General features: G+C 69.7%; 53 protein-coding genes, 1 tRNA gene and 1 riboswitch (2 of these 55 cut by a window edge). Of the genes, 27 read left to right on the top strand and 27 right to left on the bottom strand.

Features of this window, described 5'->3' with window-relative positions:
- Positions 1-228, top strand: partial view of a serine--tRNA ligase gene (gene serS / locus ACFY01_RS30620; protein WP_390738996.1) — the final stretch only. 1,050 nt of this gene lie to the left of the window's left edge; only the last 228 of its 1,278 coding nucleotides appear in the window; its start codon lies beyond the left edge, outside the window; its stop codon occupies positions 226-228.
- A complete protein-coding gene (locus ACFY01_RS30615; RefSeq protein WP_390738995.1) occupies positions 225-1,028 on the top strand; it encodes an HAD family hydrolase in 804 nt (267 codons plus the stop codon). Before serS ends, ACFY01_RS30615 begins: the two co-directional genes overlap by 4 nt.
- A gap of 19 nt (positions 1,029-1,047) precedes the next feature.
- Here the strand turns inward: ACFY01_RS30615 and ACFY01_RS30610 are convergent.
- The 6 genes from ACFY01_RS30610 to ACFY01_RS30585 form a co-directional block, all read right to left on the bottom strand.
- Positions 1,048-1,135: transfer RNA gene (locus ACFY01_RS30610), tRNA-Ser, on the bottom strand.
- Between the two features lie 258 nt (positions 1,136-1,393).
- A complete protein-coding gene (locus tag ACFY01_RS30605) occupies positions 1,394-1,612 on the bottom strand; it encodes a hypothetical protein (RefSeq protein ID WP_390738994.1) in 219 nt (72 codons plus the stop codon).
- Between the two features lie 95 nt (positions 1,613-1,707).
- On the bottom strand, positions 1,708-2,427 hold the full coding sequence (locus ACFY01_RS30600) for an ABC transporter permease subunit (protein ID WP_390738993.1): 720 nt from the start codon (positions 2,425-2,427) through the stop codon (positions 1,708-1,710).
- 10 nt (positions 2,428-2,437) lie between these two features.
- Positions 2,438-3,349, bottom strand: a complete 912-nt coding sequence (locus ACFY01_RS30595; protein WP_390738992.1) for an ABC transporter ATP-binding protein — start codon at positions 3,347-3,349, stop codon at positions 2,438-2,440.
- Entirely contained in the window at positions 3,349-4,266 is a 918-nt protein-coding gene (locus tag ACFY01_RS30590) for an ABC transporter permease subunit (protein WP_390738991.1), read from the bottom strand. Before ACFY01_RS30590 ends, ACFY01_RS30595 begins: the two co-directional genes overlap by 1 nt.
- Positions 4,256-5,221, bottom strand: a complete 966-nt coding sequence (locus tag ACFY01_RS30585; RefSeq protein ID WP_390739112.1) for an ABC transporter ATP-binding protein — start codon at positions 5,219-5,221, stop codon at positions 4,256-4,258. The genes ACFY01_RS30590 and ACFY01_RS30585 overlap by 11 nt, the downstream gene beginning before the upstream one ends.
- A 216-nt stretch (positions 5,222-5,437) precedes the next feature.
- On the opposite strand from ACFY01_RS30585, the gene ACFY01_RS30580 reads away from it, so the two are divergent.
- The 5 genes from ACFY01_RS30580 (at position 5,438) to ACFY01_RS30560 (ending at position 10,272) form a co-directional block, all read left to right on the top strand.
- The gene (locus tag ACFY01_RS30580; RefSeq protein WP_390738990.1) at positions 5,438-7,195 is read left to right on the top strand and encodes an SDR family oxidoreductase; all 1,758 of its coding nucleotides are present in this window, start codon (positions 5,438-5,440) and stop codon (positions 7,193-7,195) included.
- A 141-nt stretch (positions 7,196-7,336) separates the two neighbouring features.
- On the top strand, positions 7,337-7,885 hold the full coding sequence (locus ACFY01_RS30575) for an RNA 2'-phosphotransferase (RefSeq protein WP_390738989.1): 549 nt from the start codon (positions 7,337-7,339) through the stop codon (positions 7,883-7,885).
- Between the two features lie 12 nt (positions 7,886-7,897).
- On the top strand, positions 7,898-8,359 hold the full coding sequence (locus ACFY01_RS30570) for a hypothetical protein (protein ID WP_390738988.1): 462 nt from the start codon (positions 7,898-7,900) through the stop codon (positions 8,357-8,359).
- A 42-nt stretch (positions 8,360-8,401) separates the two neighbouring features.
- Entirely contained in the window at positions 8,402-9,313 is a 912-nt protein-coding gene (locus ACFY01_RS30565) for an LLM class flavin-dependent oxidoreductase (protein WP_390738987.1), read from the top strand.
- A gap of 71 nt (positions 9,314-9,384) precedes the next feature.
- The gene (locus ACFY01_RS30560) at positions 9,385-10,272 is read left to right on the top strand and encodes a Cof-type HAD-IIB family hydrolase (protein ID WP_390738986.1); all 888 of its coding nucleotides are present in this window, start codon (positions 9,385-9,387) and stop codon (positions 10,270-10,272) included.
- Positions 10,273-10,293: 21 nt separating this feature from the next.
- Here ACFY01_RS30560 and cydD read toward each other — a convergent pair whose 3' ends face one another.
- The 4 genes from cydD to hisC form a co-directional block, all read right to left on the bottom strand.
- Positions 10,294-13,857, bottom strand: a complete 3,564-nt coding sequence (gene cydD / locus ACFY01_RS30555) for a thiol reductant ABC exporter subunit CydD (RefSeq protein WP_390738985.1) — start codon at positions 13,855-13,857, stop codon at positions 10,294-10,296.
- Positions 13,858-13,869: 12 nt separating this feature from the next.
- Positions 13,870-14,874 (bottom strand): cytochrome d ubiquinol oxidase subunit II, encoded by a 1,005-nt coding sequence (gene cydB, locus ACFY01_RS30550; RefSeq protein ID WP_390738984.1) that lies wholly within the window; start codon positions 14,872-14,874, stop codon positions 13,870-13,872.
- Between the two features lie 27 nt (positions 14,875-14,901).
- Positions 14,902-16,410, bottom strand: coding sequence for a cytochrome ubiquinol oxidase subunit I (locus tag ACFY01_RS30545; protein WP_390738983.1), 1,509 nt, complete (start codon positions 16,408-16,410; stop codon positions 14,902-14,904).
- A gap of 151 nt (positions 16,411-16,561) precedes the next feature.
- On the bottom strand, positions 16,562-17,641 hold the full coding sequence (hisC, locus tag ACFY01_RS30540; protein ID WP_390738982.1) for a histidinol-phosphate transaminase: 1,080 nt from the start codon (positions 17,639-17,641) through the stop codon (positions 16,562-16,564).
- Positions 17,642-18,091: 450 nt separating this feature from the next.
- Here hisC and ACFY01_RS30535 point away from each other — a divergent pair, with 450 nt between their 5' ends.
- The 3 genes from ACFY01_RS30535 to ACFY01_RS30525 all read left to right on the top strand — a co-directional run bounded on the left by ACFY01_RS30535 (position 18,092) and on the right by ACFY01_RS30525 (position 21,606).
- Positions 18,092-19,204: a LacI family DNA-binding transcriptional regulator gene (locus tag ACFY01_RS30535; protein ID WP_390738981.1), complete on the top strand. Its 1,113-nt coding sequence runs from the start codon at positions 18,092-18,094 to the stop codon at positions 19,202-19,204.
- A 279-nt stretch (positions 19,205-19,483) separates the two neighbouring features.
- Positions 19,484-20,557 carry a metallophosphoesterase family protein gene (locus ACFY01_RS30530; protein ID WP_390738980.1) on the top strand — a complete coding sequence of 358 codons (1,074 nt, stop codon included), beginning with the start codon at positions 19,484-19,486 and terminating at the stop codon, positions 20,555-20,557.
- Positions 20,558-20,739: 182 nt separating this feature from the next.
- Positions 20,740-21,606: a hypothetical protein gene (locus ACFY01_RS30525; RefSeq protein WP_390738979.1), complete on the top strand. Its 867-nt coding sequence runs from the start codon at positions 20,740-20,742 to the stop codon at positions 21,604-21,606.
- Positions 21,607-21,661: 55 nt separating this feature from the next.
- Here the strand turns inward: ACFY01_RS30525 and thiC are convergent, their stop codons facing one another.
- On the bottom strand, positions 21,662-23,446 hold the full coding sequence (thiC, locus tag ACFY01_RS30520; RefSeq protein ID WP_390738978.1) for a phosphomethylpyrimidine synthase ThiC: 1,785 nt from the start codon (positions 23,444-23,446) through the stop codon (positions 21,662-21,664).
- Positions 23,439-23,595: riboswitch (TPP riboswitch) on the bottom strand. Its footprint overlaps the gene before it by 8 nt.
- Before the next feature lie 71 nt (positions 23,596-23,666).
- Between thiC and ACFY01_RS30515 the strand changes: the two genes are divergently transcribed.
- The gene (locus ACFY01_RS30515) at positions 23,667-25,136 is read left to right on the top strand and encodes a YibE/F family protein (protein WP_390738977.1); all 1,470 of its coding nucleotides are present in this window, start codon (positions 23,667-23,669) and stop codon (positions 25,134-25,136) included.
- A gap of 93 nt (positions 25,137-25,229) precedes the next feature.
- On the opposite strand, the gene ACFY01_RS30510 is transcribed toward ACFY01_RS30515, so the two are convergent.
- The 4 genes from ACFY01_RS30510 to ACFY01_RS30495 form a co-directional block, all read right to left on the bottom strand.
- Positions 25,230-25,667, bottom strand: a complete 438-nt coding sequence (locus ACFY01_RS30510; protein ID WP_390738976.1) for an SsgA family sporulation/cell division regulator — start codon at positions 25,665-25,667, stop codon at positions 25,230-25,232.
- Positions 25,668-25,766: 99 nt separating this feature from the next.
- Entirely contained in the window at positions 25,767-26,633 is an 867-nt protein-coding gene (locus tag ACFY01_RS30505; protein WP_390738975.1) for an IclR family transcriptional regulator, read from the bottom strand.
- A 198-nt stretch (positions 26,634-26,831) separates the two neighbouring features.
- A complete protein-coding gene (locus tag ACFY01_RS30500; protein ID WP_361441945.1) occupies positions 26,832-27,044 on the bottom strand; it encodes a DUF5326 family protein in 213 nt (70 codons plus the stop codon).
- A 135-nt stretch (positions 27,045-27,179) separates the two neighbouring features.
- Positions 27,180-27,497, bottom strand: coding sequence for a cupin domain-containing protein (locus tag ACFY01_RS30495; RefSeq protein ID WP_225832770.1), 318 nt, complete (start codon positions 27,495-27,497; stop codon positions 27,180-27,182).
- A gap of 58 nt (positions 27,498-27,555) precedes the next feature.
- On the opposite strand from ACFY01_RS30495, the gene ACFY01_RS30490 reads away from it, so the two are divergent.
- The 5 genes from ACFY01_RS30490 to ACFY01_RS30470 all read left to right on the top strand — a co-directional run bounded on the left by ACFY01_RS30490 (position 27,556) and on the right by ACFY01_RS30470 (position 31,329).
- Entirely contained in the window at positions 27,556-27,933 is a 378-nt protein-coding gene (locus ACFY01_RS30490) for a phage holin family protein (protein ID WP_390738974.1), read from the top strand.
- 7 nt (positions 27,934-27,940) lie between these two features.
- On the top strand, positions 27,941-28,432 hold the full coding sequence (locus tag ACFY01_RS30485; protein ID WP_390738973.1) for a low molecular weight protein-tyrosine-phosphatase: 492 nt from the start codon (positions 27,941-27,943) through the stop codon (positions 28,430-28,432).
- Complete coding sequence (locus ACFY01_RS30480) at positions 28,429-29,625, top strand: cystathionine gamma-lyase (protein WP_390738972.1); 1,197 nt, start codon at positions 28,429-28,431, stop codon at positions 29,623-29,625. The genes ACFY01_RS30485 and ACFY01_RS30480 overlap by 4 nt, the downstream gene beginning before the upstream one ends.
- Positions 29,626-29,852: 227 nt before the next feature.
- On the top strand, positions 29,853-30,758 hold the full coding sequence (locus ACFY01_RS30475; RefSeq protein WP_390738971.1) for a LysR family transcriptional regulator: 906 nt from the start codon (positions 29,853-29,855) through the stop codon (positions 30,756-30,758).
- 88 nt (positions 30,759-30,846) lie between these two features.
- Positions 30,847-31,329 carry an NUDIX domain-containing protein gene (locus tag ACFY01_RS30470; RefSeq protein ID WP_390738970.1) on the top strand — a complete coding sequence of 161 codons (483 nt, stop codon included), beginning with the start codon at positions 30,847-30,849 and terminating at the stop codon, positions 31,327-31,329.
- A gap of 3 nt (positions 31,330-31,332) precedes the next feature.
- Here ACFY01_RS30470 and ACFY01_RS30465 read toward each other — a convergent pair whose 3' ends face one another.
- Positions 31,333-32,616, bottom strand: a complete 1,284-nt coding sequence (locus tag ACFY01_RS30465) for a globin domain-containing protein (RefSeq protein WP_390738969.1) — start codon at positions 32,614-32,616, stop codon at positions 31,333-31,335.
- Between the two features lie 314 nt (positions 32,617-32,930).
- Between ACFY01_RS30465 and ACFY01_RS30460 the strand changes: the two genes are divergently transcribed.
- Entirely contained in the window at positions 32,931-33,797 is an 867-nt protein-coding gene (locus tag ACFY01_RS30460; RefSeq protein WP_390738968.1) for a GNAT family N-acetyltransferase, read from the top strand.
- Between the two features lie 75 nt (positions 33,798-33,872).
- Here ACFY01_RS30460 and ACFY01_RS30455 read toward each other — a convergent pair whose 3' ends face one another.
- Positions 33,873-34,292, bottom strand: a complete 420-nt coding sequence (locus ACFY01_RS30455; RefSeq protein ID WP_390738967.1) for a heme-binding protein — start codon at positions 34,290-34,292, stop codon at positions 33,873-33,875.
- Between the two features lie 53 nt (positions 34,293-34,345).
- Positions 34,346-35,554, bottom strand: a complete 1,209-nt coding sequence (locus tag ACFY01_RS30450; RefSeq protein WP_390738966.1) for an MFS transporter — start codon at positions 35,552-35,554, stop codon at positions 34,346-34,348.
- Between the two features lie 146 nt (positions 35,555-35,700).
- Between ACFY01_RS30450 and ACFY01_RS30445 the strand changes: the two genes are divergently transcribed.
- Positions 35,701-36,159 (top strand): MarR family winged helix-turn-helix transcriptional regulator, encoded by a 459-nt coding sequence (locus tag ACFY01_RS30445; RefSeq protein ID WP_390738965.1) that lies wholly within the window; start codon positions 35,701-35,703, stop codon positions 36,157-36,159.
- A 9-nt stretch (positions 36,160-36,168) separates the two neighbouring features.
- Positions 36,169-36,624, top strand: a complete 456-nt coding sequence (locus tag ACFY01_RS30440) for a GNAT family N-acetyltransferase (RefSeq protein WP_390738964.1) — start codon at positions 36,169-36,171, stop codon at positions 36,622-36,624.
- A 53-nt stretch (positions 36,625-36,677) separates the two neighbouring features.
- On the opposite strand, the gene ACFY01_RS30435 is transcribed toward ACFY01_RS30440, so the two are convergent.
- Positions 36,678-38,063 carry a serine hydrolase domain-containing protein gene (locus ACFY01_RS30435; protein WP_390738963.1) on the bottom strand — a complete coding sequence of 462 codons (1,386 nt, stop codon included), beginning with the start codon at positions 38,061-38,063 and terminating at the stop codon, positions 36,678-36,680.
- Between the two features lie 76 nt (positions 38,064-38,139).
- Positions 38,140-39,618, bottom strand: coding sequence for a replicative DNA helicase (gene dnaB / locus ACFY01_RS30430; RefSeq protein WP_390738962.1), 1,479 nt, complete (start codon positions 39,616-39,618; stop codon positions 38,140-38,142).
- A 459-nt stretch (positions 39,619-40,077) separates the two neighbouring features.
- Here dnaB and ACFY01_RS30425 point away from each other — a divergent pair, with 459 nt between their 5' ends.
- Positions 40,078-41,415, top strand: a complete 1,338-nt coding sequence (locus ACFY01_RS30425; protein WP_390738961.1) for an MATE family efflux transporter — start codon at positions 40,078-40,080, stop codon at positions 41,413-41,415.
- A 103-nt stretch (positions 41,416-41,518) separates the two neighbouring features.
- Here ACFY01_RS30425 and rplI read toward each other — a convergent pair whose 3' ends face one another.
- From rplI to rpsF, 4 genes are all read right to left on the bottom strand, one after another.
- Positions 41,519-41,965: a 50S ribosomal protein L9 gene (gene rplI / locus ACFY01_RS30420; RefSeq protein WP_361441995.1), complete on the bottom strand. Its 447-nt coding sequence runs from the start codon at positions 41,963-41,965 to the stop codon at positions 41,519-41,521.
- An 18-nt stretch (positions 41,966-41,983) separates the two neighbouring features.
- A complete protein-coding gene (gene rpsR / locus ACFY01_RS30415; protein ID WP_003949403.1) occupies positions 41,984-42,220 on the bottom strand; it encodes a 30S ribosomal protein S18 in 237 nt (78 codons plus the stop codon).
- Positions 42,221-42,277: 57 nt separating this feature from the next.
- Entirely contained in the window at positions 42,278-42,859 is a 582-nt protein-coding gene (locus ACFY01_RS30410) for a single-stranded DNA-binding protein (RefSeq protein WP_390738960.1), read from the bottom strand.
- Positions 42,860-42,934: 75 nt separating this feature from the next.
- Positions 42,935-43,225: a 30S ribosomal protein S6 gene (gene rpsF / locus ACFY01_RS30405; RefSeq protein WP_005482942.1), complete on the bottom strand. Its 291-nt coding sequence runs from the start codon at positions 43,223-43,225 to the stop codon at positions 42,935-42,937.
- 258 nt (positions 43,226-43,483) lie between these two features.
- Between rpsF and ACFY01_RS30400 the strand changes: the two genes are divergently transcribed.
- From ACFY01_RS30400 to ACFY01_RS30390, 3 genes are all read left to right on the top strand, one after another.
- Positions 43,484-43,801 carry a hypothetical protein gene (locus ACFY01_RS30400; RefSeq protein ID WP_390738959.1) on the top strand — a complete coding sequence of 106 codons (318 nt, stop codon included), beginning with the start codon at positions 43,484-43,486 and terminating at the stop codon, positions 43,799-43,801.
- A gap of 179 nt (positions 43,802-43,980) precedes the next feature.
- Positions 43,981-45,102, top strand: a complete 1,122-nt coding sequence (gene femX, locus ACFY01_RS30395; RefSeq protein WP_132855186.1) for a peptidoglycan bridge formation glycyltransferase FemX — start codon at positions 43,981-43,983, stop codon at positions 45,100-45,102.
- 84 nt (positions 45,103-45,186) lie between these two features.
- A complete protein-coding gene (locus ACFY01_RS30390; protein ID WP_390738958.1) occupies positions 45,187-46,218 on the top strand; it encodes an alanine racemase in 1,032 nt (343 codons plus the stop codon).
- 87 nt (positions 46,219-46,305) lie between these two features.
- Here the strand turns inward: ACFY01_RS30390 and ACFY01_RS30385 are convergent, their stop codons facing one another.
- Both ACFY01_RS30385 and ACFY01_RS30380 read right to left on the bottom strand, forming a co-directional pair.
- A complete protein-coding gene (locus ACFY01_RS30385) occupies positions 46,306-47,847 on the bottom strand; it encodes a glycosyltransferase family 87 protein (RefSeq protein ID WP_390738957.1) in 1,542 nt (513 codons plus the stop codon).
- Between the two features lie 129 nt (positions 47,848-47,976).
- Positions 47,977-50,244 carry a transglycosylase domain-containing protein gene (locus ACFY01_RS30380; RefSeq protein WP_390739111.1) on the bottom strand — a complete coding sequence of 756 codons (2,268 nt, stop codon included), beginning with the start codon at positions 50,242-50,244 and terminating at the stop codon, positions 47,977-47,979.
- Positions 50,245-50,976: 732 nt separating this feature from the next.
- Here ACFY01_RS30380 and ACFY01_RS30375 point away from each other — a divergent pair.
- The 4 genes from ACFY01_RS30375 to ACFY01_RS30360 all read left to right on the top strand — a co-directional run bounded on the left by ACFY01_RS30375 (position 50,977) and on the right by ACFY01_RS30360 (position 54,740).
- Entirely contained in the window at positions 50,977-51,660 is a 684-nt protein-coding gene (locus tag ACFY01_RS30375) for a PadR family transcriptional regulator (RefSeq protein ID WP_390738956.1), read from the top strand.
- A gap of 43 nt (positions 51,661-51,703) precedes the next feature.
- Complete coding sequence (locus ACFY01_RS30370) at positions 51,704-52,786, top strand: inositol-3-phosphate synthase (protein WP_390738955.1); 1,083 nt, start codon at positions 51,704-51,706, stop codon at positions 52,784-52,786.
- A 94-nt stretch (positions 52,787-52,880) separates the two neighbouring features.
- Complete coding sequence (locus ACFY01_RS30365; RefSeq protein WP_390738954.1) at positions 52,881-54,143, top strand: MFS transporter; 1,263 nt, start codon at positions 52,881-52,883, stop codon at positions 54,141-54,143.
- A gap of 114 nt (positions 54,144-54,257) precedes the next feature.
- Positions 54,258-54,740, top strand: coding sequence for a hypothetical protein (locus tag ACFY01_RS30360; protein WP_390738953.1), 483 nt, complete (start codon positions 54,258-54,260; stop codon positions 54,738-54,740).
- Positions 54,741-54,848: 108 nt separating this feature from the next.
- Here the strand turns inward: ACFY01_RS30360 and ACFY01_RS30355 are convergent, their stop codons facing one another.
- Positions 54,849-56,024, bottom strand: partial view of a CCA tRNA nucleotidyltransferase gene (locus ACFY01_RS30355; protein WP_390738952.1) — the 3' portion only. The gene runs 291 nt beyond the window's last position; only the last 1,176 of its 1,467 coding nucleotides appear in the window; its start codon lies beyond the right edge, outside the window; its stop codon occupies positions 54,849-54,851.

The raw sequence follows: 56,024 nt of genomic DNA, 5'->3' as shown, positions 1-56,024 counted from the left end.
TCGACCTCGGACTGCACCGAGTTCCAGTCCCGGCGCCTGTCGATCCGCGTCCGCGAGGGCAAGCAGGTCCGCCCGCTGGCGACGCTCAACGGCACGCTGTGCGCCGTACCGCGCACGATCGTGGCGATCCTGGAGAACCACCAGCAGGCCGACGGCTCCGTGCGGGTGCCCGAGGTGCTGCGCCCGTACCTGGGCGGCCGGGAGGTCCTGGAGCCGGTCGCCAAGTGACCGACAGCTTCCCCTACCGGCTCATCGCCACCGACCTCGACGGGACGCTCCTGCGCTCCGACGAGTCGGTCTCCGAGCGCACGCGTGAGGCGCTCGCCGCGGCCACCGCGGCGGGCGCCGCGCACATCGTCGTCACGGGCCGCGCGGTCCCGTGGACCCGGCACATCCTCGACGACCTCGGCTACGACGGCCTCGCCGTCTGCGGCCAGGGCGCGCAGGTCTACCACGCCGGCGAACACCGCCTGCTGACCTCCGTAACCCTGGACCGGCAGCTGGCAGGGGTGGCGCTGGCCAAGATCGAGGCCGCGGTGGGCCCGCTGTACCTGGCGGCGAGCCGCGACGGACTGGACGGGGACGTGCTGGTGGGCCCGGGTTACTCGGTCACGGGCACGCTGCCCTCGGTTCCGTTCACGGACGCGTCGGACCTCTGGAGCGCCCCGCTGAACAAGATCTACATCCAGCATCCCGGCCTGTCGGACGACGAGCTGGCCGAGGCGGCCCAGCAGGCCGCGGGCGGCTTCGTCTCCGTCGCGATGGCGGGCGAGGGCATCGTGGAGCTGCTGCCGCTGGGTCTGTCCAAGGCCACGGGCCTGTCGCTGGCGGCCCGCCGTCTGGGCCTGAAGGCCGCCGACACGCTGGCCTTCGGCGACATGCCCAACGACATCCCGATGTTCGCCTGGGCGTCCCGGGGCGTGGCCATGGCCAACGCCCACGAGGAGCTCAAGGCGGTCGCGGACGAGGTGACCTCCTCCAACGAGGAGGACGGCATCGCGGTGGTGCTGGAACGATTGCTCGGCTGAGGTCCCGGCCTCGCCTGTGCGGAGGATGCACGGATCGAACGTGCGCGGGCTTTTCAGGCCCGACCTAGGCTTAGCAAGCCTGTGCCTTACCACTCGGCCAATCCTCCGGGTGGGCGGTCCACGCGAGAGCGACATCGCGTGCTCGAAGCGACCGCCCCGGGCAGCGCCCCGTGCGGGACGGGCTCCACGGTGGGGTAACTACACCGGAGCCCGCCGCGGGCTGCCCTGTCGGGATCCGGACGTACTGTCGTGCATGGACATCGCCCGGCTCCTCTCCCAGAACGTGGCGCCGGTTCCCCGACCGGCGGTGTGGACACAACCACTGTGCCGGTACACCGAGTTGGACGCCACTTATTTACGGGCCACTACCGGCGCCGCCACCTGCGACGGCGCGCCTTGCTGAAGAACCACCCGGCCGGCGGCTCGTCCGATCGCCAGGGCTGCGGCTCCGGTGACCCGGCGCGCCAGCGGGCGGCGAGCATCCGGGCGCGGGCGGACGGCTCGGAGGTCTCGGCGGCCCGTACGAAGTCCTCGTCCAGGACGAGCTCGTCCCAGACGCCGCTCTCCGGTGTCTCCTCTGCCATCCCCGTCCTCCCAGCCGTTCATCCGCTTTGTCCAGTGTGCGCGGACGGAGGTGAAGTCCCCGTCAGGACGCCGTCCGCGCCTGCTCCTCGCCCGCCTACTCCTCGCCCGCCAGCGTCAGCGACCGCAGCTTCTGGCCGGCGTACCAGGTGGCCAGCACGGTGACCGCGACCAGCAGCACCGAAGCCGTGGCCAGTGAGACGTCCGAGGTGACCAGGTCCCCGCCGGCGACCTTGTGGGCGACGGCCAGCGACCACTGCTGGACGCTCAGCGTGCGCGCGCCGGGCACCAGGGAGCCGAACAGGGCCTCCCAGACGAGGGCGTAGACGAGCCCGAACACGACGGCGTGCCGGGACACCGTGCCGAGCAGCAGGAAGAGCGCCGCGTAGGCGATCGAGGCGACCAGCGCGGCCACCGTGTAGGCGACGGCGATCTGCTGGCCGTTGCCGTTCAGGATCAGGCCCGCGATCATCGTCGGCACCGCGGAGAACACCATGGTCACGGCGATCGCCACGATCAGCTTGGTGAGGATGATCGTCGGGCGCTTCAGCGGCTTGGACAGCAGGTACACCACCGAGCCGTCGTCGATCTCCGGTCCGATCGCTCCCGTGCCGGCGATGACACCGATGATCGGCACCATCGTGGCGAGCGCGAAGCCGCCGAGGACGTCGGCGGCCGTCTGGTCGTCGGCTCCGGTCAGCGCGCGTACGGCCACGGAGATCACGATGAGCAGCAGGGGCAGGGCGCCCAGGATGAGGGCCCGGCGCCGGCCGAGCAGGGCCCGGTAGGTGAGCCGGGCGACTGTGGGGTCGTACATCGTGGGCCTCCTACGCCGCGACCAGGTACGAGAAGACGGACTCGAGGGACTCGTCGGACGGCGAGACCGTGAGCAGCCGGATGCCGTGGTCCCTGGCGACCTTCGGCAGCAGGGTGGTGAAGCGGCCGAAGTCGACGGCCTGGATGCGCAGCGCGCCCTCGGTGAGGTCGACCTCGATGCCGGAGGTCGACGGGTCGGCGATCAGCGCGGCCGCGAGGGCGCGGTCGTCGCTGGAGCGGACCAGGTAGCGGTGGGGGCGGTCGGTCATCAGGCGGCGGATCTTGCGGAAGTCGCCGCTGGCCGCGTGCCGTCCGGCGACGACGACCTCGATGTGCCAGGCGAGCTGCTCGACCTCTTCGAGGATGTGGGAGGAGAACAGCACCGTGCGGCCCTCGTCGCCCATCCGGCGCAGCAGGTCCATCAGCTGCATGCGCTGGCGCGGGTCCATGCCGTTGAAGGGCTCGTCCAGCAGGAGCAGGGACGGGTCGTGGACCAGCGCGGAGGCCATCTTCACGCGCTGCCGCATGCCCTTGGAGTAGGTGGAGATCTTCCGGTCCTGCGCGTACTCCATCTCGACCGTGGCCAGGGCGCGCTGGGCGGCCCTGTCCCCCAGGCCGTGCAGTTCGGCGTTGGCGACGACGAACTCGCGGCCGGTGAGGAAGTCGTACATCGCCTCGCGCTCGGGGACGATGCCGATGTGCTTGTAGATCTCCTCGTTGCGCCACACCGGCTGCCCGTCGAGGGTGACGGTGCCGGTGGAGGGGGCGAGGAAGCCGCCCATCATGTTGATCAGGGTGGACTTTCCGGCGCCGTTGGGGCCGAGCAGGCCGGTGACGCCGGGGCCGATGGTCATGGTGATGTCGTTGACGGCGACCACGTTGCCGAACCAGCGGGAGACGTGGTCGATGGAGAGCGTGGTCATCAGAGGCCCACCTTCTTGTAGCGGCGCATCAGGAGGCCGTAGGCGGCGGCGATCAGGGCCAGGGTGACGAGGACGTACACGACGCCCTGTCCGCTGGACGGGCCCACTCCGCCGGGGGAGGCCGAGGTGCCGCCGAGGAAGGCGGACTGCACCCCGTCGATCAGGGTGACCGGTGAGAACAGGCCGATCCACGGGACGGCGCTGCTGCTGCCCCCCTGGTTGTAGGCGATGGCCTGGAGCGTGGTGACGGCGCCGTAGGAGATGGTCATCACGGCGATCACGGCGGCGATGCCGAAGCCGCGGCGCGGGGTGACGGCGGCGATGACCAGGCCGATGCCGGCGAAGAGCAGCGAGAGCAGGGCCACGGCGACCAGTCCCTGGGCGAATTCCTTGGTCTGGTGGGCGAAGCCCATCTTGGCCAGCAGCGAGCCGATGTACATCACGAGCAGCGGGGCGCCGGTGAGGATGAACATCGCCGAGGCGAGCGCCGCGAACTTCGCCTGTACGTAGTCGGCGGTCTCGATGGGCCGCGAGAAGTACAGCGGTACGGTCTTGAAGCGCAGGTCGCGCGAGACGGACTGGGGTGCCTGGGAGGCGACGTACAGGCTGATCACGGCCTGCATGACGATCGCGTAGCGGGTGTAGGACAGCGGCAGCTCGTGCGCCTTGGTGGCGACGGCCACGGCCACCATGATGGCCGCGGGCACGCACATCACCGCGAACAGCAGCATCGGCAGCACCTTGGACTTCGCCGAGCGGCCGAGGCCGTAGGCGCCGCGCAGGGACTGCGAGTACAAAGAGCGGCGGGCGTAGCCGCGGCCCAGGCGGGGGCCGTCGTAGCTGCGGTAGCCGATGTTGTGGATACGGGTCTGGTCGCCCGGTGTCGAAGGCGCTGCCGGGGGATGCTCAACCGCCATGGCCGACGGCCTCCTTCCGCTGCTCGTCGCTGCTGGTGAACACCTCGGAGATGTGGTGCCGTCGCTGTTCCATGCGCACCAGGCCGAGTCCGAGCTCGGCGACGGTGTCGCGTACGAGGTCGTACGTCTCCTCGCCGGAGGCGGTCAGCAGCAGGATGTGTCCGGCGCCGGGCAGGCCGGCGCCCTCGGCGTGGGTGTCCACCCCGCGCGCGTGGAGCGCCTCGCGGACCGCGCGGGTGCCGTCGGAGTGGGTGTCGCTGTCGGTGACCTCGATCGCGAGGGTGGTCGTGGTCTGGGTGAAGTCGGTGGTGGAGCTGGAGCGCAGCAGCTTGCCGCCGTCGATGACGACGACGTGGTCGCAGGTGCGCTCGAGTTCGCCCAGGAGGTGCGAGGTGACCAGGACCGAGATGCCGAAGTCGGTGTGGATGCGGCGGATGAGGCCGAGCATCTCGTCACGGCCGACCGGGTCGAGGCCGTTGGTCGGCTCGTCGAGGAAGACCAGCTGGGGGTCGTGCACCAGGGCCTGGGCGAGCTTCACGCGCTGCTTCATGCCGGTCGAGTAGCCGCCGATGGGGCGGTAGCGCTCCTCGTACAGGCCGACGTGGCGCAGGGTGTCGGCGGTGCGCTCGCGGGCGGCGGCCGGCGGCAGGCCGGACATGCGGGCCATGTGCACGACGAACTCGGTGGCCGAGACGTCGGGCGGCAGGCAGTCGTGCTCCGGCATGTAGCCGACCCGCTCGCGGATGGTGGCGCCCTTGGTGGCGACGTCGAGGCCGAGCACCTCGGCGTGGCCCTCCGTGGCGGGGGACAGACCCAGCAGGATCTTGATCAGTGTGGACTTGCCGGCTCCGTTGGCACCCACGAGCCCCGTCACACCGGGTCCCACGTCCACGGAGAGCCGGTCAAGCGCGGTCACCCGGGGGAACCGCTTGCTCAGGCTTTCGGTCGCGATCACAGTCACATCCAAGAAGGTAGTGACGGGGGCCACGCCGGACGTCAGACCGGAGAGCAGTCTTGGCATCAGACTCCAGTCGTACGGGGCCTTAGGGGTAACCCTGAAGTCGCACGGCCGACCGCACTGTTGACGCTTGGTCTAACAACTGGAACAGTCGCGTGAAACCGGGGTCGCGGGCAGGCTGCGCGGCCAGAGCCGACGGCGGGCGGAGGCGAAGTGACGACGCTGGAGGGCGCGCGGGAGCGCCGGGTGCGCACGGGCGGGGTCGAGCTGTGCGTGGTGGAGCTCGGGGACCCGGAACGGCCGACGGTCGTCCTGGTGCACGGCTATCCGGACAGCAAGGAGGTCTGGTCCGAGGTCGCGGTCCGCCTCGCCGACCGCTTCCACGTCGTGTTGTACGACGTCCGGGGCCACGGCCGCTCCACGGCGCCGCGACCGCTGCGCGGCGGCTTCACCCTGGCCAAGCTCACGGACGACTTCCTGGCGGTGGCCGACGCGGTCAGCCCGGACCGGCCGGTGCACCTCGTCGGGCACGACTGGGGCTCGGTGCAGTCCTGGGAGTTCGTCACGGTGGAGCGCACCAAGGGCCGGATCGCGTCCTTCACCTCGATGTCCGGGCCGTCCCTGGACCACTTCGGGCACTGGATCAACGCGCGCGTGAAGCGCCCGACGCCCCGCCGCGTGGGCCAGGTCCTCGGCCAGGGCGCCCGGTCCTGGTACGTGTACCTGCTGCACACCCCGGCCCTGCCCGAGCTGGCCTGGCGCGGCCCGCTGGCCAAGCAGTGGCCGAAGGTCCTGCGACGGGTGGAGAAGCTCCCCGGTGACGACTATCCCACCGGGTCCCTGCCCGTGGACGCGGCGCACGGCGCCTGGCTGTACCGGGACAACGTACGGTTCCGGCTGCGCAGGCCCCGCCCGGACGCGTACGCGCACGCACCCGTGCAGCTCGTCACGCCCCTGGAGGACGTGTTCCTGTCGGAGCGGTTGTACGACGACCTGGAGCAGTGGGTTCCGCGGCTGACCCGCCGCACGCTCCCGGCCGGGCACTGGATTCCCCGCACCCGGCCCGACCAGCTGGCCGCCTGGATCGGGGAGTTCGTCTCGGGCGTCGAGGACGGCCGCCCCGCGCCGAGGCCGACCGGCCGCCACGCCGACCGCTTCGCCGGTCAGCTGGTCCTGGTGACCGGCGCGGGCAGCGGCATCGGGCGGGCCACGGCGCTCGCGTTCGCGGAGGCCGGCGCGCGCGTGCTGGCCGTCGACCGGGACGCGGAGTCCGCCGCCCGTACCGCGGAACTGTCCCGGCTGCACGGCGCGCCGGAAGCCTGGGCGGAACCGGTCGACGTCTGCGACGAGCAGGCCATGGAGAAACTGGCCGAGCGGGTCGCCGCCGAGCACGGCGTGGTCGACGTGCTGGTCAACAACGCGGGCATCGGCCTGTCCGGCTCCTTCTTCGCCACGACGACGGAGGACTGGCGCAAGGTCCTGGACGTGAACCTGTGGGGCGTCATCCACGGCTGCCGCCTCTTCGGCGCGCGGATGGCCGAGCGCGGGCAGGGCGGCCACATCGTCAACATCGCCTCGGCGGCTGCGTACCAGCCGTCCCGGGCGCTGCCCGCCTACAGCACGTCCAAGGCGGCGGTGCTCATGCTGAGCGAGTGCCTGCGGGCGGAGCTGGCCGGCCAGGGCATCGGTGTGACGGCGGTCTGCCCCGGCTTCGTCAACACGAACATCACGTCGACGGCCGTCTTCGCGGGCGTGGACGCCGAGGAGCAGAGCCGGCGCCGGAAGCGGACCGCCCGCCTGTACGGCCTGCGCAACTTCCCGCCGGAGAAGGTCGCCGACGCCGTCCTGGACGCGGTGGCCCGCAACAGGCCCCTGGTTCCGGTGACCCCGGAGGCCCGTGCCATGCACCTGGTGTCCCGCTTCCTGCCCGGGGCGCTGCGGGCGCTCGCCCGGGTGGAGCCGCGCTTGTGATCAGGGCGAACTCCCCTGGAAGAACCGCTAGTTGTCCACAGGCTCAGCAACTGGCCTGTGGATAAACGCACTTGCTTGTGGACCAAACCTCGACGGCAAAACCAAATGCGTGATTCACGTCTCTCCCGCCATGCTGAGGGGATGGACGAAAGACGCATCGTGAAGGTGTCGAAGTACCTCTCGAAGCACCTGCGCCACCAGCCCGAGCGGATCGGCCTCACGCTCGACGCGAGTGGCTGGGTCGAGATCGACACGCTGATCGCCGCGGCCACCGCGCACGGGTTCCGGTTCACGCGCGAGGAACTCGACCACGTGGTGGCCGTCAACGACAAGAAGCGGTTCGCGGTCGAAGACACCCGGATCCGCGCCAGCCAGGGCCACAGCGTCGACGTCGACCTCGGGCTGCCCCCGGCGACACCGCCGGCGTACCTCTACCACGGCACCGTGGCCCGCAACCTGGACGCGATCCGCACCGAGGGCCTGCGGCCCATGGACCGGCACGACGTGCATCTGTCGGCCGACCGCGCGACGGCCGAGCGGGTCGGCGCCCGCCGCGGCCGGCCCGTCGTCCTCCCCGTCGACGCGGCCGCCATGCACCGCGACGGCCACGTCTTCCACGTCAGCGCGAACGGAGTGTGGCTGACGAAGGCTGTCCCGCCGCAGTACCTGCGGTTTCCCGGGTCGCACTGACCCCTGTCCGGCATGATCAGTCATATGGACCACCACCTCCCGACGACGGAAGCCGCCGTCGCCGCCTGCCGGGCGATCGCCGACGAGTACGCACGTGAGATGAAGGTCACGCATGACATCGGCGCCGACCAGACCTCGCGCCGCACCGCGGCGGGTGTCGGTGTCACCACCGACCCCGACGGCTCGCTCCCGCACGAGGCCTTCGTCGAGTTCGGCGGTGCTCCCAGGGTGACCGTGCGGCTGTATCCCGAGGACGACGCACTGATCGCCGTCGAGGGCGTCGAGTGCCCCGACATCCCACGCGAGGACGTGCCCGCCTTCCTCCGCTCCGTCTTCGGCGACCTGGCGTACGTCAAGGCGCGCCGCTTCCCGCCGGGCTACCTCCTGGTCGTCCCGCTCCCCGGTGACCGTACGCACAAGGAGTACATGCCGCTGCTCAGCCTCACTCCGTGGCTGAGCAGCCGCGTGCGGTGACCGTTTCACGTGGAACAGGCTCCGGCCCTTAGGCTCGAGCTCATGAGTCTGCGTCTGAGCACCGTGATCCTTCCGTACCGCCGCTGGAGCGAGGGCGGCCGTTCGGCCTGGATGCGGGCCGAGCAGCTGGGCTTCCACACGGGGTACACCTACGACCACCTGTCCTGGCGCAGCTTCCGCGACGGCCCCTGGTTCGGTGCGATACCGACACTGACCGCCGCCGCGTCCCTCACTGACCGGCTCCGGCTGGGCACGCTGGTGACCTCGCCGAACTTCCGGCACCCGGTGACGCTGGCCAAGGAGCTGATCTCCCTCGACGACATCTCCGGCGGCCGGGTCACCCTCGGCATCGGCGCGGGCGGCACCGGCTTCGACGCCACCGCGCTCGGGCAGGACCCCTGGACCCCGCGCGAGCGGGCCGACCGGCTCGCCGAGTTCGTCCCGCTGCTGGACCGGCTGCTGACCGAGGACGGCCCGGCCGGGGTGTCGTACGAGGGCGACTTCTACTCGGCGCACGAGGCCCGCAACATACCCGGCTGCGTCCAGCGCCCCCGGCTGCCCTTCGCCGTGGCCGCCACCGGCCCGCGCGGCCTGAGGCTCGCCGCACGGCACGGCCAGGCGTGGGTGACCACCGGCGACCCCAGGCTGTACGAGAACGGCACGCCCGAGCAGTCGGTCGAGGCCCTGCGCGGGCAGGCCGGGAAACTGGCCGACGCCTGCGCCGCGATCGGCCGGGACCCGGCCGGCCTGGAGAAGATCCTGCTCACCGGCTTCACCCCGGACCGCGGCCGCCCCCTTCAGTCCCTGGACGCCTTCGTGGACTTCGCGGGCCGGCACCAGGAGCTGGGCTTCACCGAGATCGTGATCCACTGGCCCATCCCCGACTCCGTCTTCGCCGCCGACGAGAAGGTCTTCGAGCAGATCGCCATGGAGGCCCCGGCACAGCTGCGCTGACCTCGGCCGAGTGCGGTCCGTGAACCGACTGTGACTCATCTGTGCGAGGTCCCGCACGGCCGTGCGGGCATATGCGCGAGAATGGCGCGGTGACCTCAGCGACTCGACAGCCAGAGACCCCGCCCCGCGCCGTCCCGCCGCGGCTGATCGCCACCGATCTCGACGGCACCCTGCTGCGCGACGACAAGTCGGTCTCCCCCCGCACGGTCGCCGCGCTGGCCGCCGCCGAGGAGGCCGGGATCGAGGTCTTCTTCGTCACCGGCCGCCCCGCCCGCTGGATGGACGTCGTCAGCGAGCACGTCCACGGCCACGGCCTGGCGATCTGCGGCAACGGCGCCGCCGTGGTCGATCTGCACGGCGGCCCCGGCACCCACCAGTTCGTGAAGGTGCGCGAGCTGGCCAGGCCCAACGCGCTCGACGCGGTACGTCTGCTGCGCGACGCGGCCCCGGGCACGGTGTACGCGATCGAGCAGACGTACGGCTTCCACCAGGAGCCGGACTACCCGAAGCTCCACATGGAGATACCGGACGACCTCGCGCCCGCCGAGGACCTGCTGGCCCCCGGAGGCGCGGCCCCCGACGAGCCCGTCCTGAAGATCCTGGCCTACCACCCCACGCTGGACCCCGACGCCTTCCTCACCCTCGCCCGCCTCGCCATCGGCGACCGGGCCACCGTCACCCGCTCCAGCCCCAGCGCCCTGCTGGAGATCAGCGGCCCCGGTGTCTCCAAGGCCAGCACGCTCGCCCTGTGCTGCGCCGAGCGCGGGATCTCGCACGAGGAGGTCGTCGCCTTCGGGGACATGCCCAACGACGTGGAGATGCTGACCTGGGCGGGCCGGTCCTACGCCATGGGCAACGCCCACCCGGCCGTGGTGGCCGCCGCCTCGGGACGGACGGTGGCCAACAACGAGGACGGGGTCGCCGTCGTCATCGAGCGGCTGCTGGCGGAACGGCTGTAACGGCCCAGGACACCGGGTTCGTCAGCGGGCGCCGGCCGGTGCTTTCGCCGGCGCTTGCGCCGCCGCCTCCCGCTGAGCCATCCCGCGCAGCGGACCGTCCACAGCGGCCAGCTCGGCGTACGTCCCTCGCTGCACCACGCGCCCCCCGTCCAGCACGACCACCTCGTCCACCGCCTCCAGCCCGGCCAGCCGGTGCGTGATGAGCAGTGTCGTACGGCCCTCGGTGGCGGCCAGCAGATCGGCGGTCAGCGCGTCGGCCGTCGGCAGGTCCAGGTGTTCGGCCGGCTCGTCGAGCACCAGCACGGGGAAGTCGGCCAGCAGCGCACGGGCCAGCGCCAGCCGCTGCCGCTGACCGCCCGACAGCCGCGCCCCGTGCTCGCCGACCAGCGTGTCGAGCCCGTGGGGCAGCCCGTCCACCCAGTCGAGCAGCCGGGCCCGCCCGAGCACGTCCCGCAGCTCCGCCTCGGTGGCGTCCTTCCTCGCCAGCAGCAGGTTCTCGCGCACGGAGCTGTCGAAGAGGTGCGCGTCCTGCGCGCACAGCCCGACCAGCCGCCGCACGTCGTCGCCGTCGAGCGCGCGGGCGTCGACACCCGCCAGCGTCCAGGAGCCCGCCCGCGGATCGAGGAACCTCAGCAGCACCTGGGCGAGGGTCGTCTTGCCGGCTCCGGACGGTCCGACGACGGCCACGCGCCGCCCCTCGGCGAGCGTCAGGTCCAGCCCCGCAAGGGCGTCCCGGTCCGCTCCCGGGTAGCGGGCTGTCAGCCCGTCGAGGACGACCGGGAACGGCGACGCGGGCGCCTTCAGGGGTCGTTCCGGTTCCCGTACGGGCTCGGGCGCGTCCAGCACCTCGTACACGCGCTCCGCGCTCCGGCGCACCCGCTGCCGGTACCGCACGGCGAGCGGCATGCCCAGTACGGCCTCGAAGGCGGCCAGAGGGGTGAGGACGACCACCGCCATCGCCACGCCGCTCAGCCGGCCCCCGGCGACCGCCTGGGCGCCCAGCAGGGCGGTGGCGGCGACGGTCAGGCCGGAGCACAGCGCGGTGAGCCCGTCCCCGAGCGCGGTGGCGACGGCGGCGCGCCGCGCGATTCGGGTGAGGGTGCCGTCCGCGCGCCGCGCCTCCTCCGTACGGGCGGGCAGAGCACCGGCGACGGTCAGCTCGCCGGTGCCGGTCAGCAGGTCGGTCACCCGGGTCGCGAGCACTCCCCGGGCGGGTGCCAGCCGCCGCTCGGCGCGCCGGGCCACGGCACCGGTCAGCAGCGGCACCCCGGCCCCGGCGGCCAGCAGCCCCGCCGCGAGCGCCGCCCCGGCTTCGGGGAGCAGCCACGCGGTGAAGCCGACGGAGGCGGCGGAGACGGCCACCGCGACACCGGCGGGCAGCAGCCAGCGCAGCCAGTAGTCCTGCAACGCGTCCACGTCGGCGACCAGCCGGGTCAGCAGGTCGCCCCGCCGGGTCCGCCGCAGCCCGGCGGGGGCCAGCCGCTCCAGCCGCCGGTACACGGCGACCCGGGCGTCGGCCAGCATCCGCAGCACGGCGTCGTGCGACACCAGCCGCTCCGCGTACCGGAACACCGCCCGCCCGATCCCGAAGGCCCGCGTCGCCGTCACGGCCACCATCAGGTACAGCACGGGCGGCTGCTGCGAGGCCCGGGAGATGAGCCACCCGGAGGTCGCCATCAGCCCCACGGCGCTGCCGGACGCCAGCGATCCGAGCACGAGCGCCAGCGCGAGCCGTGCGCGGCGGGGGCCGGCGAGGGCACGGACGCGGCCGAGGATGCCCCCCGAGGACACCGCGAGGTCCGTCTCCGGCTCGATCTCCGCGAGGGTGCCGTTCGGCGCCTGTCCCGTAGCAGTGGCCGTGGACGTCCGCGACCGGGGGGCCGACGGCGTGGGTGCCTCGGCCTCCGCCAGCCGCACCACCCGGTCCGCCATCTCCAGCAGCGCCGGCCGGTGCACCACCAGCAGCACGGTCCGCCCCACGGCCAGTCGCCGGACCGCCGCCACCACGTCGGCCTCCGTCGCGCCGTCCAGCGCGGCCGTCGGCTCGTCCAGCAGCAGCACGGGCCGGTCGGCGAGGAAGGCCCGGGCCAGCGCGAGCCGCTGGCGCTGGCCGGCGGACAGCCCGGCCCCGTCCTCGCCGAGCAACGTCTCGACGCCTTCGGGCAGCGCGTCCACGAACTCCAGCGCCCCCGCGTCCCGCAGCGCCCGGCGTACCGCGTCGTCGTCCGCGTCGGGGCGGGCCAGCCGTACGTTCTCCGCGATCGTCCCGGCGTACAGGTGAGGCCGCTGCGGCACCCACGCGACCCGCGACCGCCACTGCACGGGATCGAGGCCGGCCAGATCGGCTCCCCCGATCCGCACCCGGCCCGCATCGGGCCGCACGAACCCCAGCAGCACGTTCAGCAGCGTCGACTTGCCCGCGCCGCTGGGCCCGACCAGCGCCACGGTCTCCCCGGGTTCGACCGTGAAGGACACATCCGTCACCGCGTCCCCGGAGCGCCCGGGATAGCGGACGGTCACCCCCTCGAAGGCCACCTCGAGGCCCGTCGCACCCGACGACCCAGCACCCGATGACCCGGCACCCGATGACCCGGCACCCGACGGCACCGCACCGGTCCCGGTCGCCGGAACGGGCGTCTCCAGCACGGCGAAGATGTCCTCCGCCGCCGCGAGCCCCTCCGCCGCCGCGTGGTACTGGGCGCCGACCTGGCGCAGCGGCAGATACGCCTCCGGCGCCAGCACCAGGATGACCAGGCCGGTGTAGAGGTCCAGGTCGCCGTGGACCAGGCGCATGCCGATCGTCACGGCGACCAGCGCGACCGACAGCGTGGCGAGCAGTTCCAGCGCGAAGGAGGAGATGAAGGCGATCCGCAGGGTCCGCATGGTCGCCTGCCGGTACTCGCCGGTGATGCGCCGGATGGAATCGGCCTGCGCCTTGGCCCGCCCGAACACCTTCAGCGTGGGCAGCCCGGCCACGACGTCCAGGAAGTGCCCTGATAGCCGGGACAGCAGCCGCCACTGGCGGTCCATGCGGGACTGGGTGGCCCAGCCGATCAGCACCATGAAGAGCGGGATGAGCGGCAGCGTGCCGACGATGATGGCCGCCGACACCCAGTCCTCGGTGACGATCCGCGCCAGCACCGCGACCGGTACGACCACGGCGAGCCCCAACTGCGGCAGGTAGCGCGAGAAGTAGTCGTCCAGCGCGTCGACGCCCCGGGTGGCCAGCGTGACCAGCGAACCGGTCCGCTGCCCGCTCAGCCAGCCGGGACCGAGCGCCGCCGCCCGTTCCAGGAGCCGCCCGCGCAGTTCCGACTTCACCGCCGCACTGGCCCGGTGCGCGGCCAGCTCGGTCAGCCAGGAGACCAGGGCGCGGCCGACCGCCACGGCCGCCAACAGCAGCAGGGGAGTGCTCACTTCGGCGGCCGGCCGACCGTGCTGGAAAGCACCGACGACCACCTCGGCGATGAGCATGGCCTGGGCGATGACCAGCCCCGCCCCGATGGCGCCCAGGCCGACGACCGCCACCAGGAACAGCCGGGTGGCACGGGCGTACCGGAGGAGACGCGGATCGATCGGTTTCACGTGAAACACACCTCAGTGCGCGGCTTCGGCGATGTGCTGGGTCCCGATCCGCTTCCGGAACACCCAGTACGTCCATCCCTGGTACAGCAGCACGATCGGGGTGGCGATCGCCGCGCACCAGGTCATGATCTTCAGGGTGTACGGGCTGGACGAGGCGTTGGTGACCGTGAGGCTCCAGTGCTCGTTGAGCGTGGACGGCATGACGTTCGGGAAGAGCGACAGGAAGAGCATCGCGACCGCGGCCACGATGGTGACCCCGGACAAGGCGAACGACCATCCCTCGCGCCCGGCCTGATTCGCGACGAGCGCCGTGACCAGCGCCGCGACCGCCACGATCAGAGCGACCAGGCTCTTGCCGTCACCGCTGTCGGCCTGCGTCCACAGCAGGAAGGCCAGCGCCAGCGCGGCGGCGACGAGGCCGACCCTGAGAGCGGTCTTCCGTGCCCGCATCCGGATGTCGCCGACGGTCTTCAGGGCCGTGAACACCGCGCCGTGAAAGGTGAACAGCGTCAGGGTGACGAGTCCGCCGAGCAGCGCGTAGGGGTTCAGCAGGTCCACCAGGTTCCCGGTGTACTCGAAGTGCTGGTCGATCTTCACGCCCCGCACGATGTTGCCGAAGGCCACGCCCCACAGGAAGGCCGGGACCAGCGAGGTCCAGAAGATCGCCGTCTCCCAGTTGCGCTGCCAGCTCTCCTCGGGCCGCTTCGCGCGGTACTCGAAGGCGACGCCCCGGACGATCAGACAGACCAGGATGACCAGCAGCGGCAGGTAGAAGCCGGAGAACAGGGTGGCGTACCACTCGGGGAAGGCGGCGAAGGTCGCGCCGCCCGCAGTGAGCAGCCACACCTCGTTGCCGTCCCAGACGGGACCGATGGTGTTGATCAGCACCCGCCGCTCGGGCCGGTCACGGGCGAGCAGCTTGGTGAGGATGCCGACCCCGAAGTCGAAACCCTCGAGGAAGAAGTAGCCGGTCCACAGGACGGCTATCAGGACGAACCAGACGTCGTGAAGTTCCATGACAGTGCAGCTCCCTTGACCCGAGGCCTAGTACGAGAAGGCCATCGGCTTGTCGGCGTCACGGGTGTCGCCGCCGATCTTCGTGGGCGGGTTGAGGTCGTCCTGGGTGAGCTCGGGCGGCCCGGCCTTGACGTACTTCACGAGCAGCCTGACCTCGACGACGGCGAGGACGGCGTACAGCGTGGTGAAGACGATCATCGAGGTGAGGACCTCGCCCTGGGAGACACCGGGGGAGACGGCCTGGCGGGTCTGGAGGACGCCGTAGACGACCCACGGCTGGCGGCCCATCTCGGTGAAGATCCAGCCCCAGGAGTTGGCGATCAGCGGGAAGGCCAGCGTCCAGATGGCGATGCGCCAGTACCAGGTGGTGAGCTTGGGGCCGAGTGCCTTGTTGGGGAGCAGGACCAGATGCGGCACCTCGTCGTCGCCGACCCGCAGGTGCTGCGGCAGCAGGAACTTCTTGCGGGTCAGCCACAGCCCGGCCAGGCCGATGGCGAAGGACGCCATGCCGAAGCCGATCATCCAGCGGAAGCCCCAGAAGGCGACGGGGATGTTGGGCCGGTAGTCACCGGGCCCGAACTTCTGCTGCTCGGCCTTGTTGACGTCGTTGATGCCGGGGACCGACGAGGTGAAGTCGTCGTTGGCGAGGAAGGACAGCAGGCCCGGTATCTCGATGGCCACTGTGTTGTGGCCCTTGTCGACATCGCCGTAGGCGAAGATCGAGAACGGCGCCGGCTTCTGGCCGTCCCACAGCGCCTCGGCGGCCGCCATCTTCATCGGCTGCTGCTTGAACATCACCTTGCCGAGGACGTCACCGCTGACCGCGGTGAGCAGACCCGCGATGACGACCGTGACCAGGCCGAGCCGCAGTGCGGTCTTCATCTCGCGGATGTGCTTCTTGCGGGTGAGGTGGTAGGCGGCGATGCCCACCATGAAGGCGCCGCCGGTCAGGAAGGCCGCGGAGAGGGTGTGGAAGGCCTGGCTCAGCGCGGTGTTCTGGGTCAGCACCGCCCAGAAGTCGGTGAGCTCGGCGCGGCCCTTCGCCTTGTTGATCCGGTAGCCGACGGGGTGCTGCATCCACGAGTTGGCCGCAAGGATGAAGTACGCCGACAGGATCGTGCCGAGCGAGACCATCCAGATGCAGGCCAGGTGGATCTTCTTGGGCAGCTTGTCCCAGCCGAAGATCCACAGGCCGATGAAGGTGGACTCGAAGAAGAACGCGATCAGGGCCTCGAAGGCGAGCGGGGCGCCGAAGATGTCGCCGACGAAGCGCGAGTAGTCGGACCAGTTCATACCGAACTGGAACTCCTGCACGATGCCGGTGACGACCCCCATCGCGATGTTGATCAGGAAGAGCTTGCCCCAGAACTTGGTGGCCTTGAGGTACTTCTCCTTCTCCGTGCGCACCCACGCCGTCTGCAGCCCGGCCGTGAGGGCGGCCAGCGAGATCGTCAGGGGGACGAACAGGAAGTGGTAGACGGTGGTGATGCCGAACTGCCAGCGCGCCAGCGTCTCCGGCGCCAAAGCCAACTCCACGTCGCCGGCCTCCTTACATCGACGAGCTTGTGAATGCGTTCACATTCACAAGCCATTATGACGCATGGCCCTTCGGCACCGGAGAGGCGGGGGGTCTTTCAGCCGGGCCGACCGGTCCCACCAGGCAGGATCCGGTCGGCCCACGGCCCGTCTAGGCCTCCTTGCGGAACTCTTCCGCCACCTTCAGGAAGATGTCGTTCGCCTCGGTCTCCCCGACCGTCACCCGCACGCCCTCACCCGGGAACGGCCGGATCACGACACCGTGCTGCTCGCAGGCCTGCGCGAACGGGACCGTGCGCTCCCCCAGCCGCAGCCACACGAAGTTGGCCTGGGTCTCGGGCACGGTCCAGCCCTGGGCGCGCAGCGCGTCGACAACGCGGTTGCGCTCGCACACCAGCGAGCCGACCCGGCCGAGCAGCTCGTCCTCCGCGCGCAGCGAGGCGATCGCCGCCTCCTGCGCCAGCTGACTCACGCCGAAGGGCACCGCCGTCTTCCGCAGTGCCGCCGCCACCGGCTCATGGGCGATCGCGAAGCCGACCCGCAGCCCGGCGAGACCGTACGCCTTGGAGAAGGTCCGCAGCACGCAGACGTTCGGCCGGCTCCGGTAGAACTCGACGCCGTCGGGCACCTCGGGGTCCCGGATGAACTCCCGGTAGGCCTCGTCCAGCACCACCAGCACATCGTGGGGCACCCGGTCGAGGAAGCGCTCCAGCTCGGCCCGCCGCACGACGGTGCCCGTCGGGTTGTTGGGGTTGCAGACGAAAATCAGCCGGGTCCGGTCGGTGATCGCGTCCGCCATCGCGTCCAGGTCGTGCACATCGCCCGGCGTGAGCGGCACCTGCACCGACCGCGCCCCGCTGATCTGCGTGATGATCGGGTACGCCTCGAAGGACCGCCAGGCGTAGATGACCTCGTCGCCCGGCCCGCTGGTGGCCTGGATCAGCTGCTGGGCGACACCCACGGAACCGGTGCCGGTGGCCAGGTGGGAGGCGGGCACGCCGAAGCGGTCCGACAACTCCTCCACCAGGCCGGAGCACGCCATGTCCGGGTAGCGGTTGAACGAGCAGGCCGCCGCCGTCACGGTCTCCATCACCCCGGGCAGCGGCGGGTAGGGGTTCTCGTTGGAGGACAGCTTGTACGCGACCGGTCCACCGGCCGCGGCCGGCTTGCCCGGCTTGTAGGTGGGGATACCCTCCAGCTCGGCGCGCAGCTTGGGGCTCGTCTCGCTCACCGCAGTCCTCCTCGCGACCACCGGCGGACCGTCAGCGCCGCCGGCTTCCAATACTCCTCACCTTAAGAGGATTCGGCCTTTCTGCGTACAGCTGAGCGATGACCTCGTACGGCTCGGCCCGGCTCGCTGAACGATGCGTTCCGCCAGACCGGCATCACGGGCATCACCACCCCAAGGCGCACGTATCGGGGGGCGTGCCCCACATATATCTATGCGCCGGTGGCTCGCGCCCTGGCGCGCATCACCCGTGAAGGTGAGTTGAGACCTCTTCGAAACATCGGACACTTGGCAGGCCTATACGCGCCGACGCGTCACGTCTTGCCCCTGGAACGTTCAACTACCTTTATTTCCAAGGTAGTTATCCCTCTCTGACCATGCAGAAACGTGCCTGTCAACGCGTGCATATGCGTCCGCACTACCCCACCGCATGAGCCCTACTATCGGCTCGCCATGACAGCAGCAGGGAAGCACCAGGTGAGCCGCGCGGAAACCTCACGTCGAGGCAGTCGGCCGGGCCGGGCGGGCATCAGAGACGTTGCCGCCGCCGCCGGGGTCTCCATCACGACCGTCTCCGACGCCCTCAACGGCAAGGGCCGGCTCCCGGACGCCACCCGCCGCCATGTCCGCGAGGTCGCCGACCGGCTGGGGTACCGCCCCTCGGCCGCCGCCCGCACACTCCGTACCGGCAAATCCGGTCTGATCGGCCTGACCGTGACGACCTACGGGGATGAACCTTTCACCTTCACGGAGTTCGCGTACTTCGCCGAGATGGCCCGCGCGGCCACCTCGGCCGCGCTCGCCCGCGGCTACGCCCTGGTGATCCTGCCCGCGACCTCCCGCCACGACGTGTGGTCGAACGTCGCCCTGGACGGCACGGTCGTCATCGACCCCTCCGACCAGGATCCCGTGGTCAGCGAGCTGGTCCGGCAGGGCCTGCCGGTCGTCTCGGACGGCCGCCCCGCCGGGGCCCTGCCGGTCACCGCCTGGGTCGACAACGACCACGAGGCCGCGGTCCTCGGCATCCTGGACCACCTCGCCGCCGCCGGGGCCCGCAGGATCGGCCTGCTCACCGGAACGACCACGGACACCTACACCCACCTGTCGACCACCGCGTACCTGAACTGGTGCGAGCGGGTCGGCCAGGACCCGGTGTACGAGGCCTACCCGGCGCACGACCCCTGCGCCGGCGCCGTCGCCGCCGACCGGCTGCTCGCCCGGCCCGACCGGCCGGACGCCGTCTACGGCCTGTTCGACCCGAACGGCACCGACCTGCTCGCCGCCGCCCGCCGCTACGGCCTGCGCGTCCCGGACGACCTGCTCCTGGTCTGCTGCAGCGAGTCCACCGTGTACGCCAACACCGAGCCGCCCATCACCACGCTCTCCCTCAAGCCGCGCCGCATCGGCACAGCCGTGGTCCAGCTCCTCATCGACGCCATCGAGGGCGTGGAGTCGGACCACCCGGTCGAGCAGGTGATACCGACGGAGCTGATCGTGCGCACCTCCTCCCAGCGCCGGCCGCCCCGGACGACCATCAGCCCGCCCCGCGCGCCGGAGAGGAGCTGACAGCCGGTCCCGGCGCCGTGACGGAGGGGAAGTGCCCGCAGACGCGCCGAGGAGGCCCGAGGGGGGACCACAGGCGGCCGGCACCGGAATCAACAGCCGTCCGAACCCCGGCCCAAACGGGGCGAAAGCCGCAGTGAACTGGCGTCTTGCTCCGATTCACCACCCCTGGGTCATCACACGGCGCGATCCGCATTCCTATGATGGGCCCACGACACCGCGGGCCGCTGCGACCAGGCAGTCCGATGCGGTGCAGCTGCGGCGCGATGGTGGAGGGGTCTGATGACTCAGGGGGCCGGTCAGGGACCCGAGGTGGAGCGGACGGCGACGTTGCGCGACTTCCGGGTGCCCGCGTACGTCCACGAGACCGGTCCGTACGTGCGCAGCACCCACCCCGGTGACACCGTCCCCACCGTCGAGGAGGCGTACCCCGAGGGGTACACGCCCACCGAGCGCGACCTGCCCGTCATCAACCGGGGCGACACTGTCCAGGTGACCCCCGAACCGGGCCCCGCGCCGACCGCGCAGCCCACCACCGGACCAGGCCCGCTGTACGTCGTCGGCGACGTGCACGGCTATCTCGACGAGCTGATCGCCGCCCTCCAGGAGAAGGGCCTGATCGACGCCGCCGGCCAGTGGTGCGCGGGCACCGCCCGGCTGTGGTTCCTCGGTGACTTCACCGACCGCGGCCCGGACGGCATCGGCGTCATCGACCTGGTCATGCGGCTGTCCGCCGAGGCCGCCGCCGCCGGCGGCTACTGCAAGGCACTCATGGGCAACCACGAGCTGCTGCTGCTCGGCGCCAAGCGGTTCGGCGACACCCCCGTCAACTCGGGCGCCGGCACCGCCACCTTCCAGGCGGCCTGGCTGCTCAACGGCGGCCAGAAGACCGACATGGACCGCCTCCAGGACCACCACTTGCAGTGGATGGCCCGCCTGGACGCCGTCGAGGAGGTCGACGGCTACCTGCTCGTGCACTCCGACACCACCGCCTATCTCGACTACGGCGACTCCATCGAAGAGGTCAACGACACCGTCCGCGAGACCATCACGCGCAACGACGCGGACGAGGTCTGGGACCTGTTCCGCAAGTTCACCAAGCGCTTCTCCTTCCGCGAGGGCGGCGCCGAAGCAGTGCGCTCCCTCCTCGATACGTACGGCGGCACCCGCATCGTTCACGGCCACAGCCCCATCCCCTACCTCCTGGGCGAGGTCGGCTCCGAGGAAGAGGACGAGGACACCGGCCCCGTGGTCGAGGGACCCCACGTCTACGCGGACGGGCTGGCCATCGCGATGGACGGCGGAGTGACCATGGCCGGAAAGCTGCTGGTCCAGCAACTTCCCCTGGGTGGCTGAACGTTCGCCGGGCAGGTGTTCCCCCGGCGGCGTTCGTGCAGGCCGGCACCCAATTTCCGGCAACCCCCTGTCACCACGCGCCGTGACGGCTCTACCATCGGCTTATCCGTAGCAGGCTCCCCTCCGTTTCTGCCCGACGGCTCGTCGACGTGCGAGCCCCAAGCCCTACGGAGCATCGGGGGATGCACATGAACAGCGTTCCGCAGCACCTGCTGAACGAGGACCGCCAGGAATACGAGCGGATCCTCGATGAGGCGCTGCGCTCCGCACCACACCGCCCGGAACTGGTCGCTGTAGGACAGCGGCTCAACCCCGAACAACTGCGCACCATGGCGCTCAACGCCACCGCACTCATCACGGCGGCCGCGGCGACCGAGTACCAGCACTACGTGAAGGTCCGCGAGGAACTGCGCCGGCCGGCGCCGCCCACCCAGTCCTCCGTTCCCCTGTCCGAGTCCACGGAGCCCGGCACGGCTCCGATGGGGCTCGCCACCTCCCTCGGCGAGGCCGCCGAGACCGCCGGCGCGGGCGCCGTCGCCATCGTCGCCGTCCTCGCTCCCGTGCTCGCCGGCACCGCCGCGGCGATCTTCCTCCTCGTCGGCTACATCCTGAAGATGCTGGACCCGGCTCCGGCCTTCGCCCAGACGATGATCACCACCGGCTGGGTGTTCGGTGCCTTGACGGCGGCCGCGATCCTGGTCGCCGCCGTCGGCCTGCTCCTCACCGCCCTGCGCAACAGCCCCTCGCTCGAGGACGGACCGCACGGGGAGGCGACCGCGGAAGTGACCCGGGCCAGGGACGCCTGGCACGAGGCCCTGCTGGAGCGCGGGATCCTGCCCTTTCTCCAGGAGGCACTCGCCGCCCCCGGCACCAGCGCACTGCACCGCATGACCCCGCCGGCGCCGCCCGGGCGCATGCCCCGGCTCGGCTACGACCGGCCGGGTTTCAGCAGCCCGGACGACGGCACCACCCCGGGCCAGCGCCCGAGTTTCAGCAGCCCGGACTACACGAGCCCGGACTTCGGCGGCCCGGAGCACCAGCCGGAATGACCCCCGGCTTGCGCCCCCGCGCGGGGGCGCAAGCCGGACAGGCGGCGCCCCTGTGTCAGTCCGCGATCGGCAGGTACACCCTGTTGCCCGCTGCCGCGAACTCCTTCGACTTCTGGGCCATGCCCTCCTCGATCTCGGTCTGACTTCCGCCGTGTTCACGCCTGATGTCGTGTGAGATCTTCATGCTGCAGAACTTCGGCCCGCACATGGAACAGAAGTGGGCCGTCTTGGCGGGCTCGGCCGGAAGTGTCTCGTCGTGGAACTCCCGTGCCGTGTCCGGGTCGAGGGCGAGGTTGAACTGGTCCTCCCACCGGAACTCGAAGCGGGCGTCGGACAGCGCGTCGTCCCATTCCTGGGCACCGGGGTGTCCCTTGGCGAGGTCGGCTGCATGGGCGGCGATCTTGTAGGTGATGACGCCGGTCTTGACGTCGTCACGGTTGGGCAGGCCCAAGTGCTCCTTGGGCGTGACGTAGCAGAGCATCGCCGTGCCCCACCAGGCGATCATCGCGGCACCGATGCCGGAGGTGATGTGGTCGTACGCCGGCGCGACGTCCGTGGTCAGCGGGCCGAGCGTATAGAACGGAGCTTCATCGCAGATCTCCTGCTGAAGGTCGATGTTCTCCTTGATCTTGTGCATCGGGACGTGTCCCGGGCCCTCGATCATGGTCTGTACGTTGAAACGCTTGGCGATCCCGTTGAGTTCCCCGAGAGTTCGGAGTTCCGCGAACTGCGCCTCGTCGTTGGCGTCCGCGATCGAGCCGGGCCGGAGCCCGTCGCCCAGCGAGTACGTGACGTCGTAGGCGGCCAGGATCTCGCAGAGTTCCTCGAAGTTCTCGTACAGGAACGACTCCTTGTGGTGCGCCAGGCACCAGGCCGCCATGATGGAGCCGCCGCGCGAGACGATGCCGGTCTTGCGGTTCGCGGTCAGCGGTACGTACGCCAGACGCACGCCGGCGTGGACGGTCATGTAGTCCACGCCCTGCTCGGCCTGTTCGACGACCGTGTCCTTGTAGATGTCCCAGGTCAGTTCCTCGGCCTTGCCGTCGACCTTCTCCAGGGCCTGGTAGAGCGGCACCGTGCCGATGGGGACGGGGGAGTTGCGCAGCACCCACTCGCGGGTGGTGTGGATGTTGCGGCCGGTGGACAGGTCCATGACCGTGTCGGCGCCCCAGCGGGTCGCCCAGGTCATCTTCTCGACCTCCTCCTCGATGGAGGACGTCACCGCCGAGTTGCCGATGTTGGCGTTGACCTTCACCAGGAACCGCTTGCCGATGATCATCGGCTCGATCTCCGGGTGGTTGACGTTGGCGGGCAGCACGGCCCGGCCGGCCGCGATCTCCTCGCGGACGACCTCGGGAGAAACGTTCTCCCGCAGCGCCACGAACTCCATCTCCGGCGTGATCTCACCTCGACGGGCATAGGCGAGCTGGGTGACCGCCTGGCCGTCCCGGCCCCTGCGTGGCTGGCGGGGCCGTCCGGGGAAGACCGCGTCGAGGTTGCGCAGGCCACCCCGGGGCGAGGTGTGCTTGATCCCGTCGTCCTCAGGACGGACAGGTCGGCCCGCGTACTCCTCGGTGTCGCCGCGGCCGATGATCCAGTTCTCCCGCAGCGGCGACAGGCCCCTGCGGACGTCGGTCTCGACGAGTGGATCGGTGTACGGGCCTGAGGTGTCGTACAGCGTGACCGACTGCCCGTTGGTGAGGTGCACCTGACGGACCGGCACGCGCAGGTCGGGGCGCGAGCCCTCGACATACCCCTTGTGCCAGCCGATGGACTTCCCGGCCTCCCCGTCGCTGGAGAGCTGCGTGGAGGCAGGCGTGCGTGCGTCCTTGTTGGTCATGAGACCTACTCCCTACGCCGGCATTACCCGGTAACAGGTTCGGCGGTCGACGCAGCGGTTTCCGTCTCTCGGTGTTCCACGTGAAACATCGCGAAGACGGAGGTCAGCGCCCTCTCAGCCCGGTGCTCCGAGCTCCCGCGTGTGCAAAGGTGCCTCCACGCTAGCGTCATTTGTGGCGCGGTCAACAGTGCCCCCTGCCCGTTCTTGCAATGATCGGGCGGTGACCACGACACAGCAGTCTCCATACCCGCCCCCTGAGCCGCCGCACGGGCACGGCCCTGGCGACGGCTCAGAACTCGGCCGCGAGGCCGGTGAAGGGCACGGACACGGCGGAGGGCACGGGCACAGCGGAGGGCACGGGCACAGCGGGGGACACGGGCACTCCCACAGTCACAGCCACGGCCCCGCGGCCCCGGTCTCCAAGCATCTGCGCAAGGTCATCGCGGCCGTTCTGATCCCGTTCACCGCGGCGGTAGCGGTCGGTCTCGTGATTCTCTGGCCCGGTGGCGCCCCTCCGCACGAGCGGACGGGGGTCGGCTTCGACCGGCAGACCCAGCAGGCTACGGTCGCCAAGGTCGTCGAGGTCAGCTGCAAGTCGGTGAACGCCTCCGGAGGCGCCTCGACCGGCGACACCTCCACAGCCGGGGGCGGTTCAGCGCAGCAGGAGACGAGTGGCACCTGCAAGAAGGCGACGATCAGGGTCGACACCGGCAAGGACAAGGGCCGTACGTTCACGGAGATCGTGCAGCCGGACCAGCCGCGACAACTGCACCAGGGCGAGAAGGTCGTGGCCGCCTACGAGCCCTCGGCGCCGAAGGACCTCCAGTACTCGGTGACCGACGTCAACCGGCGCTTCCCGATGGCGCTGCTGGCCGGGATCTTCGCACTCGTCGTCGTGGTCGTCGGACGGATGCGTGGCGTCATGGCGCTGGTCGCGCTGGCCATCAGCTTCCTCATCCTCAACTTCTTCATCCTGCCCGCGATCCTCCAGGGGTCGAACCCGCTGATCGTGGCGGTGGTCGGCGCCAGCGCCATCATGCTGATCGCGCTCTACATGTGCCATGGTCTGTCGGCCCGTACGTCGGTGGCGGTCCTCGGCACGCTGATCTCGCTGTCCCTGATCGGTGTCCTCGGCAAGCTGTTCATAGGCTGGGCCGCCCTCACCGGCAACACCGACGACAGCACCGGTCTGATCCACGGTCTGTATCCGTCGATCGACATGAGCGGTCTGCTGCTCGCCGGTGTCATCATCGGTTCGCTCGGTGTCCTGGACGATGTGACGGTGACGCAGACCTCGGCCGTGTGGGAGCTGCACGAGGCCAATCCGTCAATGGGCTGGCGGGGGCTGTACCGCGCGGCCATCCGTATCGGCCGCGACCACATCGCATCCGTGGTCAACACACTCGTGCTGGCCTATGCGGGTGCCGCGCTGCCACTGCTGCTGCTGTTCTCCATCGCACAGAGCAGCGTGGGAACGGTCGCCAACAGCGAGCTGGTGGCGGAGGAGATCGTGCGCACCCTGGTGGGCTCGATCGGTCTGGTGGCCTCCGTACCGGTCACCACCGCTCTCGCGGCCCTGGTGGTCGCGGCCGATCGTCCGGGAACGGAGCCGGGTGCGGTCAAGGCCGCGGCCGCCGCGAGCTCGTCGGCTCCGGCACGCGGCGGACGGGGCAGGCGCCGCAAGCGGTGAGGCCACGTCAGAAGTCGACGGTGCCCGCGGAGAAGCGTTACTGCAAGCTCCCCGTGGTGCCGAGGCGGAGCTTGCGGACCCTGCCGTAACGCTTCAGCCAGCGCTCTGTTCCTCGGCCAGGATGCGGTCCAGTGCCTCGTCGAGGTGGGCGTCGAAGTCGGCCAGCGCCCCCTCCTGCCCCAGCGGCACCAGCTTGTCCGTACGGTCGAGGAAGGCCACCAGCGGGGGCGTCGAGGAGCGGAACAGGGCCTGGTCGGCCCCCACCTGAAGCCTAATCAGCACCTCGCCCAGCGCCTCGGGGCCGGCGGGCGAGATGCGCACATCGCCGTCGCCGCACGGCCGGCCCACCCCGTCGATCAGCAGCTCACGCCCGAAGGCCCAGGTCACCGGGGCATCACCGGGCAGGTGGAAGGTCAGCCGCACCGCATAGGGATCGCATGTCTCGTACCGCAGTTCCACGGGGATGCGGAAGGAGAGCTCCTCCGAAACGAGAAAGCTCATCATGACTTCTGCCTGTACGGACTCGCGCATCGCCCATCCCGTCATAGGACACCGACTGGCCGGTAATGACCCCTTTGACACTGAGGAAATCTTGCTGAACGTACACATGAGATCACAAGGAGTGAGTTTTCAGATACTGATAGAGATCGCGATCGAGCCCAGGTGCCGTCCGACCTCCGTCTGGAGCCGCTGCACCGCGGGCAGCAGCCGGTCGGCCTGGCGGGAGGGCAGGGAGATGGCCATCGTGGCAGCCGTGGTGCCGACGGTGATCGGGATCGCCGCGCAGACCGTGCCCAGCGCGTACTCCTGCCGCTCCGTCACCGGTTCCATCCGCCGGATCCGCTCGAGGCGCCGCAGCAGGGCGCGCTCGTCGCGCACCGTGTACGGCGTGAGGGACTGCACGGGGTAACGGTCGAGGTGGTCACGGCGGGCCTCTTCGTCCAGCTGGGACAGCAGGCACTGACCGATGGCGTGCGCGTGGCCGGTCTCGCGGAAGTCGGCCCACTCCTCGACCGCGGGGTTGCCGGGGGTGTCGGAGACGCACATGACCTCGATCTCGCCCTCGCGGTACATGGCGTAGTACACCGGCACACCGATGGAGTCCCGGCAGTGCGCGAGCGCGTCGGCGACCGTGCTGCGACGTTTCTGCTTCGCTCCGCTGCTGCTCAGCCGTTCGGCCGCTTCACCGAGGAAGAACAGTCCCTTCTCCCGGCGCAGATAGCCCTCGTGCACGAGGGTGCGCAGCAGGTGGTACGCCGTGGGGAGGGCGAGGCTGGTCTCGCGGGCCAGTTGCTTGGCCGGGGCTCCGTACTCGTGACCGGCGACGGTCTCCAGCAGGCGCATCGCACGCTGCACGGATCCGATGAGCGTCGCGGACTGCCGCTGTTCTGGGATCGCCACGGTGTGCGGCGGCCCGGCCGGAGGTGTGGCGGTGTGTGGCGGGGGCTGGGTGGGGGGTGCGTGCGGTTCCGCGGGTGCGGTGTCGACCGTGGCCAAGAAGTCACTCCCGAAGCGCGAGGGGGCAGCCCGTGCAGGAGGAACACGGGGTGGGGGTGCGTGCCGTCCCCGGGGCTGGGCCCCGTGGCGAACGGACTCTAATCGCCCGCCACCGCCCGCGGCCCGCTCGCTGGGAAAACTTCCCTCGCCCGAGGGAACCGGCCGGCCTCTGTTACCGTCACCGGCTCCCGCGGCGGCTCACCAGTCGCTGCGCGACGAGGAGCCCGCCATGAACTTCCGCACGATGTAGATGAGTCCGCCGACCAGGGCCACGAAGACCAGCGCCTTGAAGAGCAGGCCGATCACGAACCCGACGACGGTGGCTATCAGGCCGCCGAACACGACCAGGGCGATGACCGGCACCGCGACCCACTTCACCCACCACGGCAGACCCGCGAAGATCTCTCGCATTGCCCTTGTCCCCTGCTCTCGAAGTCGTGCTCCAGATGTCCTGCCTCGATGCTAGGTCCGCGAGCGGGCTCGGCGGGGGCCTCGCACCCCTTGTCCTCCCCTGACCGTTCCCCTAGGGAATCACCGGGTACGGCTTCACGCCTCGGGCGGAGAGAACACCACCAGGACCCTGAGGTCCTCGCTGATGTGGTGGAACTTGTGAGCGACCCCGGCCGGTACGTACACCACGCTGCCCCGTGCCACCTGGGTGGTCTCCAGGCCGACCGTCAGGGAGGCGCGGCCGCTGACGACGACGTACACCTCGTCCTGGTTGTGCGGCTTCTGCGGGTCGTGTTCGCCCGCGTTGAGGGCGTACAGGCCGACCGACATGTTCCGTTCTCGCAGGAACTGGAGGTAGGCGCCCTCGTTGGCGGCGCGCTCCGCCTCCAGTTCGTCCAGCCGGAATGCCTTCATCCTGTTGTCGCCCTCGCCCTACTGCTCGCAGCCGTTCAGGTCTGCCACGATCAGACACATGAAGAATTTCATAGTCAAGACGATCGCCAACGCGGGCGCCCTGGCGGTCGCCGTATGGCTGCTCGACAAGATCACTCTGACCGGTGACAACACCGCCAAGAAGGCCGGCACGCTGATTGCCGTCGCCCTGGTCTTCGGCCTGGTGAACTGGCTGGTCAAGCCGCTCGTCAAGGTGCTGACCTTCCCGTTGTTCATCCTCACGCTCGGCCTGTTCACCCTGGTGGTCAACGCGCTGATGCTGCTGCTGACCTCGTGGGTGTGTGACAAGCTCGACCTGAGCTTCCACGTGGAGGGCTTCTGGACGGCGGTGCTCGGCGGCCTGATCATCTCGATCGTCTCCTGGGCCCTGCACGTCGTCCTGCCCGATGAGGACTGAGCCCGCCATGACCTACCGCGTCTGCTTCGTGTGCACCGGCAACATCTGCCGGTCCCCGATGGCCGAGTCCGTCTTTCGCGCGCGCGTGGCGGAGACCGGGCTGGAGGACCTCGTCGAGGTCGACAGCGCCGGCACCGGCGGCTGGCACCAGGGCGACGGCGCCGACCCGCGCACCGTCTCCGTCCTGGACGACCACGGCTACGACAGCGCCCACACCGCCCGTCAGTTCCAGGCGTCCTGGTTCGCCCGTCTCGACCTGGTGATCGCCCTCGACGCCGGCCACCTCAAGGCCCTGCGCCGCCTGGCGCCCACGGAGGAGGACGCACGGAAGGTGCGGCTGCTGCGCTCCTATGATCCCGCCGCGGGCGACGACCTCGACGTACCGGACCCGTACTACGGGGGCCTGGACGGCTTCGAGGAGTGTCTTGAGATGGTGGAGGCGGCGAGCACCGGTCTGCTCGCCGCGGTACGGCACGAAGCGGAGGGACGGGCGGCATGAGCGATCCGGCCGCGGGCAGCACCGGCCCGGGCACCGAGAAGGGCCCTGGAGGCGCCGGGTACGAACCCTCCGGCCCCGGCGAGGGCACGCGCGCGGTGCGGGCCGGGCTGCCCGAGCCGGTCAAGCACGAGCCCACGCTGCCCGGGCCCGTGTTCGCCGCCCACTTCCACCTGCCGGGCGATCCCACGGGGCCGTACACCTACGGCCGCGACGAGAACCCCACCTGGACCCTGCTGGAGCGCGCCATCGGCGAGCTCGAGGCCCCCGGGCGGGACGGCGTGGAAACGCTGGTCTTCTCCTCCGGCATGGCCGCCACCTCGTCCGTGCTGTTCTCCCAGCTGCGTGCCGGTGACGCTGTCGTGCTGCCCAGCGACGGCTACCAGGCGCTGCCGCTGGTGCGCGCCCAGCTGGAGGCGTACGGCATCGAGGTGCGCACCGCGCCCACCGGCGGCGACGCACAGCTGGAGGTCCTCGAAGGGGCGAGGCTGCTGTGGATCGAGTCGCCGGCCAATCCCGGGCTCGACGTCTGCGACATCCGCCGGCTCGTGGGCGCGGCACACGCGTGTGGGGCCCTGGTCGCCGTCGACAACACGCTCGCGACGCCGCTCGGGCAGCGGCCGCTGGAGCTGGGCGCCGACTTCTCCGTGGCCAGCGGCACCAAGCAGCTCACCGGGCACGGGGACCTGCTGCTCGGATACGTCACCGGCCTGAGCGGCGAGGCCATGGCAGCGGTACGCCGTTGGCGCAAGATCGCCGGAGCGATCGCCGGGCCCATGGAGGCCTGGCTGGCCCACCGCTCCCTGGCCACGCTCCAGCTGCGGGTGGACCGGCAGAACGCCACCGCCCTGACTCTCGCCGAGGCCCTGCGGGGACGGCCCGAGGTGACCGGGCTGCGCTATCCGGGGCTGCCGGAGGACCCCGCGCACGAGGTAGCCGCGCAGCAGATGCGCCGCTACGGGTGTGTCGTCTCCTTCACGCTGCCCACGCGCGCGCGTGCCGACCGTTTCCTCGAAGCTCTCCGGTTCGTGGACGACGCGACCAGCTTCGGTGGGATCCGCTCCACGGCCGAACGGCGCGGCCGCTGGGGCGGGGACGCGGTGCCGGAGGGGTTCATCCGGCTGTCGGTCGGCGCCGAGGACCCGGAGGACCTGGTGGCGGATGTACTCCGGTCGCTGGAGGAGTCGGCGGCCTGACGGCAGGGCGCGGACCCGATGGGATCCGGCCGTGTACGGCGGACGGTCCGAACCTCCCCCCTCGTGGCTCGGACCGTCCCGGTTCCGCGCGCGAAGAACCGCGCGAACAAGGCTAGTTGACTCTCTGTCAGTGTCCAATCACGCTAGCGACAGAGACCTATCGACTTATTTATAGTTGGACCTGTCCGGGGGGCGGGAGAAGGGTAGGGGAAAGGGGAGGGCGTTCCATGGATCTGGCCTTGCTGCGCACCTTCGTGACCGTGCACCGGGCCGGCTCCTTCACCCGCGCCGCCGCGCTTCTCGGTCTCTCCCAGCCGGCCGTCACCTCCCAGATCCGCACCCTGGAAAGACAGCTGGGCCGCCCGCTGTTCCTGCGGCAGGCCCGCGGAGTGACCCCCACGACCATCGGCGACGAGCTCGCGCACAAGGCCGCGCCGCACCTCGACGCGCTCGTGGAGATAGCCGAGACCGGGCTCGACGACGAGTCCTCATTACGCACCCTGCACCTCGCCGGGCCGCCCGAGTTCACCGCGGAACGTGCGCTCCCCGCCCTCACCGAGCTCGCCGGGGAGGACGGACAGGGCTTCGCACTGCGCGCCTCCTTCGGAACCGCCGAGGAGATCCTGGAAGGGCTCGCCGCCGGGCATCACGATCTGGTCATCTGCACGGCCCGCCCGCGCGGCGCACTGCTCACGGCGACTCCGCTGTGCGATGAGGAGCACGTCCTGGTCGCCGCCCCTCGCTGGGCCGAACGGATCGACTCGGGGAAACCGCGCCGCAAGGGGGCCGCCGCCCTGGAGAACCTGCCCGTGGTCGAGGTCCACGAGTCACTGCCCTTCGTGTCCCGATACTGGGCCTCCGTCTTCGACTCCCGCCCCTCCGCGTCCGGCACCGTCATCGTTCCCGACCTGCGCGCCGTCCTTGCCTGTGCGACCGCCGGAGCCGGGTTGGCGGTACTTCCCCGCTATCTGTGCACCGCCGCCGTCCAGCACGGTGACGTGGTCGCGCTGCACGAGCCGGCCGTGCCCCCGCTGCGGACATACTTCCTGGTGGTACGCACCGGCACGCTCGCGATGCCCCATATCGCACGGGCACACGAGTGGCTTCAGCGGGCGGCCGCCGAATGGTGCTGAGCAGGGGGCGCACCACGGTGACGGCGTGCGCTCGCCCGGTGGCGCTTTGCGATGTTTCACGTGGAACCAACCGGGCGACATTTCTCCCATGACCGTCCGACCCGTGGTCAAGCGCACCGCCCGTGCCGTCCTCCTCGACGGTGACGACCTGATCCTGATCAAGCGCACCAAGCCTGGTGTCGATCCCTACTGGGTCACGCCCGGTGGCGGGGTCGAACCGAGTGACACGACCGTCGTCGACGCCCTGCACCGCGAGGTGCATGAGGAACTCGGCGCCAAGATCACCGATGTGGTGCCCTGCTTCGTGGACACCGTGGAGCACATCGGCGAGGACGGCGGCGCGACCGGCGTGAAGGTGCAGCACTTCTTCGTCTGCCGGCTGGAGTCCATGGACCCGTCGCTGCGCCACGGCCCCGAGATGGACGAACCCGCCGGCGAGTACGAGATCGTCCGCGTGCCCTTCACGCGGGTCGGAATCGCCTCCGTCCATCTCGTCCCGCTGTCCTTGCGGCACTACCTGGACGGCAACATCGAGGGCGTACGGGCCATGCACGCCCCGGATCTGGGCTGAGGCTCAGTTCCCGGCGACCACGAGCTCCTCGACCGAGTCGTGGCGTATCCGCTCCGCGGGGACACCGATGTCCCTGAGCACGTCGACACCGCTGCGGATCATGCCGGGCGGGCCGGAGAGATAGGCCTCGTACTGGGTCCACGGGCCGTGCTCGCGCACGGCGTCAGGGAGCTGGAGGTGTGCCCGCTGGTCGACGACGGCACGGACGGAGAGCCAGGGATGGCTCTGCTGAAGCCGCAGCATGGTGTCGATGTCGTACAGGTCGTGGTCCGTACGGGCGCCGTAGAACACCTCGACGGGACGGCGCTCGCCGCGCTCGGCGACGTCCTCGACCAGCGCCTTGATGGGCGCTATGCCGGTGCCGCCGCCGAGACAGAGCAGACCGCTGTCGGTGGTGTGGTCGACGGTCATCGATCCGGTGGCGGGACCGAGCCGGATGACGTCCCCGGGGCGTGCCCGGTGCACCAGGGCATTGGAGACCCAGCCGCCGGGAACGGCCTTCACGTGGATGGTCAGCAGCCCGTCGCTACGTGGGGTGGAGGCGAAGGAGTAGTGCCGCCAGATGCGGGGCCACCAGGGCGTCTCCACGCTCGTGTACTGCCCGGCGAGAAAGGGGTAGGGCTGGTCCGGGCGGAGCGTGAGGACCGCGACGTCCGGCGTCCTGAGATCGTGCGCGACGATCTCGGCGTACCACCAGGCCGGCAAGCGCAGTTCGTCGGCCGCCGCCGCATCGATCATGACCTGCGAGATCGTCGTGTAGGCCCGCACCCAGGCCGCCTCTGTCTCCGCGTTCCAGACGGCGGGCGTGTACTCGCTCAGGGCGCCGATCAGACACTCGCCAAGGGCGCGGTAGTACTCGGGCCGGGTGCCGTACTTGCGGTGACCGCGGCCGAGATTCTCCAGGTAGTCGACGAGGACGGGCCTGTTGTCGATGTGCTCGACCGCCGTCAGCAGTGCCTTCAGCAGCCGCTCCCGCTGGATGTCCATCGCGGGCGGGAACAGCGGTCGCAGCTCGGGGTGGCGTACGAAGAGCAGGGCGTAGAAGTACGAGGTGACCTGATCGGCCACGGGGGCGATCTCGGCCATGGTGCGGCGGATGAGGAGGGCGTCCTGGGAGGCGCCCACGGCTGTGGGGAGCTCCGCGTGCTCCAGGGCGGCGGGAGCATCAGTGGAGGGGCGTTCCGGGCCATCACTGTCCGGTGGCACGGCGGGCGCGGTGTGCGGCGTGAACCAGCCGCCCCCGCCCGGCGTGCCGTTGTCCGCCGACGTGGTGGTCGGAGCGTCCATGGGTGTGCCTCGCCTCGAACAACTTTCGGTCGGTGTGCGCACTTCCGGAATCGGGAGGTGCCCGCTTTCCCCTCGCGGGCGGCCGCAGCATCCCTCCGGAGCGGATACGTCTGGCCGCATACCCAGAAATGCGGCCTTCGATGGCCGGGCGGGGCCCGTCGGTCTGCCGGATGCTCGTCGTTCGCCGACGTTTCACGTGAAACACCCCGTGGCTGTCCGTGCGCTGTGCGGACGGCTACGACATGGCCAAAAGCACCTGCGTATGCCTCGAAACAGGTGGACGCGGAGGGCACCGGTCGGACAGCCTGACCTGCGTGCCGACTCCATCCCTCGACGCTCTGCCCATTCGCCGTCTGACGCTGCGCGATCTCACCGCCTGCGCCGACTTGTCCGAAGACCGGGGGTGGCCGCGGGAGGAACACAAGTGGGGTTTCCTCCTCGTCGCCGGACGGGGGTACGGCATCGACGATCCCGAGGGTGGTCTGGTCGCCGCGTGCGTCGTCACGCAGTACGGCCCGCAGGACCGCCCGGCTCTCGGTGCCCTCGGCATGGTCCTGGTCGCCGGGCGGCATGCCCGCCGGGGCGTCGGACGCCGCTTGATGCGCCACGTCGTCTCCGCGATGGGAACCACGCCCCTGACCCTGCACGCGACGCCGTATGGGCGCCCGCTCTACGAGGAGCTCGGTTTCAAGGTCACCGGCCGGGCGGAGATGGTGCGCGGGAACTTCATCCCGGGCGGCCGGGAGGACGGCGTCCCGACGCGTGCGGCCACCGCCGAGGACCTCACCTCGATCCTCCGGCTCGACGAGGAGGTGTTCGGGGCCGACCGCACCCACATCATCACGCGGCTTCCCGCCTTCGCCGACCAGTTGCGCGTCGCCGAGGAGAACGGCCGGATCACCGGGTACGCGGGCGCCTGGCCCAATATGGACACGCAGGTCGTCGGACCGCTGATCGCCCGGGACACCGAGACGGCGCGGGCCCTGCTCGCCTCCCTCGCCGCCCACACGGACCGCCCGCTGCGGACCGACATCGACGTACGGCACGAAGAGCTGCTGGCGTGGGTGAAGGAGCGCGGGCTGGAGTCCGTCGCCTTCAACTCGGTCATGACGTACGGCGTCACAGAGCTGCCCGGGGACTGGACCCGCCGGTTCGCTCCGCTGACGGTGGCGGCGGGCTGAGACGCCCCTGCACGCGGGACACCGGCCACCGCGCGAAAACGCGGGGCCGGTGTCCGCCTCTGACGGGCTCCGTGATCAGGCGAGCGTCTTCACCGCGGTGAGAGCGAAGCCGTGGTCCTGTTCCGGGGTGCCACCGCCGACGCCGATCGCTCCGATCAGGCGGCCGTCGCGGTGGACCGGGATGCCGCCCGCGATGAACAGCAAGGGCCGGTCGAGCGCGGTGGGCAGGGTGTGGAAGGGAGCGCCGGGCTGGACGGCGTCGACGAGGTCGGCGGTGGGGGCGTCCAGCTGGAGCGCCGTGTACGCCTTGCGGGTGCTGGTCTCACCGGAGATCAGTACGGCCCGGTCGTCCCGGCGGAAGGCCAGCAGGTGGCCGCCCGCGTCCAGGACGGTGACGCTCACGGTGGCTCCGGCGGCCTCGGCCGCTTCACGGGCCGCCCGCACGAGGGCCTCGGCGTCCTGTGTGGTCAGCGGGGTGACGGTGGTGGTGCTCATGGGGGGTGCTTCTCCTTGTGGTGTTCGACATCGTGCTCGAGGAGCGCGGTGATTCAGTGATGGACGGCTGCGCGGTGGTCGACGGGCTGACCGGTGGCCGCCAAGGTGCCGCGGGTGCTGTCGCGGCGTTCGAGGGCCGCGGAGACCAGGGCCAGTACCAGGGCAGCCGCGGCGAGGACGGCACCGACCCAGTTGGGGGCGGTGTAGCCGAGGCCTGCGCTGATCACCAGGCCGCCGAGCCAGGCGGAGAGGGCGTTGCCCAGGTTGAAGGCGCCGATGTTCACGGCCGACGCCAGCGTCGGGGCGCCGTGCGCCTGGTCGAGGACACGCTTCTGGAGGGGCGGCACGGTCGCGAAGCCCAGGGCGCCGATCAGGGCGATGGTCACCGCTGCCGCGACCTTGTTGTGCGCGGTGAGCGTGAACAGCGCGAGTACGACCGCCAGGGCGCCAAGCGAGATGTAGAGCATGGGCATCAGCGCGCGGTCGGCGAACCTGCCGCCGATCAGGTTGCCGCCGACCATGCCGAGGCCGAACAGCACCAGCAGCCAGGTGACGGTCCCGTCGGCGAATCCGGCGACGTGGGTCATCATCGGCGCGATGTAGGTGACGGCCGCGAAGACACCGCCGAAACCGAGCACGGTCATCGCCATGGCCAGCAGGACCTGGGCGTTCTTGAAAGCGGCCAGCTCGTCGCGCAGGTGCACGCCCTCCGGCATGGGCACCTCGGGCACCAGCCTGGCGATGCCGGCCAGGCCGACCACGCCGAGGGCCGCGACGACACCGAAAGTGACACGCCAGCCGATGTGCTGCCCGATGAGCGTGCCCAGCGGGACACCGACGACGTTGGCGACGGTGAGACCGGTGAACATCATCGCGATGGCGCCCGCCTTCTTGTCCGGTGCCACCAGGTCGGCCGCGACGACCGAGCCGATGCCGAAGAACGCGCCGTGTGCGAGGGAGGCGACCACACGGCCGATCAGCATGACCGCGAAGACGGGTGCGACGGCGGACAGCAGGTTGCCGGCGATGAACAGAACCATCAGCAGCATCAGCATCCGCTTGCGGGAGACCTTGGTGCCGAGCACGGTCATCAGAGGCGCCCCCAGCACCACGCCGAGCGCGTAACCAGTGACGAGCAGGCCGGCGGTGGGGATGGAGACCCCGAAGTCGCCCGCGACCTCGGGCAGCAGGCCCATGATCACGAACTCGGTGGTTCCGATACCGAAGGCCCCGATCGCGAGGGCCAGTAGCGCGAGAGGCATGTGGGGGCAGACCTTCCCAGACGATTGCATGAGCGTTTTCCGAGCGTCGACAATAATTGCACACGCGGGCTACATGCAAGTGCGGTCTATTGCGCTGCTGTCCTATCCTTGAATGGCAGCCGCTCCGGGACAGAGGAGAACGCCACATGACAGCGACGGACCCCGCGCTCACCGCGCTCGCGCAGGGCTGGTGCGCCCTCTCCCTGCTGCACGGGAGAATCGAGGCGCACATCGAGCGCGCCCTGCAGAGCGGGCACGACCTGAGCGTGCGCGAGTACTCCCTGCTGGACGTGCTCAGCCGCCAGCACGACGGCGAAGGAGGACACCTTCAGATGAAGCAGGTCGCCCACGCCGTCGTCCTCAGCCAGAGCGCCACCACGCGGCTGGTCACCCGACTGGAAGACCGCGGGCTGCTCGAGCGCTACCTGTGCCCCACCGATCGCCGGGGCATCTACACGAACGTCACCGAAGCCGGGCTCAAACTGCTCGCGGAAGCGCGGCCCACGAATGACGCGGCTCTGCGGGAGGCACTCGACAAGGCGGCCGGGAGCCCCGAACTCGCGCCGCTGGTACGCGTGGTGGAGTCACTGAACGTGCCCGCATAGGGTGCGCCCATGGGAGATCATTTCGAGATACGAGCCGCCGGCGCCGACGACATCCCTGCCATCGTCGGCATGCTCGCCGACGACCCGCTCGGCGCACAGCGCGAGTCACCGGACGACCTGGCCCCGTACCTGACCGCGTTCGAGCGGCTCGACGCCGATCCGAACCAGCATCTGGTCGTCGCGGAACGCGAGGGCCGAGTCGTCGGGACCCTTCAGCTCACGGTCATGCCAGGGCTGTCGAGGCGTGGGGCCACCAGGTCGATCATCGAGGGCGTCCGCGTCCACGGGGACGAACGGGGCAGCGGCCTGGGCACGCGGCTCATCGAGTGGGCGATCGAGGAATCCAGGCGGCTGGGCTGCCAGTTGGTGCAGCTGACCTCCGACAACACACGCACCGACGCCCATCGCTTCTACGAGCGGCTCGGCTTCACGCCCTCACACGTGGGTTTCAAGCTCCCGCTCTGAGCACCGGCAGGGTCGGCCTGTTTCACGTGAAACAGGCCGACCGCCGCGGACTGTTAACCGATCCCCCGCCAGCCCTCCGCGTCGACCCCTCCGGGGACAGGAGCGTCCTCGTCGTACGGCTGGCGTGTGAACACGAACGACCCGAGGTCGAGATGGCTGAGGGCTCCGCCCGGGTGCCGTACCGGCCGCAGGAGCTCTCCGGCGTAGTAGCCCTCCAGCCCCGTCCAGGTACCGTCACCATTGGCCCGGAACCGCGAGCTGCGGCCGTTGCCGGACAGCGGCCCCAGGGAGATGAGCCCGTCGGCCGTCACCCGCAGAGCGAAGGCATGTGTGCCCCAGTACCACTGTCCCGCCAGCTCCAGCACCGAGCGGTCGACCTCGGGCAGCGGTCGCCAGGGCTCGGGAATCCTTGGCTCGGCCTCGGCGACGATGCGCACGAGGTCGGCGCCCACCACGGACAGCAAGGGACCGGAAGTGCAGTTGGCCAGCACCACGGCTGCGACATCGTCCGCCACACTGATGGTGAGGTTCGCCAGAAAGCCCGGCAACGAGCCGGAGTGCCCCGTGAGCAGCCTGCCGTCACGGCGCTGGATCTGGAGCCCGAGCCCGTAGGTGGCACCGTCCATCACGTCCGCGGCTTCGGCCGGCGCCGCGGGCGTCCGCATGTCCCCTACCGACTCCGCGCTCAGCACGCGGTCGTCGCCCTTGGCAAGGAAAGCAGCGAAGCGGGCCAAGTCGCCGGTGGTGGACCACAGTTGACCGGCGGGTGCCATACGGCCGAGGTCCTCCACCGGCTCGGGCAGCAGTGCGTCGGCCCAAGGGTGCACCGCCCAGCCACCCGCGCAGGGTGCCTGCGGCTGGGCAGTCGTACGGTTCAGTCCGAGGGGTTCGAGTACCTCACGGCGGAGGACCTCCTCCCAGGGGGCGCCACGGACCTCCTCCACCAGTGCGCCCAGAAGCGTGTAGCCGGGGTTCGAATAGTGAAAGCGGCGACCGGCCGGATGCAGCAGGGGCTGCTCTCCCAGGACGTCACTCAGCTCCGGACGCAAAGATCCGGCAGTGCGCTCCCACCAGGGCCCGGGCGACTCGGCCGCCAGCCCGCCCGTGTGCGCGAGCAGTTCGGCGATGGTGGCCTCCCCCACGCCGGTGCCCGGCAGATGCTTCTCCAGCGGGTCACCGAGGTCGAGCACGCCTTCGTCGCGCAGTCGCAGAACCAGGACGGCGGTGAACGTCTTGGTGATCGAACCGATCCTGTACTGCACGTTCTCGTCCGGCCCATGGCCGTCCACACAGGTGCGCGCTCCGTGCCACACCGCTCGCCCGCCCCGCACCACCGCAGCGACCAGCGACGGTGCGCGGCCTTCGGCCTGGGCCACGGCGATCCGGTGCTGCAATGCCCGACGCGTGCCGGGCAGCAGCTCTTCCTCAGATGTCGTCATGCCGCCAGTCCACCCCGGGAGGCCCACAGGCGTCGAGTCGATTTGGCCGACTGGAGCCAGTCACCACGCCGGTGGATCAGGTCTGCGCCATGTCCACGAACCGCGAGTAGTGGCCCTGGAAGGCGACCGTGATGGTGGCCGTCGGGCCGTTTCGGTGCTTGGCGACGATCAGGTCGGCCTCGCCCGCGCGAGGGGACTCCTTCTCGTAGGCGTCCTCACGGTGCAGCAGGATGACCATGTCGGCATCCTGCTCGATGGACCCCGACTCACGAAGGTCGGAGACCATGGGCTTCTTGTCGGTGCGCTGCTCGGGGCCACGGTTGAGCTGGGAGAGCGCGATGACCGGGATCTCCAGCTCCTTGGCGAGCAGCTTGAGGTTACGGGACATGTCCGAGACCTCCTGCTGACGGCTCTCGGCACGCTTGGAGCCGCCGGACTGCATCAGCTGGAGGTAGTCGATCACGACCAGCCGGATGTCGTTGCGCTGCTTGAGCCGACGGCACTTGGCACGGATCTCCATCATCGACAGGTTCGGGGAGTCGTCGATGAAGAGCGGCGCGGCCGACACATCCGGCATGCGGCGGGCCAGCCGTGTCCAGTCCTCGTCGGTCATCGTGCCCGAGCGCATGTGGTGCAGGGCGACGCGGGCCTCGGCGGACAGCAGACGCATCGCGATCTCGTTGCGGCCCATTTCGAGCGAGAAGATGACGCTCGGCAGGTTGTGCTTGATGGAGGCGGCCCGTGCGAAGTCGAGGGCCAGCGTCGACTTGCCCATGGCGGGACGGGCCGCGATGACGATCATCTGACCTGGGTGCAGACCGTTCGTCAGCGAGTCGAAGTCGGTGAACCCCGTGGGTACGCCCGTCATCTCGCCGCTGCGTGAGCCGATCGCCTCGATCTCGTCGAGGGCGCCTTCCATGATGTCGCCGAGCGGGAGGTAGTCCTCGCTGGTGCGCTGCTCGGTGACGGCGTAGATCTCGGCCTGGGCGCGGTTGACGATCTCGTCGACGTCGTCGTCGGCCGCGTATCCCATCTGCGTGATGCGCGTGCCGGCCTCGACCAGGCGGCGCAGGACCGCGCGTTCATGGACGATCTCGGCGTAGTACTCGGCGTTCGCCGCCGTCGGCACCGTCTGGACGAGGGTGTGCAGATACGCCGCTCCGCCGATCTTGTTGATCTCACCTCGTTTGGTGAGCTCGGCGGCGATGGTGATGGGGTCGGCGGGCTCACCCTTCGCGTAGACGTCGAGGATCGCCTGGTAGATCGTCTCGTGCGCGGGTTTGTAGAAGTCGTGGCCCTTGATGACCTCGACGACGTCGGCGATGGCGTCCTTGGAGAGCAGCATGCCGCCGAGCACGGACTGCTCGGCGTCGAGGTCCTGCGGCGGCACCCGCTCGAAGGAGGAACCGCCGCCGTCCCACGTAGCGCCGTCGCCGCCCCGGTCGTGCTGCTCGTCACGGCCGCGGCCGCCACCGCTGCTCCGGCGGGAGGCGGGCAGACGATCGCTGGGACCGCTGTCGGCCCACGGATCGTCCAAGGGCTCGGAAATGCTCACCGAGCCACCTCCTCCCGTCCGCCCGGGCGGACCTCGCCGTGCCCTCTTTTGTACGGCACGGCACTGACAACTGAGAGGCCCAATTCCGGTTGCACCGCGTCGGTTTTGTGAGGTTTCCGAGGCCGGCGGAAGGAGCGGGCGCCGCACAACGGTAGGCCCCTCGGAGGCGTCAGCCAATCTGGTTATCCACAGGCCATGTGGACGACGGCCCGGATGCTGTGGAGAACTCCCCGAAACCTGTGCACGACGCGGTGGACAGCCCTGTGAACAAGCCCTCGATTCCACCCACGAAGACCTTCTGACCAGCACCTTTCCGATCCACCGGCTGTGCAGAAGAAAAAGTTGCCCAGTCGGACCAAGATCGCCCCAAGAGGGGTGCGCACGCACGAGACGCGCAACCCGAGGTAAGGGGTGCTATGCAGTTGCATCTCTTACCTGTGGACGATTAGATTAGTGCCCATGCCACAGGCTTCCACGATCCCCGGAGCCGGCCCACGACGGCACGACCGCGAGATCGTCGCCTTGGCCGTCCCCGCTTTCGGCGCACTCGTCGCCGAGCCCCTTTTTGTCATGGCCGACAGTGCGATCGTCGGTCATCTCGGCACGTCCCAGCTCGCCGGTCTCGGGGTCGCCTCGGCCCTCCTCACGACGGCCGTGAGCGTCTTCGTCTTCCTCGCCTATGCCACCACGGCGGCCGTCGCCCGACGTGTCGGCGCCGGCGACCTCCAGGCAGCCATCCGCCAGGGCATGGACGGCATCTGGCTCGCGCTGCTGCTGGGGGCCACGGTCATCGCCCTCGTCCTGCCCCTGGCATCCTCCCTGGTCGAGCTCTTCGGTGCCTCGCCGACCGCGGCCCCGTACGCGACGACCTATCTGCGGATCTCCGCCCTGGGCATCCCGGCCATGCTGGCCGTGCTCGCCGCCACCGGTGTCCTGCGCGGACTCCAGGACACCAGGACACCTCTGTACGTGGCCGTCGCGGGCTTCGTGGCCAACGCCGCTCTCAACGTCGGTCTCGTCTACGGCGCCGGTCTCGGCATCGCCGGATCCGCCTGGGGCACGGTGATCGCACAGTGCGGGATGGCTGCGGTGTACCTCACCGTGGTCGTCCGAGGAGCCCGTCGGCACGGAGCGTCCCTGCGGCCCGACGCATCCGGCATCCGGGCCTCCGCCCATGCCGGCGCCCCCCTGCTGATCCGGACACTCTCACTGCGGGCGATCCTCATGATCGCCACAGCCGTCGCGGCCCGCCTCGGCGACGCCGACATCGCGGCCCACCAGATCATCCTGTCCCTGTGGAGCCTGCTTGCCTTCGCCCTCGATGCCATCGCGATCGCCGGGCAGGCCATCATCGGGCGCTATCTCGGCGCGGACGACGCCCGGGGAGCCCGGGATGCCTGTCGCCGGATGGTGCAGTGGGGCGTGGCGGTCGGGGTGATCCTCGGACTGCTGGTGATCGTGACGCGGCCGCTGTTCCTGCCGTTGTTCACCAGCGACGGCGTGGTGAAGGACACCGCGCTGCCCGCACTGCTCATGGTGGCGCTCTCCCAGCCGATCTGCGGAGTGGTCTTCGTCCTCGACGGCGTACTCATGGGTGCGGGGGACGGGCCGTACCTGGCTGGAGCCATGCTGGTGACCCTGGCGGTCTTCGCCCCCGTGGCACTGCTGATCCCCGTCTTCGGGGGCGGACTCACCGCGCTCTGGGCAGCCATGACGCTGATGATGACCGTACGGATGCTGACGCTGTGGCTGCGTACCCGCTCGGGCCGCTGGATCGTCACTGGCGCAACGCGTTGACCGTTTCACGTGAAACCGCCGTTTCACGTGAAACACGACGAAGAAGGGGCCGCACCCAGCAGGTGCGGCCCCTTCTCTCAGCTGTTCAAGCCGAGCGCAACGATCACGCAGCGACGACCTCGAGGTTGACCTTGGCGGCAACCTCGGGGTGCAGACGCACGGACGTCTCGTGGGCGCCCAGCGTCTTGATCGGCGAACCGACCTCGATGCGGCGCTTGTCGACCTCGGGGCCACCGGCAGCCTTGATCGCCGAAGCGATGTCGGCCTGGGTGACGGAACCGAAGAGGCGACCGGCGTCGCCGGCACGCACGGCCAGGCGGACCTTGACGCCCTCGAGCTGGGCCTTCACCTGGTTGGCCTGCTCGATGGTCTGGATCTCGTGGATCTTGCGAGCGCGACGGATCTGCTCGACGTCCTTCTCGCCACCCTTGGTCCAGCGGATAGCGAACTTCCGCGGGATCAGGTAGTTGCGAGCGTAGCCGTCCTTGACGTCGACGACGTCGCCGGCGGCACCGAGGCCGGAGACCTCGTGGGTGAGGATGATCTTCATTAGTCGGTCACCCTTCCCTTAGCGCGCGGTGGACGTGTAGGGCAGCAGCGCCATCTCACGGCTGTTCTTGACGGCCGTGGCGACGTCACGCTGGTGCTGCGTGCAGTTGCCGGTCACGCGGCGGGCACGGATCTTGCCGCGGTCGGAAATGAACTTCCGCAGCATGTTCGTGTCCTTGTAGTCCACGTACGTGACCTTGTCCTTGCAGAAAGCGCAGACCTTCTTCTTCGGCTTGCGCACAGGCGGCTTCGCCATGGTGTTTCTCCTGTGTGATCAAGAAGTTTGGGTACGACCCACCCTTGGCCCGAGGGCCTAGAAGGGGGGCTCGTCCGAGTAGCCGCCACCGCCGCCGGAGCCACCGCCCCAGCCACCGCCGCCGCCCTGCTGGCCACCACCGGCGGGAGCGCCGGTCGCCCACGGGTCGTCGGCGGGAGCGCCGCCGCCCTGCTGGCCGCCACCGGGGCCGCCGCCCCAGCCGCCGCCACCCTGGCCGCCGCCACCGCCGCCGTAACCACCCTGGCCACCGCGGCCGGCGGTCTTGGTGACCTTGGCCGTGGCGTTGCGCAGGCTGGCGCCGACTTCCTCGACGTCCAGTTCGTAGACCGTGCGCTTGACGCCCTCGCGGTCCTCGTAGGACCGCTGCTTCAGCCGGCCCTGCACGATGACGCGCATGCCTCGCTGGAGCGACTCGGCGACGTTCTCCGCCGCCTGACGCCAGACCGAGCAGGTCAGGAAGAGGCTCTCGCCGTCCTTCCACTCGTTCGTCTGGCGGTCGAAGGTGCGGGGAGTGGACGCGACGCGGAACTTCGCGACCGCCGCACCGGACGGGGTGAAGCGCAGCTCGGGGTCATCGACAAGGTTGCCGACGACCGTGATGACGGTCTCGCCTGCCATGGGGGAACCTCTCGGCGGGTTTGCTGCTGGCTGCTTGGTGCTACTCGAATCCCGGGATCAGCTGAGCTGGAGAGCTCAGTGGGTCTCGGGGCGGAGGACCTTGGTCCGGAGGACCGACTCGTTCAGGTTCATCTGGCGGTCGAGCTCCTTCACGACCGCAGGCTCGGCCTGCAGGTCGATGACCGAGTAGATGCCCTCGGGCTTCTTCTTGATCTCGTACGACAGACGACGACGGCCCCAGGTGTCGACCTTCTCCACCTTGCCGTTGCCCTCACGGACGACGGAGAGGAAGTTCTCGATCAGGGGGGCGACAGCGCGCTCCTCCAGATCGGGGTCGAGGATGACCATCACCTCGTAGTGACGCATGTGGAACCCACCTCCTTTGGACTCAGCGGCCACGGTCGTTCCGTGGCAGGAGGGTTGTGATGCGTACGCAACGGTATCGGCCACCACTGACAACGCCACTGGGAAAGATGACGATCAGGCCTGGGCAGACACCGGTGCAGACGGTACACACTACCCGCACACGTGCTTCCGGTTGAAATCCGGCCGGGAAGGCCGCCAGTCTGTACACATCGGGTGTGTACGGCGCTACAGTGCGCCGCCTTCCGCAGGAGGTGCCCCATGGCACAACAGGCATTGCGACCCAACACCGCCGGTTCCCTCTTCGCCACCGACGGCAAGCCCCATCCGCTCCCGGACGCCCTGATGGCGGTGACGCTGGTGCTCGGCCTCACCGCCTTCATCACGGGCTTCTTCGGCAGCCTGCACCTGCTCAGCTCCTGGGCCGGCCTGGTGGGCCTGTTCACCGGCGCGTCCGGACAGTGGGTCTCGGTGACCACGCGGGAGCGGTTCGGTCTGATCGTAGGTCTCGGTGCCTCGGGGGTCGGCTTCATGCTCGGCATGGCGAACGGCGGACTGTTCGGCGGCCTCATCGGCTGAACCACCGGACGCCGTCCGTCCGACCCCTCTCTGAACATCGTGGAACGCCCCGGCGGACCGCAGGCCGGGGCGAAGGTGCCCCATGCCCGGTCGGGGCGCTCGCACGGCGCAGTAGGCTTCGGCGCGAGAGCCGGAGCCCCTGTACCCAGGGGGACACACCAGCCCGAGGAGCGCCCCGAATGAGCCTGACCCTGAGGACCATCAGCCGAGAGCAGCATCTGGCATTCATCCAGAGCCTGCCGTCGGCGAGCCACATGCAGGTCCCGGCCTGGGCTGATGTGAAGGCGGAGTGGCGCTCGGAGAACCTCGGCTGGTTCGACGGGCGGACCGGCGAGCTGGTCGGCGTGGGTCTGGTCCTCTACCGCCAGCTGCCCAAGATCAAGCGCTACCTCGCCTACCTTCCCGAGGGCCCGGTCATCAACTGGTTCGCGCCGAATCTGGACGACTGGATCCAGCCGATGCTGGCCCACCTCAAGCAGCAGGGCGCCTTCTCCGTGAAGATGGGCCCGCCGGTGATCATCCGGCGCTGGGAGGCCAACTCCATCAAGCAGGGCATCCAGGACCCGGACGTGAAGCGCCTGCGCGATGTCGAGGCCGACTTCATCGAGCCCCGTGCCTTCGAGGTGGCCGACAAGCTGCGCCGCATGGGCTGGCAGCAGGGCGAGGACGGCGGCGCCGGCTTCGGCGACGTACAGCCCCGCTACGTCTACCAGGTGCCGCTGGCCAACCGGTCCCTGGAAGAGGTCCACAAGAACTTCAACCAGCTGTGGCGCCGCAACATCAAGAAGGCCGAGAAGGCCGGCGTCGAGGTCGTCCAGGGCGGCTACCAGGACCTCGCCGAATGGCAGCGGCTGTACGAGATCACGGCCGTGCGAGACCACTTCCGGCCCCGCCCGCTGTCGTACTTCCAGCGCATGTGGACGGCCCTCAACACCGAGGACCCCAACCGGATGCGGCTGTACTTCGCCCGCCACAACGGCGTGAACCTCTCCGCCGCGACGATGCTGATCGTCGGCGGACACGTCTGGTACTCCTACGGCGCCTCCGACAACATCGGCCGCGAGGTCCGGCCCTCGAACGCCATGCAGTGGCGGATGCTGCGCGACGCCTACGCGCTCGGCGCCACCGTCTACGACCTGCGCGGCATCTCCGACTCGCTGGACGAGACCGACCACCTCTTCGGCCTGATCCAGTTCAAGGTGGGCACGGGCGGTCAGGCCGCGGAGTACCTCGGCGAGTGGGACTTCCCGCTCAACAAGCTGCTCCACAAGGCGCTCGACATCTACATGTCGCGCCGTTGAGCCGCAGCCGTTTGATTCCATAGCCTTCACACCGTTCACACCCTCTGCCCCACCGCAGCCACCAGAAAGGTCCCAGGTCCGGCCATGGCGCTCACGCTCTACGTCGACACCGCGCGCTGGCGGGCGCACCACAAGCACGTGCAGGAGCAGTTCCCCGGGCTCGTCCCGGTCTGCAAGGGCAACGGCTACGGCTTCGGGCACGAGCGCCTGGCGGAGGAGGCCACGCGACTGGGCTCGGACGTCCTCGCCGTCGGCACGACGTACGAGGCCGCGCGCATCAAGGACTGGTTCGGCGGTGACCTGCTGGTGCTGACGCCGTACCGGCGCGGCGAGGAGCCGGTGCCGCTGCCCGACCGGGTCATCCGGTCGGTGTCGTCGATCGACGGTGTGTACGGGCTCGTGGGTGCCCGCGTGGTCATCGAGGTGATGTCCTCGATGAAGCGGCACGGCATCAGCGAGCAGGACCTGCCGCAGCTCCATTCGGCCATAGAGAACGTCCGGTTGGAGGGCTTCGCCATCCACCTGCCGCTGGACCGCACCGACGGCTCGGACGCCGTCGAGGAGGTCATCGGCTGGATGGACCGGCTGCGCGCGGCCCGGCTGCCGCTGCACACGATGTTCGTCAGCCACCTCAAGGCCGAGGAACTGGCCCGGCTCCAGCAGCAGTTCCCGCAGACCCGGTTCCGCGCCCGGATCGGCACGCGGCTGTGGCTGGGGGACCACGAGGCCACCGAGTACCGCGGGGCAGTCCTGGACGTCACGCGCGTCGCCAAGGGCGACCGCTTCGGCTACCGCCAGCAGAAGGCGGCCTCCGACGGCTTCCTCGTGGTCGTGGCGGGCGGTACCTCGCACGGGGTGGGCCTGGAGGCCCCGAAGGCCCTGCACGGCGTCATGCCGCGCGCCAAGGGCGTGGCCAGGGCCGGCCTGGCCACGGTCAACCGGAATCTTGCTCCGTTCGTCTGGGGCGGCAAGCAGCGCTGGTTCGCGGAGCCGCCGCACATGCAGGTGTCGATCCTGTTCGTCCCGGCGGATGCGCCCGAGCCCAAGGTGGGCGACGAGCTGGTGGCCCACCTGCGGCACACCACCACGCAGTTCGACCGGCTCGTCGACCGCTGATCCGGCCGGCAGCAGAAAGGCCGTACACGGGTCCTCCCGGACCACTGTGTACGGCCTTTTTCCATGCCCCGCCTCCGGCGTGTTCGCTCAGGGCGAACCGTCGCCGGGGGAATCCGGTCCTCGGCTGCCCCACTCCACCTGAGGTCCGTACGCCGGCTCGAGGTGCCCGGCGTGCCGCGGCGGGTGGGCCGCCGGGCCGAGGACGAAGACGTCCTCGGCGCCGTCGAGCACCCCGCCCGAGGGATCGTCGTCTCCGGACCGGCGCACCACGTCGCGCTCCGGCATGAGGATGTCCCGCACCACGACGGCGCACAGATACAGCGTGCCCAGCAGGTGCATGGCGATCGCCCACTGGTAGCCATGGGTCGGCAGCCCCTTGTGGGCGTCTCCGCTGGTCGTGTACGCGAGGTACATCCAGATGCCCAGGAAGTAGGCGACCTCGCACGCCTGCCAGACCAGGAAGTCCCGCCACTTCGGCCGGGCGAGCACGGCCAGTGGGACCAGCCACAGGACGTACTGCGGCGAGTAGACCTTGTTGGTGACGATGAACGCGGCCACCATCAGGAAGGCCAGCTGTGCGAAGCGCGGCCGGCGAGGGGCCGTGAAGGTCAGCACCGCGATACCCACGAACGACAGCGCCACCAGCAGCGTGGCGAAGAAGTTGACCGTGTCGGTGGTGGGTGGGTTGCTGGAGTTCTGGGCCCAGATCAGCCAGAAGGAGCCGAAGTCGACGCCGCGGTCATGGCTGAAGGTGTAGAACTTCGACCAGCCGTCGAAGGCGAAGACCATCACCGGCAGGTTCACGGCCAGCCAGGCGACCGCCGCGCCCCCCACTGCCGTGAAGTACTCCCGCCACTTGCCGGCCCGCCAGCACAGCAGGAGCAGTGGGCCGAGGAGGAAGACGGGATAGAGCTTGGCGGCCGTGGCGAGCCCCAGCAGGACGCCGAAGGCGACGGTGCGGCCCCGGGCCCACATCAGCATCGCCGCGGCGGTCAGAGCCACCGCCAGCAGGTCCCAGTTGATGGTGGCGGTCAGCGCGAACGCGGGCGCCAGGGCGACCAGCAGGCCGTCCCAGGGGCGTCGGGAGTGGGTCCGGGTGACGCAGACGGCGATGACGGCCGCGCACACCATCAGCATTCCGGCGTTGGCGAACCAGTACCACTGTTCCTGGTGCTGGATGCTGCCGCTGTGAGGCGTGAGCCAGGAGGCCACCTCCATGAACACACCGGTCAGGACCGGGTATTCGAGGTACTGCATGTCGCCCTGGAGCTTGTCGAAGTACGGCACCAGTCCGTCGGAGAAGCCGCGCCCCTGGTAGAGGTGCGGGATGTCCGAGTAGCACGCGTGCGTGTACTGCGAGCTGGCGCCGAAGAACCAGCCGCTGTTGTAGCAGGGCGCCTTCTGGACCAGACCGAGGGCGAACATGCCGATCGCCACGAGCGCCACGATCCGCACGGGGGTCCACCAGGACGTCCCGAGCAGGGCGCGCCGCCCGATCGGGCCGCCTATCAGCTCACTGCCGGCCGCGGCGACCTCGTCCTCCCTGGTCGGCCGCACCTGCTCCGCTGGGACGGATCGCACCGGCTCGGGCTCGTGCACGCTCGCGGGCGTCGTTTCTGCACTGGGCATGGGGCACATCCTGCCGTACCTGTCTAGGAATACGCCGAGGGCCGCCGCACCTGGTGGGTGCGGCGGCCCATGTTTCACGTGAAACACCCTTGGCGGGCGAAATGACCGCCAACCGGTCGGATGCCTGGTCTAACCGCCGTTCGCGCCGGCGAAGAGGCCTCCGTTGCCGTTACCTCTGGTGTTGCCGTTGCCGTTGCCAGTGGTGTCGGTGGGTGTCGGCGATTCGGTGATGCCTCCGTCCGTGTTGCCCGCGTCGGTGCCGCCGTCGTTCTGGCAGTTGCCCCAGCCGAACTGGCAGGTGTCGGTCGGCGAGGGCGACTCCGTGGTGGGCGTGTCACTGGGCGTGGGGCTCGGGGACTGGGTCGGGGTCTCGCTCGGCTGCGTGGGCGTGAACGTCGGGGTCGGGGAGGGAGCGCCCGCCTCGTCGTCGACCTCGCCGATCTTCTGGGCGTCCTCGAAGCCGGGGTCCGACTTGCCCTTGAGCGCGACCTTCATGTACTCGGTCCACACGGAGGTCGGGATGTCACCACCATGGATGGATGGCACGCCTGCCGTCCCGTTCATGGACAGCAGCGTGTGGTTCTTGGGGTTCTCCCGGAACATCGCCACTGAGGTGGACAGCTGCCGGGTGTAGCCGACGAACCAGGCCGACTTGTTGCTGTCGGTAGTACCGGTCTTGCCCGCCGCCGTACGGCCCAGGGCCTTGGCGTTCTGACCCGTACCGTTCTGGATGACGTTCTCCAGCGTGTCCGTGACGTTGTTCGCCACGTTCGCGTCCATGGCCTGGCTGCTCTTCGGCTTGGAGAAGCCGGGCTGTTCCTCTCCGTTGTACTTGACCTGCGTCACCGAGTACGGGTCCGTGTGCTTGCCGGAGGCGGCGAAGGTCGAGTAGGCGTCGGCCATGCGGATCGCGCTCGGGGTCGAGGTGCCGATGGCGAAGGACGGGTTGAGGTCGGCGAATCCCTTCTGGATGCCGGACGCCCTGGCGACGTCCTTCACCTTCGTCATACCCACGTCCATGCCGAGCTGGACGAACGGCGTGTTGATGGACTGCTCCATCGCCTTGCGCAGAGTGATGTAGCCCCAGGCGTGGTCGCTCTCGTTGCGCTGGTAGAAGACCGAGCCGTCCGGCTTCAGGACGGGACTGCCGTCCTGGTTCATGACCTTGAGCTTGTCGTTGCCGTTGTACTTGCTCATCGGCGAGAGACCCGTGGGCGCGGTCTTGTACGTGCCGTACTCCATCGCCGCGGCCAGCACGAACGGCTTCCACGTCGAGCCGACGGGGACACCGGACGTGTCCGCGTTGTTCGTGAAGTGGCCGTTCTCGTATCCCGCGCCGCCGTACAGCGCGACGATCGCGCCGTCATTGGGTACCACCGACGCCGCGCCGAACTGGACGTACTTGTCCAGCTCCCGCTTCTTGGGGTCGAGGCGGTCCTTCTGGATCTTCTTCACGGCCGCGGTCAGAGCGGCGACCTTGTCCTTGTCGAAGGTCGTGTAGACCTGGTAGCCGCCCTTGTCGAACTGCGCTTCCGTGATGTTGGAGTGCGCCAGGACGTACTTCTTCGCCGTATCCGCCAGGTAGCTGATCTGCCCGGTCATGCCCTTGATCGCCTTGCGGCCCTGGGGCGTGGGGTACTTCTTGATCGCCGTCTGGTACTGGTCGTCAGTGAGGTGCTTGTCCTTGTGCATCTCGCCGAGGATCCAGCTCCAGCGGTCCTTGGAACGCTTGGTGTTGGCGTCCTGGGTCGCCGACTTGTCGAGGTCCGTGGCTCCGGCCGGGTCGTAGTACGTCGGGCCCTTGAGCAGGGCCGCGAGGACGGCGCATTCGCTCGGCGTGAGCTTGACCGCGTCCTTGCCGTAGTACGTCTGGGCGGCGGCCTGGATGCCGTAGGCGCCACGACCGTAGTAGGAGGTGTTCAGGTAGCCCTGGAGGATCTGCGGCTTCTTGAGCTTCGTCCCCACCTTGATGGAGATGAACATCTCCTTGAACTTCCGGGAGATCGACTGTTCCTGGGACAGATACGTGTTCTTGACGAACTGCTGGGTGATCGTCGAACCACCCTGCGTCTGACCGCCCCGCGCCATGTTGGCCAGGGCGCGCGCGATGCCCATGGGGTCGACACCGGAGTCCGAGTAGAAGCTCTTGTTCTCCGCCGAGATCACCGCCCACTGCATGGCCTCGGGGATCTGCGCGATAGGGATGTTCTGCCGGTTCGCCCCCGTACCGGTGGCCACCATCTGCTTGCCGTTGGACCAGTAGTAGACGTTGTTCTGCGACTGGGCCGCGACGTTCTCGTCGGGGATCTGGACCATCGCGTAGGCGATGCCGAACACGGCGACCAGGCTGCCGACGAACCCGATGAACAGCCCGGAGACGAGCCTCCAGGACGGCATCCAGCGCTGCCACCCGTACTTGCCCGCGCGCGGGTAGTCGACGAAGCGCTTCCTGGCGGGCTCGATCGCCCGGCCTCTGCCGCGCCCGGGGCCGACCGGCCCGCCGGGACCACCGCGCCCCCGGCCGCCGGGTCCGGTGTTGTCGGCCCCTCTGCGGCGGCCGCCCGTGTTTCTCTGCGCCGCCCGGCGGTTCTCGGCGCGGCCACCGTACTGGCGGTCGTCCCCTCCCGAGCCGTAGGCGTCGGAAGGGGACCCGGTGGCGTCACGTGGAGCCGCACGGCGGCCGGAGGACGAGCCGGACTGACCGCGTCGGGCCGCGGCACGTCCGCCTCCCTGCGGCTGCGGCTGTTTGCGACGGTGCTCGCTCATCGAACGATTACTCCTCGGGCAGGCGCACCCATGCGCGCCTGGAAACGGCGGCTGGTTTCCGGTCCCCCCGAAGTACGGATGCGGTCGTCCCTGCATTCACCCGTACTGCACCGAGGACATCGACGCTCCCCAGGCATCACTTGGTTCCCGGCGGTATGCATGCCGCACAGACTACGCATCACCAAAACCAGCCGAGCCCCGAGGTTCGGAGCAAATAGGACAACTCGCCTCTTGAGAATCGGTGATGTGATCCCGTTCACCGTCTCCACACTTGTCGCGTGCGGACGACCGTTCTATCGTCGTGATGTATCGAGTCGATACATCAGAGCGAGATAAGCGAGACGAGGACGAGGGGAGGCGACGATGAGCCGGCGTTCCGGGATCCTCGAGTTCGCCGTACTCGGCCTGCTTCGCGAGTCCCCGATGCACGGCTATGAGCTGCGCAAACGACTCAATACGTCCCTCGGTGTGTTCCGCGCGTTCAGCTACGGGACGCTGTATCCCTGCCTCAAGACGCTGGTCGCCAACGGCTGGTTGATCGAGGAACCGGGGAGCACGCACGAGGACGCCCTCGCCGCGCCCCTGACCGGCCGCCGCGCGAAGATCGTGTACCGATTGACGGCGGAAGGTAAGGAGCACTTCGAGGAGCTGCTCTCGCAGACCGGCCCCGACGCCTACGAGGACGAGCACTTCGCCGCACGTTTCGCCTTCTTCGGCCAGACGTCACGCGATGTGCGCATGCGCGTGCTGGAGGGCCGGCGCAGCCGCCTGGAGGAGCGCCTGGAGAAGATGCGTGCCTCTCTGGTGCGCACCCGGGAGCGCCTCGACGACTACACGCTTGAGCTCCAGCGCCACGGGATGGAGTCCGTGGAGCGCGAAGTGCGCTGGCTGAACGAGCTCATCGAGAGCGAGCGGGCCGGACGGGACCTGAAAGGTTCCGCGTCCGGAGGGCCCGCTCAGCAGGACACCACATCTGGAGCGCCGGGCGGCCTGCCCCGGTCCGGGGACACCCCCGGAGCGGATACGCCCGACGACACCGCCACGTGAGGCCCACTCAGGGCCTCACTCGTACACACAGGGAGCAACCGGAATGGGTTCGGTTCGCGTAGCCGTCGTCGGCGTGGGCAACTGCGCCGCGTCGCTGGTGCAGGGAGTCGAGTACTACAAGGACGCCGACGCGGCCTCCAAGGTCCCCGGCCTGATGCACGTGCAGTTCGGTGACTACCACGTGCGGGACATCGAGTTCGTCGCCGCCTTCGACGTCGACGCGAAGAAGGTGGGCCTCGACCTCGCGGACGCCATCGGCGCCTCCGAGAACAACACGATCAAGATCTGCGACGTGCCCACCACCGGTGTCACCGTCCAGCGCGGCCACACCCTCGACGGCCTCGGCAAGTACTACCGCGAGACCATCGAGGAGTCCGACGCCGAGCCGGTCGACATCGTCCGGGTCCTGAAGGACAAGCAGGTCGACGTCCTGGTCTGCTACCTGCCCGTCGGTTCCGAGGACGCGGCGAAGTTCTACGCCCAGGCCGCCATCGACGCCAAGGTCGCCTTCGTCAACGCCCTCCCGGTCTTCATCGCCGGCACCAAGGAGTGGGCGGACAAGTTCACCGAGGCCGGTGTCCCGATCGTCGGCGACGACATCAAGTCCCAGGTCGGCGCCACCATCACGCACCGCGTCATGGCGAAGCTGTTCGAGGACCGTGGCGTCATCCTGGACCGCACGATGCAGCTGAACGTCGGCGGCAACATGGACTTCAAGAACATGCTCGAGCGCGAGCGCCTGGAGTCCAAGAAGATCTCCAAGACGCAGGCCGTCACCTCGCAGATCCCCGACCGGGAGCTCGGCGAGAAGAACGTCCACATCGGCCCGTCCGACTACGTGGCCTGGCTGGACGACCGCAAGTGGGCCTACGTCCGCCTCGAGGGCCGCGCCTTCGGTGACGTCCCGCTGAACCTGGAGTACAAGCTCGAGGTCTGGGACTCCCCGAACTCCGCCGGCGTCATCATCGACGCCCTGCGCGCCGCGAAGATCGCCAAGGACCGCGGCATCGGCGGCCCGATCCTGTCGGCGTCCTCGTACTTCATGAAGTCCCCGCCGGTGCAGTACTTCGACGACGAGGCCCGCGAGAACGTCGAGAAGTTCATCCGCGGCGAGGTCGAGCGCTAGCCGACCGGCCACGCCGAAAAACGCTCCTGCCAGGGCTGAGAGGGTCCCCGGGTACTCCGCCCCGGGGACCCTCCCTTGTGTGAGGCTGTGCCCCATGCCCGTCGTCCGTGACCTGCGCGTCCTGCTGCGCCTGCGTGACTTCCGGCGCCTGCTCGCCGTACGCCTGCTCTCCCAGGGCGCCGACGGCGTCTACCAGGTCGCACTCGCCGCCTACGTCGTCTTCTCGCCGGAGAAACAGACCTCGCCCGCCGCGATCGCCTCGGCCATGGCGGTACTGCTGCTGCCGTACTCGCTGATCGGCCCGTTCGCCGGGGTCTTCCTCGACCGCTGGCGGCGCCGCCAGGTCCTCCTGTACGGCAATCTGCTGCGTGCTCTGCTGGCCGCGGTCACCGCCCTCCTGATGGCCGGCGGCGCCCCGGACGCGCTGTTCTACGTCTCCGCGCTGTGTGTCACCGCCGTCAACCGCTTCGTCCTCTCCGGCCTCTCCGCGGCGCTGCCCCGCGTGGTCGACACCGAGCGCCTGGTGATCGCCAACTCCCTCTCCCCGACCGCCGGAACGCTCGCCGCGACCGCGGGCGGCGGCCTCGCCTTCGCCGTACGGCTGGCGGTGTCCGACTCCGATGCGACCGTCGTGGTGCTGGGTGCGCTGCTGTACCTGTGCGCGGCGCTCACGTCCCTGACCATGGCCCCCGGTCTGCTGGGGCCCGAGCGTGCGCCGGTCCGGCCACGCCTGCGTGCCGCGCTCGCCGGAACCGCGCGTGATCTGCTGGCGGGGATGCGCCACCTCGCCGCGCCCGCGCGCCGAGGAGCGGCCTGGGCGCTGGCGGCGATGACGGCGATGCGCTTCTGCTACGGCGCGCTGCTCGTCATGCTGCTGATGCTGTGCCGGTACGCCCTCTCCTCGGGGCCGGCTGAAGGACTCGGCCTGCTGGGACTGGCCCTGGGGGTCTCCGGCGCGGGGTTCTTCGCCGCGGCCGCGGTGACCCCCTGGGCGGTGGGGCGGCTCGGTCCCGAACGCTGGATCGCGGTGTGCGCAGGGTCCGCCGCGCTCCTGGAGCCCGCGCTCGGCCTCCCCTTCGCCACCGGTCCCCTGCTGGTCGCGTCCTTCGTCCTGGGGCTGATCACCCAGGGTGCGAAGATCGCCACCGACACGGTCGTCCAGTCGTCCGTCGACGACGGCTTCCGGGGCCGGATCTTTTCGGTGTACGACGTGCTCTTCAACGTCGCTTTCGTCGGCGCCGCGGCCGTGGCCGCCCTCATGCTCCCGCCGGACGGCCGGTCGGTCGTGCTGGTGGTGCTGGTCGCCGCGATATACGGAGCGGTTGCTGTCGCTATGAGCCGCTTTGAGCGCCGGTAAGTGTCACATCACGGCCACAGAGGCTTCCTGGGTTACAGAGTTGTCAGTGGCAACCGCTAACTTACGTGGGTCTTATTTCGCGCCATGCGCATCCATGTTCGAGGGGGACCCCGAGTGACTACTCCGCCGCCGCAGGGCCAGACTCCGTACCCGCCGCAGGGCCAGGCGCCCTACCCGCCGCAGGGTCAGGCTCCGTACCCGCCCCAGCCCGGCTTCCCGCAGCAGGCCGGCGTGCCCTACGCGCCGGTGCCAGCGCCGGCCCCCAAGCGCAAGGTCAGCCTCAAGACGATCGTCATTGTGCTGGCCGTGGCCGGCATGGCCATCGGCGGCTACATAGCCAGCCGGGACGACGCGAACACGGCGAAGGTCGGCGACTGCATGCACCGCGGCAGCACGAACGACACCAACCCGGACCTCGAGGTCGTGGACTGCGGCTCAGCGAAGGCGGAGTACGTGGTCCTCGCCAAGATCAAGGGCTCTTACCCGACGGAGACCATGGCGTCGAGCAAGTGCGAGTCCGAGGCCAAGGACTTCAAGTACACGTACACCGAGAGCGGTGACGGCAGTGACTTCCTGCTCTGCCTGAAGGACAAGTAAGGCACACATGAAGAGGGGCGGTGTTTCACGTGAAACACCGCCCCTCTTCATGTTCCGGCCGTATCCGCCGCGCACGTTTCACGTGAAACATGCGCCCCCTCCACGGCCTCAGCTCTGCTCGGCCCACCAGTCCTTGAGCGCCGCCACCGCGTCGTCAGGGCCCATGGGGCCATGCTCCAGCCGCAGCTCCAGCATGTGCTTGTAGGCCTTCCCCACGACCGGGCCGGGACCGACCCCCAGGATCTCCATGATCTGGTTGCCGTCGAGGTCCGGGCGGATCGCGTCGAGTTCCTCCTGTTCCTGGAGCTGGGCGATGCGCTCCTCCAGGCCGTCGTAGGCGCGGGACAGGGCGGCCGCCTTGCGTTTGTTGCGGGTCGTGCAGTCGGACCGGGTCAGCTTGTGAAGGCGGGTGAGGAGCGGGCCCGCGTCACGGACATAGCGCCGGACCGCGGAGTCCGTCCACTCTCCGGTGCCGTAGCCGTGGAAGCGCAGGTGGAGCTCGACCAGACGTGAGACGTCCTTCACCAGTTCATTGGAGTACTTCAGGGCCGTCATGCGCTTCTTGGTCATCTTCGCCCCGACCACCTCGTGGTGGTGGAAGGAAATCCGGCCGTCCTTCTCGAAGCGGCGCGTACGGGGCTTGCCGATGTCGTGCAGCAGCGCCGCCAGGCGGAGGGTCAGATCGGGACCGTCCTCCTCCAGCGCGATCGCCTGCTCCAGGACGATCAGCGTGTGCTCGTAGACGTCCTTGTGCCGGTGGTGCTCGTCCCTCTCCAGGCGCAGGGCGGGCAGCTCGGCCAGCACATGGTCCGCGAGGCCGCTGTCGACCAGCAGGGTCAGACCCTTGCGCGGGTACGCGGAAAGGATCAGCTTGTTCAGCTCGTCCCGCACCCGCTCGGCCGACACGATCTCGATCCGGCCGGACATCTCCTTCATGGCGCTGACGACCTCGTCGGCCACCTCGAAGTCGAGCTGGGCGGCAAAGCGTGCGGCCCGCATCATCCGCAGCGGGTCGTCGGAGAAGGACGCCTCAGGCGTTCCAGGAGTACGCAGCACCCGAGAGGCGAGATCCTGAAGCCCGCCGTGCGGATCGATGAACTCCTTCTCCGGCAGCGCCACGGCCATCGCGTTCACCGTGAAGTCACGCCGGACGAGGTCCTCCTCGATGGAGTCCCCGTACGACACCTCGGGCTTGCGCGAGGTGCGGTCGTACGCCTCCGACCGGTACGTGGTCACCTCGATCTGGAAGCATCGATCAGCGTCTCCGACGCGGGCGTTCTTCTG

It is taken from the genome of Streptomyces sp. NPDC001480, from assembly GCF_042894725.1.
Classification (GTDB): domain Bacteria; phylum Actinomycetota; class Actinomycetes; order Streptomycetales; family Streptomycetaceae; genus Streptomyces.
This window is presented reverse-complemented; position numbering and strand designations above follow the sequence as displayed.

Excerpts from the sequence above, each read along its gene's own strand:
- ACFY01_RS30605 (WP_390738994.1), bottom strand. The coding sequence starts at position 1,612 with ATGGCAGAGGAGACACCGGAGAGCGGCGTCTGGGACGAGCTCGTCCTG.
- ACFY01_RS30600 (WP_390738993.1), bottom strand. The coding sequence starts at position 2,427 with ATGTACGACCCCACAGTCGCCCGGCTCACCTACCGGGCCCTGCTCGGC.
- ACFY01_RS30595 (WP_390738992.1), bottom strand. The coding sequence starts at position 3,349 with ATGACCACGCTCTCCATCGACCACGTCTCCCGCTGGTTCGGCAACGTG.
- ACFY01_RS30590 (WP_390738991.1), bottom strand. The coding sequence starts at position 4,266 with ATGGCGGTTGAGCATCCCCCGGCAGCGCCTTCGACACCGGGCGACCAG.
- ACFY01_RS30575 (WP_390738989.1), top strand. The coding sequence starts at position 7,337 with ATGGACGAAAGACGCATCGTGAAGGTGTCGAAGTACCTCTCGAAGCAC.
- ACFY01_RS30570 (WP_390738988.1), top strand. The coding sequence starts at position 7,898 with ATGATCAGTCATATGGACCACCACCTCCCGACGACGGAAGCCGCCGTC.
- ACFY01_RS30565 (WP_390738987.1), top strand. The coding sequence starts at position 8,402 with ATGAGTCTGCGTCTGAGCACCGTGATCCTTCCGTACCGCCGCTGGAGC.
- ACFY01_RS30560 (WP_390738986.1), top strand. The coding sequence starts at position 9,385 with ATGCGCGAGAATGGCGCGGTGACCTCAGCGACTCGACAGCCAGAGACC.
- cydB (WP_390738984.1), bottom strand. The coding sequence starts at position 14,874 with ATGGAACTTCACGACGTCTGGTTCGTCCTGATAGCCGTCCTGTGGACC.
- ACFY01_RS30535 (WP_390738981.1), top strand. The coding sequence starts at position 18,092 with ATGACAGCAGCAGGGAAGCACCAGGTGAGCCGCGCGGAAACCTCACGT.
- ACFY01_RS30530 (WP_390738980.1), top strand. The coding sequence starts at position 19,484 with ATGACTCAGGGGGCCGGTCAGGGACCCGAGGTGGAGCGGACGGCGACG.
- ACFY01_RS30525 (WP_390738979.1), top strand. The coding sequence starts at position 20,740 with ATGCACATGAACAGCGTTCCGCAGCACCTGCTGAACGAGGACCGCCAG.
- thiC (WP_390738978.1), bottom strand. The coding sequence starts at position 23,446 with ATGACCAACAAGGACGCACGCACGCCTGCCTCCACGCAGCTCTCCAGC.
- ACFY01_RS30510 (WP_390738976.1), bottom strand. The coding sequence starts at position 25,667 with ATGCGCGAGTCCGTACAGGCAGAAGTCATGATGAGCTTTCTCGTTTCG.
- ACFY01_RS30500 (WP_361441945.1), bottom strand. The coding sequence starts at position 27,044 with ATGCGAGAGATCTTCGCGGGTCTGCCGTGGTGGGTGAAGTGGGTCGCG.
- ACFY01_RS30495 (WP_225832770.1), bottom strand. The coding sequence starts at position 27,497 with ATGAAGGCATTCCGGCTGGACGAACTGGAGGCGGAGCGCGCCGCCAAC.
- ACFY01_RS30490 (WP_390738974.1), top strand. The coding sequence starts at position 27,556 with ATGAAGAATTTCATAGTCAAGACGATCGCCAACGCGGGCGCCCTGGCG.
- ACFY01_RS30485 (WP_390738973.1), top strand. The coding sequence starts at position 27,941 with ATGACCTACCGCGTCTGCTTCGTGTGCACCGGCAACATCTGCCGGTCC.
- ACFY01_RS30480 (WP_390738972.1), top strand. The coding sequence starts at position 28,429 with ATGAGCGATCCGGCCGCGGGCAGCACCGGCCCGGGCACCGAGAAGGGC.
- ACFY01_RS30475 (WP_390738971.1), top strand. The coding sequence starts at position 29,853 with ATGGATCTGGCCTTGCTGCGCACCTTCGTGACCGTGCACCGGGCCGGC.
- ACFY01_RS30470 (WP_390738970.1), top strand. The coding sequence starts at position 30,847 with ATGACCGTCCGACCCGTGGTCAAGCGCACCGCCCGTGCCGTCCTCCTC.
- ACFY01_RS30465 (WP_390738969.1), bottom strand. The coding sequence starts at position 32,616 with ATGGACGCTCCGACCACCACGTCGGCGGACAACGGCACGCCGGGCGGG.
- ACFY01_RS30455 (WP_390738967.1), bottom strand. The coding sequence starts at position 34,292 with ATGAGCACCACCACCGTCACCCCGCTGACCACACAGGACGCCGAGGCC.
- ACFY01_RS30450 (WP_390738966.1), bottom strand. The coding sequence starts at position 35,554 with ATGCCTCTCGCGCTACTGGCCCTCGCGATCGGGGCCTTCGGTATCGGA.
- ACFY01_RS30445 (WP_390738965.1), top strand. The coding sequence starts at position 35,701 with ATGACAGCGACGGACCCCGCGCTCACCGCGCTCGCGCAGGGCTGGTGC.
- ACFY01_RS30440 (WP_390738964.1), top strand. The coding sequence starts at position 36,169 with ATGGGAGATCATTTCGAGATACGAGCCGCCGGCGCCGACGACATCCCT.
- ACFY01_RS30435 (WP_390738963.1), bottom strand. The coding sequence starts at position 38,063 with ATGACGACATCTGAGGAAGAGCTGCTGCCCGGCACGCGTCGGGCATTG.
- ACFY01_RS30425 (WP_390738961.1), top strand. The coding sequence starts at position 40,078 with ATGCCACAGGCTTCCACGATCCCCGGAGCCGGCCCACGACGGCACGAC.
- rplI (WP_361441995.1), bottom strand. The coding sequence starts at position 41,965 with ATGAAGATCATCCTCACCCACGAGGTCTCCGGCCTCGGTGCCGCCGGC.
- rpsR (WP_003949403.1), bottom strand. The coding sequence starts at position 42,220 with ATGGCGAAGCCGCCTGTGCGCAAGCCGAAGAAGAAGGTCTGCGCTTTC.
- ACFY01_RS30410 (WP_390738960.1), bottom strand. The coding sequence starts at position 42,859 with ATGGCAGGCGAGACCGTCATCACGGTCGTCGGCAACCTTGTCGATGAC.
- rpsF (WP_005482942.1), bottom strand. The coding sequence starts at position 43,225 with ATGCGTCACTACGAGGTGATGGTCATCCTCGACCCCGATCTGGAGGAG.
- ACFY01_RS30400 (WP_390738959.1), top strand. The coding sequence starts at position 43,484 with ATGGCACAACAGGCATTGCGACCCAACACCGCCGGTTCCCTCTTCGCC.
- femX (WP_132855186.1), top strand. The coding sequence starts at position 43,981 with ATGAGCCTGACCCTGAGGACCATCAGCCGAGAGCAGCATCTGGCATTC.
- ACFY01_RS30390 (WP_390738958.1), top strand. The coding sequence starts at position 45,187 with ATGGCGCTCACGCTCTACGTCGACACCGCGCGCTGGCGGGCGCACCAC.
- ACFY01_RS30385 (WP_390738957.1), bottom strand. The coding sequence starts at position 47,847 with ATGCCCAGTGCAGAAACGACGCCCGCGAGCGTGCACGAGCCCGAGCCG.
- ACFY01_RS30380 (WP_390739111.1), bottom strand. The coding sequence starts at position 50,244 with ATGCCGTCCTGGAGGCTCGTCTCCGGGCTGTTCATCGGGTTCGTCGGC.
- ACFY01_RS30375 (WP_390738956.1), top strand. The coding sequence starts at position 50,977 with ATGAGCCGGCGTTCCGGGATCCTCGAGTTCGCCGTACTCGGCCTGCTT.
- ACFY01_RS30370 (WP_390738955.1), top strand. The coding sequence starts at position 51,704 with ATGGGTTCGGTTCGCGTAGCCGTCGTCGGCGTGGGCAACTGCGCCGCG.
- ACFY01_RS30365 (WP_390738954.1), top strand. The coding sequence starts at position 52,881 with ATGCCCGTCGTCCGTGACCTGCGCGTCCTGCTGCGCCTGCGTGACTTC.